Raw genomic sequence first — 42612 nt, 5'->3', positions numbered from 1 at the left:
GCGCCGCGCTGGACGGGGCGCAGCAGGCGGGCGGCGTCGAGGACGTCGGCGATCGGGGCCTGGCCGGGGTCGGCGTAGCGGGTGGCGTTGGTGAGGACCGGGAGGAGGTCGAGGTCGGCGGCGAGGCCGACGGTGCGGGCGGCCAGGCGCAGCGAGCCGGGGCCGGTGCCGGTGCGGCGGTGGTGGACGGCTTCCAGGCGCAGGTGGGGGCCGAACCAGGTCCGCCACGGGGCGAGGAGTTCGGTGGCGCGGTCGGGGCGGCCGGCGGCGAGGGCGCGGACGGGTTCGGATCCGGGGCCGAGCAGGGCGGTGAGGCCGTCGGTGTGGGCGGCGAGGACTTCCAGCGGGACGACGGGTTGGCCGCCGCCGCGCTCGGCGCGGACCGCCCAGGCCGCGGTGATGAGGGTGCAGAGGTTGGCCCAGCCGGTGCGGTCGCGGGCCAGCAGGGTGACCCGCGCCGCGGACTCGTCGACGAACGCCCCTCCGCGGGCGGGGGTGCGGCGGCGGCCGGCGGGCCGGTCGGGCTGCTCGACAACTCCGACGGCGAGGTCGGCGCCGAACAGCGGCCGCACCCCGGCGGCGGCGCAGGCCTTCGCGTGGCGGACGACGCCGGAGACGGTGTCGCGGTCGGTCAGTGCGAGTTCGGTGATGCCGCGCTCGGCGGCCCGCTCGGCGAGGGCGGCCGGCGGGGAGGCGCCGTAGCGCACGGAGTAGCCCGAGGCGGTGTGCAGATGGGCCGTGAGCACCCTGCATCGCCTCCTGTCCGGTCGGCCCCCTTCGTGTCGTTGGTCCCGGCTCCCCTCCGGCCCCTGTATTCGATGCTACGTTCGATTATGGATGCAAGCTGCATTACCGCAGGTGGGGGACGTGGAACAGAGTGTGGTGTCCCGTGCCACCGAACCTGGATCGATTGCCACTGAAGTTGGACCACTGCCCGGTTCGTGCCATCGATCCTTGACCGCCCTGGTCAGGGCCTCACCGAGCGGTGTCAGGCCCTTGCTGGATGATCTGGCCATGCTGATTGCGACCAACGAGCGCGGCCACGTGGTGAAACGGCCGTCCAAGCTGGCTATCGGGACGATGCTGGCCAACCTGCGGCGGGGAAACGCCCACATGGTCCTGGAGCGGGTGGACGAGGAGCAGCCCGGAAGTTGGTACATCCAGGTCCGGCTCCGCGAGAACAACACCTTTCAGCTCGAATACAGGGACGGCGTGGCTGAGCTGCACTATCAGACACTGACGATCTCCCAGGAGAAGGTCCTCGGGGCACTGCTCGGCTGGGCTGGCGCGAAGCCGGGCTGGCGGGACGGCTTCATGTGGAACAACATCGGTGAGCAGTTCAGCCCCAGCGACTGTGGATCCCCGGCGCCGCCCGGCGGTACGAAGCTGTCGACTATCCAGGAACCGCTCTGACCAGGGCGGTCAAGGTTCGGTGACACGAACCGGGCAGTAGTCCAACTTCAGTGGCAATCGGTCAAGGATCGGTGACACAGGACATGTGGTGCCCCGGCGGCGACGGCGGGGCGGCGTCCGCCCGACCGGCGCCCGGGCCAGGGCCGTTCCCTCCGGAGCGCACCAAGGCCCTACGGTGAGGCCATGAACCTCGGTGACCTCCAGGGCCTGATGGCGCGCCGCCGGGCCGGCTCCGGCCTCAGCCTCAGCGAGTTCTGCGCCGATCCCCTGATCGCCGCGCTGCGGTGGCCCGAGGACGTCGTCGAGCAGTGGCTCTACGACCACGGTGACAACGGCGCCTTCCAGCGCGACTACGGGCACGTCGACCTGGCCCGGATCGCCTGGAGCCTCGAACCGGTCACGGCCACAGAGCTGTGCGGGATGCCGACCGGAGCGTCGGATGACGGCTGCATCGACTACTACGCCGAAAACCCGGACTACTGGGCCGCCGCTCGGAGTTCAGGCGCTCACGAGGGCGTCGCACGCTGCTGGGCGGAGCAGGGGACCTGGACGCGGCCGCCCGTCCTGCTCGACCGGGCGCTGGTCTACCCGGAGGGCACCGGCACCGGCCTGCAGGTCGTCGAGGGCCGGACACGGGTCGGCGTGCTGAGAGGCCGCAGCCGCCAGGGATCGCTCGTCGCCGCACAGCACCAGGCCTGGGTCGGACGTCCCGCGCCCGTGTCGGCACGCTCCTCGGCGCCCCGGGGTGCCGATAGGCTTCCGCACTGACGGCGCCCGTCCCCCGTCGCCCTTTCGCGGCGTGCTCTCGGCGTCGCGGGCAGAGAAGGGCACCCGGTGGAGCGCACGGAAGAGTTCGGGCTGGACATGGACGGTCTCCTCTCCGAGATGGCGGCCCTGTACGCCCGTGAAGACGGTGACAGCGCTCCGCCGCTGATGCCGCTCGGCGGCATCGGACGGCAGGAAGGCGAACGGGTCGTGGACCTGGACGCACCGCTGCTGGGCCACGCCACCCGCGAGATCCGCGACCTGCTCAAGCGCGGCCAGCCGTACGGGCTCGACGTCCGCGACGCCCAGCGCGCCGTCCACCTCGACCGGGCCCGGTGCCTGGAGCTGCTGGCCGCCGCCGTCGAAGCCGGCTACCTGGCCGCGCCCGAAGACCTCCACGAACCCCGGCACTGCCACACCTGCCGCACCGACGACTGCGAGTACCACGAACACCGGACCTGGAAGCTGACCCCCGCCGGCCGGAGCCTGGCCCACGCCTCCGGCCGCAAGCCGTCCACCCGCAAGAACGCCGACGCGCTGGTCGCCAAGGTCGTCAAGGCCGCTGAAGCGGTCAATGCCGCCCCCGACGCGACGCTGTGGTGGGTCAGGGAGATCCGGGCGGTCGGCCCGTACGCCGACGACGGCCAGGAGCAGCTGCTCCACGTCGACCTCGCCGTGGACCTGCGCCCGCGCCTGGACGACCCGGCCGAGCAGCGCAAGGCCGAACAACGCCTGCGCGACGCGGCCCGGGACCGCGGCGAGCAGGAACGGGTGTGGGACATGGTCGGCTACGGCCACTGGCAGACCCGGCTCGCGCTCGCCGGGCGCAGCAAGGTCGTCCGGTTGTTCCGGCCCGCCCAGGGACTAAAGGCCCCGGTGCTCTTCCAGGAGGAGCGGGACCTCACCACTCCCGCCGTGCCGAGCGCACCCTACCGGCGGCCTGCGGAGACCCCGCTGGAGGCCTGCTCGTGGTGCCGACGGACGGTGCCGGCGGCGCGGGTCGCCCGGCGCGGCTGCGCGCTGGCCTCCTCCCCGGTCGCGCTGTGCGAGCAGTGCCTGTCGCTGGGCTGGACCGATGGCCTCCAGTACCAGGGATCGTGGCAGGTGTGGGCGTGGCCCGTCGTCCGCGACCTGCGCGGGTCGCTCCCGCAGGCCCCGTTCCACGAGGCCGGGTGCGCGCTGTGCGGACGCGAGGACGCGGTGGAGCGGCCGTGGTGGCCCGGCGACGATCGGAACGGCTCCGGCACCGACGGGCAGGAGCCCGTCGTGATGAGGCTGTGCGACGTCTGCCCGGGCCTGCTGGAACTCGTCGACGCCCCCGGGCGCGAGGGCTGGTGGTGCGCCCGTCACCAGGCCGCGTGCCTGACCGGCATGCACGCCCTGCTGCACCAGGGCGCCAGCGCCGACGCGGCCCCCGGCACCCGGAAGGCCCGCAAGGCGCCGCGGCTGACCCCGCTGCACCGGGAGGTGCTGGACCTGGTGGCCGAACACGGGGCGCTGTCGGCCTGGGACCTGGCCCGGGCGCCGTTCAGCCAGGACCACCAGGACTCCCGCTGGTGGCAGGTAAGACTGGCCCACCTGTTCGATCACCGCCTCATCACCGGAGTCCGCAACGGGAGCGGGGAGGACCGGGAGCTCGTGCGCGCCACCAGCGAGGCGGAACGGGACCTGGCCGCCCAGCTCCGGGCCCTGCACACGCCGGGGCCGGTGTGGGACGGGGAACGGGTGGTGGAGCCCGCGCCGCCGGCAGGCTGGCCCGAGCTCCGCGGCCAGGCCGAACACACGGCGGCGCTGATGGACCAGGAAGCGCTGCGGCGGCGTGCGGACCACCCCGTCCCCGAGGCTCCCCGCGGCCGCTGGGGCTAGCAGACCCCCGACCTCGCGGGTTACCGCACTCCCGGCAACGCCTGGGATGCCATCGAGGTCATGCCGGACACGATGCGCCTGGACGACGAGGACTTCGTGAAGCTCTACCGCGAACGGGTGCAGCAGGAGGAATCTGTGCGCAACAGCTGGCGGCGGCGCTCCATCCTTACCGCGATCGCTGGCGGCCAGGAGCAGCCTGCCGTTCCGGCAGAGGATGCGGGCAGGTCGTCGAGGTGGGTGCCCATCTGATGGGCCGGGCGCCAAAAGTTCTCTGCTTCAGCCATGATCTGATAACTCTCAGTGACTGTCGGCGTGGCCGTCGGTGCGCGGAGCGGTCTCGGCCCCGAGACGGTTGGTCCGCAGGGATGCCGCGCCTCGTCCCTCTTCCATGGTCGCCCGGTCCCGGGCCGTCTGCCAGCCGCCTGCCACCGGAGCGGCATGGCATGTCGGCGCGGTTGCCCGAGTGCCCGGGCCTCCTGTGGTGAGCCTCTTGGTGCTCCAACCCGGGAGTGTGGTCGAATCCTGGCCGAGCAGCGCGTCGTGGTCGCCGCCGAGGTCGCCACGGAGGGCCATGGGCCCGATGGCATCCACCACGGGTGCGGCAGGCTGGCCGCCGCACGGTTGCTCGGGATTTTCGAGGGCGGGTGTTGACCTGACGCGGCCCGGCCCGCAGGTGTTCGCGGGCCCGGTGTGCCGGGTCCGCGAACTGGCGGGACCGTTGGCTCACCCACGAGGGTGGGCCAGGCGCCGGAGGGAGGCCACGTGCGGACGGCATCCGAGTCCGCAGGTTCGGGCGCCGCAGCCCAGCCGTCCGCTTCCTCCAACCCGGCACCGGGTCGGCAAGCCACCATCATCCATTAGCGAGCTAACTGAGCAAACGTCAACTTGCTTTTTCTGTACAGCGCTTGTGTCCTAAGCTGCCAGCAGCAATTCGGCACATGCCGACTTCCTGTTCCTCCCCATGGGCCTTCGTGCCACGGGGGCGCAATGGCCGCTCGACGGTCGCGCCACGGGCCGGGGATTCGGACTGGAGTCCAGAGGCCAATATCGCCCCCGCGGCGTGCGGTGCTGGCAACTGAGTGACCCCTGTGTGCTTCCACGGGGTCCGGGCCCTTTGCTCTGCCCGGACCACCAGGACCGGGCCGACCGCCCTCTTGCAGGAAGCCCCCATGACGATCACCGAATCGGTGACCCCCGCGGCCGACGACGAGTTCGACGCGCCGCTCACCAACCCCTTCCCCGGTGCCGACAAGTTCACCTGGACCCTCGCCTTCTCCGAGGCGCTCGGGCTGGAGACCGGGCTCCCGCCGCTGATCACCGACGCCATCGCGGCGTTCGTGGTGCGCCCCAAGAACTACCTGACCCGACAGCGCGGCCAGCAGACCTACCGGATGCGGCCGGGCTTGATCGTCCCGGACCTGTCCACCGGTCTACGCGTGCTCACCGTCCGCACCCACGGTTTCGCCGGCACGCCCACCGAGTACAACGAGCGCGTCCGCAGCACGTTCGACTCCCCCGCCCAACCCGACCCCGACCCCGAACGCACCCTGCCGATGCTGGTCACCGGTGACTCGGCCGACGGAACGCCCCTGCCCTATCTGACGACGGCGCAGCCGGTGCCCGCGGGGACGCTTAACTCCCTGCTCGGCATCATGGACACGGCACTGGACAAGGCCGACAGCGACCGCCCGTACGATCTCAGCGACAACCTGCGAACCTTCGGCCAGAACACCAGCACCCTGCACGTCCCGCTCCTGCGGAGCGTCGCCGAGGTGCGCGACGGCCGCCCCGCCACCCGCCAGATCCTGGACCTGGTGGCCATTACGGGCAGCAACCGCTCCCGGGCCCGCCTGAAGCTCCACGGACTCACCGCCGAGCAGATCTGCTTCGGCATCCCCACCGGTCGGCTGTTCCTGCCGGACCCGAAACCGGGCGAACCCGCCCACTCCAGCCACATCGCCGACCCGAGCACCTGGGTTCCCGCGTACGCCAACGCCCTGCGCGACGCCTACGAGGCCCCCGGCCACCTCCTGCACGGCACGGCCCGCGCCGCCGCCATGATCGCCACCGTGCAACTGAAGATCATCGTCGGGACGGACAACCTTGGGGAACTGCACAACACCGTCTTCGACCCGAACCGCACCGACCACCGGCACCCCCCGCTGGACTACCCGATCGCCGAGAAGTCCAGCGCCGACATGCGGGCTGTCCTGCGGGACGCCACCACCCGTGGCCGGTTCACCGAGGCGTGGCGCGCCTGGCTCGCTGGCGAAGCCCCCGCCCCCGAGGGCGTGCCGGACACCATCCTGGAGGCCCGGGACCTGCGCGACCGCACCCTGTGGGCGCTGGCGTTCCCCGAGGACCGCGAGCACGACCGGGAGGTCGCGCAGGTCCTCGGCGAGCCGCGCCGCTCCAGCACCGGCGCCCAACACGTCGCGCTGCGGCTGCGGATGGTGTCGGCTGCGATCGCCCTCGGCTACCGCAACCGGTGGAACCCCCGTCTCATCGACGGTGTCTTCGGCTACCGCTTCATCATGGACGGCCACCACCAGGCCAAGATTCCGCACTGGGCGGACGCGCTGGCCGCGGCGGCCCACAGCACTGAAGACCTGCGGCAGTTCCTCAACACCCGCGGCCTGCACTGGCTGGCCGAGCACGACCTGATCGAGGCCGACCGCGGCTCCGCCGACGCCCAGAAGGCGGGCCGTCGCAGCGGCGTGAACGCCCGCAACGCCATGCTGGCGGAGAGCAGGGCAGCGCAGGCCGTGGGGCTGCTGTGGGAGATCGCCCGGGCCAACCAGCACGGATCCCCGCCCCGCCAGGTCGACGCGGAGGGCGCGCCGATCGAGGGCAGCCGGGCGGACCAGACCTGGTTCAACAGGGTCTTCCCGAAGGTGGCCAAGGCGAAGAGCACGGGCATCGGTAGCGGGAAGGGCAGCCGGACCGACTCCACGCCGCCGAACCAGCCCCCGCCGTCGAAGCAGCAGGTTCTCGTCGGTGCCCAGAACGTCCTGGTCCACCAGGCAACCAGTGCAATGCCCTCGGCGGTGCTCAACCTCATCCGCGCCGTCCGGCAGACGGTCGACGCGGGGCTCGCTGCCGGGGAGGGCGGGCTGCAGAACATGCCGCCGGACTCCGTCAGCGCGGTGTTCAAAGCAGTGAGCCTAGTCCAGCAGGACCTGCGCAACCTGCAGAGCACCCTGCTGGACATGCAGCACGGGCCGGCGGCCGTGGTCGCCTCCGAGGTCGAGCGGTTCCTCAACGAGGCGGCCGAGGGCACGTGGTGAACCGCTTGCGCCTGCCCGTCGGCCCGGCGCTGACCATGCCGCTGCTGGCCATGGTCTCCATGTCCGCGGGTCGGCACCTGCAGCAGGCCCATCTGTGCCCCACACCGTGGGCCGACCGCGCACGCTTCGACGCCCTGGACGTCCTCACCGCGGTCTACCTGGTCACCGACACCACGGGCCGACTGCGCTGGCTCGGCCAGGCCAGCCGCCCCGTCCAGGTCCACGTACTGCCACATCTCGGCAATGGCGTCCACGTCGACCCAGGTCTCCCGTGCCTTCTTGCCTTTGGTGATCTGGGCTGACAGCGGAAACGGTAGCGGCAGCGTCGTCGGCCGGGTCGGCAGAGTCGGCAACTCGTAGGTGAGTAGATGCGTGAACTCCTGTGCGCGCAGCCCACTGGACACCACCAGCTTCGCCATCGCGGTGTTGCGCCCCACCTGGCGGCCCCGGAAGGTGTCCGGTACGCCGCCGGGCCCCAGACCCGCCAGAGCCCAAAGGAACAACTGAAGGAAGTCAGCCTCCAGGTACGACAACGTCACGTGCGGCTTCGGGGCCCGCAGCGTCGCCATGTTGCGGCGGGTCTCCACGGGGCCGGCCTCGGTAAAACGCCGGACCAGGGCATACGTGAACGGCACCGCCGTGCAAAAGCCCTCCTCGACAGCCCACTGGTAGAACCGCGCCACTGTGTTCACGTTCTGGTTCCACGTGCTCACGTCCCAACGGGCCGAGAGCGGACCGGAAAGGCGGTACTCGGAGAAGCTGCTGAGGGCTGCACGCAGGGTCTCGCGGTCCGCGAACGGATGGACCCCGACCTCAGCCAGGTGCTCCAGCCAGGGCTTCATCGCTTGCGCATAGGTCTTCCAGGTCTTCTGGGCCGGGGCGCCATCCAGCGGGAGGTTCTGCAACCACAGGTTCACCGCCACCGTGGGACGGGCCACACCGGCTTCCTCGAACAGCAGGTCATCGTCGATGAGTACGGGCATGCCCTCACGTACGAGCGGCTTCGAAGACAGACCCCAGCTCTCCCAGCCTTCGCGGGAGAAGTAGATCAGGTGCATGGGTGGCACCGTAGGAGTGCGACGCAACAGAGTGCAAGAACTATTGACAATCCCAGGAGTGCTGAGGCAGAGGCAATGAGACATGCCAACTAAGCAGAGATAACGCCGGCCCTGAGTACGTAGACCGCGTCGCCGATCATCAGGCCGCGGCGCTCGATGTCGCCCGGGTTGTGGAGGGTCGCAAACGTGACGGTCACGCCGTCGATCACGACCGGCTCCAGGACCGCGCGCGGCGCGATGATCCCGGTGCGGCCGACGTTCCACTCGACGTCCAGCAGCCGGCTCACCTTGTGTTCGGCGGCCAGCTTGCGCGCGACCGCCCAGCGCGGCGCCCGCGAGCCGGACCCGGCGTCGCGCTGGTCGGCCGCGGAGTCGGCCTTGACGACGACGCCGTCGATGCCGAAGGGCAGCGCGGCGCGCAGCGCGGCGATCTCGTCGATCCGCTGCTGGGCCTCTTCCAGCGTCGAGCAGCGGGCGGGCGCGGCGGCGGTGGTGGCGGCGGTGTTGGCGCCGAGCGCGGCCAGGCGCTCCAGCAGGGTGCTGTGGGTGAGGTCGTTGTCGAGGCCGAACGCGCCGTAGCCGAAGAAGGTCAGCTCGATGCGGTAGGGGCGGTCCTTGGCACGCAGGGTGCCGGCGGCGCCGTTGCGCGGGTTGGCGAAGGGGGTGGCGCCGTGGTCGGCGCGTATCCGGTTGGCGTGGTCGAACTGGTCCTGGGTGAGCAGGACCTCGCCGCGCAGCTCGACGTCGATCGGCTCGGTGAGCGCGGCGGGCAGGCCCAGGACGGCGTCGGCGGCGTGGCTGATGTCCTCGCCTGCGAGGCCGTCGCCGCGGGTGATCAGCCGCTCCAGGCGGCCGGCGCGGTAGCGGGCGGCGACCGCCAGGCCGTCGAGCTTGGGCTCCACGCACCAGGCGGTGACGGGCCGGCCCAGGCGGCGCTCCAGCCCGGCCGCCCAGGACGCCAGCTCCTCGGCGGAGAAGACGTTGTCCAGCGACAGCATCGGCACGCTGTGGGGCACGTCGCCCTGGACCGCGCCGCCGGCGACCTTCCCGGTGGGCGAGTCGGGCAGCACCTCGTCCGGGTGCGTCTCCTCCCAGGCCGCGATCGAGCGCACCAGCGCGTCGTACTCGTCGTCCCCGAGCGGCGTGGCCCCGTCGGTGTAGTACGCGGCGGCGGCCTGCACGGCAGCGGCGACCGCATCGGCGTAGGCGGAGGAGGACGGGAGCGGAGCGAATGCATCGATCATGGGGACATCATCGCGGCCGGCACCGACAAGTCCCCGTCCCCGCTGCGGAACGTCAGTTCGGCCATCGCCGCGACGGTCGGCCGGGACGGCTACGGGGCCGTGACCGGAGCGGCCGCCTCGGGGCCGCCGACGACAGCGCGGCGGATGGCCTCCCAGTCTTCCTGCCGCCACCAGTCGAACAGCTGGACCGTACCCAGTACGCCGACATCGAGGGTGGCGACGAACGGCGGGCGGGAGTAGACCGCACCGGCACGCTCGTTCGGCGGCAACCTGGTCTGGTGGTTGACCACCAGGAGACCGTCGTCCAGCGGCTCACCGGGCCGCAGCGCCTCCCAGGTCTGTTGGTGCTTGCGGAGCTTGTCGACCAGATTCTCCGAGGCCGGTCCCCCCGCCGACTTCACCTCGACCAGCACACGGCGGCCGGCGGATTCCACGAGCAGGTCCGCCGACTGGGTGCCCAGCTCGTCGTCGAGCCGGGTCACCGCGAGGCCCGCCGCGGTGAACGCTTCCTGCACTGCGTCCTCCAGCAGCCGGCCCGTGCCGTACAGCAGGGTGTAGCGCAGCGGGTCGGCCAGCGCCTGGGCCTCGGCGAGCCGGACGTCGAGCTCTGCCTTGCGCTCTTCGTAGGCGCGCTGGTGGTCGGCGATCTGTGTGCGCAGCCGGGCCTCGGCGGCGGTGGCGAGCGCGGGGTCCCGGACCAGCGGGGAGCGGGCGCGCACCAGCGCGCCGGGTGCGTACAGCGGCAGGGCCTTGTGCATCAGCCAGTCCGTCAGCCGCCCCAGGTCGGTGTCGTGGGGCACCACGAACCAGCGGGCACTGCCGTCGTCGGGCACCCACACCCCGGCCACCGGGTCACCGAGGCCGTCGACCAGGATCGGGCGCAGCGTGCCGGTGGGCGGGCCGGACTCCCAGATGGCAGTTCCCCTGGCCATTGGGATCCTGGCCTGCTGCAGAGTGAGGCGCGACCAGGTGGCCTCGGCGGGCCGGTTGAGCAGGCGCAGGGCGAGGTCGTGTTCGGCGTCGTCCAGGTTGTCGGCGGGCCGGGGGCGGATGCCGGAGGGTAGACGCTGGAGGCCGATCGCGCCGTTGTCCTCGGGCAGGTTGATGCTGGGGGCGACGTCGCCGTGGAAGGCGCTCCGGGTGTACGGGCCGGCGCCTGCGAGGGCGATGACGAGGGCGGTCTCGCCGCGCTGCCGGGCGCCGGCGGCGTAGCGGGTGTAGGCCTCCTGTTCGGTGGCGGGGCCTCGGTTCGGGCTGAGGACGGCCGCGCAGTCGCTGGTGTCGGTGCCGGTCCACCGTGGCTCCACCCCGAGCGCCGCCCGGTCCGGCTCCGCCGGCCGGGGTTCTTCGCGGAGTTGTCCGTCCGGGACCGTCGAGTTCACGCTCAGCACGATGGGGGCGAACGGCTTGGGCTGCCGGGGCTTGCGGGCGATGTGTATGGGGAGCAGGCCGACGGCTTCGGGCGTGCTCATGGGGGACACGGTATCGACACGGGCACGGTGCAGGTGGGCGCGGCGGGTGCCAGGCCGGGACTGGCCGCTGCCCGGCGGTGCCGCCCGGGTCCGGGGCGCTTACAGGGTGGTTGGGCCGTGCTGCGTCGACAGGTTGACGACGCGGGTTCCGGGCGGGGCTTGGTCGACGACGGCACGGTGCTCGGTGGCGCCGGCGGTCAGGACCACGAGCCCGGCGAGCTCGTCCCGGCCCGCGCGGTGGGCGGCCGGACGGAGAACGGCGTACGGACGGCCGGCGGCGTACACCGGGAGGCCGCCGGCCCACCGGGGTTCCGTGATTTCTTCGTGGCCCAGGCGAGCGGGCCGGCCGCTGTCGGCCCGGACCCACCGGGCGGCCGCGGCCTCCAGCCGGAAGCGCTGGCCCATCGGCATGGCGGCCCGCCAGTCCTGTCCCGCTCCCGGTTCGCCCCACTCCTCATGGCGTCGGCGGCGACGTCGCTGCTCTCGGCGGCCTGTTTCGCCTGGTGCGCGTGGTCGGCTTCGGCGTAGGCCTGTGCCCGCTCGACGTAGCTCGGTGCGGTCCACAGCACCTGGTGGCCGTCGTTGCCGGCGGGCAGCCGGTGAGGGACCATCCGGTCGCCGAGCACCCAGGCGACGACGTCGCCCAGGGGCGCGCTGACCTTCTCCCACCGGCCGTGGCCGTGCGGACAGCGGCATTTCTTGCGGCACGGCACCGCGGTGAAGCGGGCGACGCCGCCGTGCACGCCCCAGATCTCGGTGTCGGCCGGCCCGCGGGCCGAGACCACTACGGTGGGCGCCGCGCCCACCCAGCCCCGGGAGGACAGCGCCACCCAGCACACGGCGACGCCGGCCCCGGCGTAGCGGTCGGTGCGCTCGCGGAGCTCGTCGCGGGTGATCGGGGAGAGCTGCGCCTCCCAGGCCATGCGGCGGGCGCCGTCGGTTGAGGAGGCCATCACGTCGGCGCGCCAGCTGCCGTCCGGTGCCCGGAGGCGACGCTGTCCGTGAGCAGGCCGCCCGACCGTCGGGCAGACTGAAATGCCACACAAGGAGGACGCATAGATTCCGATGAGCCGATGTACCGGTTCCGGCGCGACGTCACGCGGCAGAACAGTCCCCCGAACCTTCTGGACGTGACAGGGGCGCACGGTCTGGCCCAAGCCGCCGGCATAGCGAGCGTCTGGATCCGCAAGGGCATCGCCGACCGCGTTGAGGTACTCAACCGGCAACGACTGGTCCTTGTAGTCTCACGGTTCGACGTCCGCGTGCTCGATGATCCGCGCGGGCAGGACACCTACCAGGTCCGGACTCTGGACCGTCAGCGCGCCTTGATCTGCCTCGGCCACGCAGCCCACCTGCGAGACGCATTGCTCATCGCCGACAAGTACATGCCGTCCCGAAATGCGTCTGCTGCCGTGGAGATTCGCAGGGGTAGCTCCACCGTCGCCCTCCTTACCCGGGCGGACCTGGGCCGGCTGTGGCCCGGACGTGGCGCCCGCAGCCGTGCAGAGGACGCCGACGCTGTGCAGCTGTGCCTCACGTGCCTCGAAAGATGATCTTCGGCTAGATTGCTGTCCTGCCCTTGGCTACGGGTCCAACCGTGGAGCCCGCAATGCAGATAACGCGGGTGTCGCAGTCCGCCCCTTGGGAGGCCCAGTGGGGGAAGCGGTCACGGGAGTAGCCGGCCATCGGACGCGCCGCGGCAACGGTCAGCGCGGCCAGCTGCGTGCGGGCCGTGGCGGGGTCCGACGGCGGCGGGCCCGGCCAGGCCACCGAGGAAGCGGCCGGTGGGGCGGCGTTCGGCGCGGCGCGCTCGGATACCGCCGGCTTCCCGCAGGAGGCGAGGAACAGGACCGCGAGGATCACCGCGACGGCCCGGGCGGCGGTGTGCCGGGCGGATCGTGTGGTGGAGGACATGAGGACAGCTTGCCCTGCTGGCGGTGGGTCACCAACAGTGTCCTCGCACTGTCCACTATCAGGTGAATTGCTACTGAATCGGGCTGGCGGTGCGCCAGCATGACGGCGTGAAGAACGCGAAGACCTGGCATGAGCGCGGAACCCATGTGGAACGCCGGCCCTCGCCGCCCGTCGGGCGCCGAGAGGCGGAGCAGTTGATGTGCCCGCGTTGCCGAGCGAGGGCGGGAAGTCCCTGCCGTGGCGAGCAGGGGCAGCCGATCAGGCCTCACAAGCAGCGGTTCGACGCGGCCCGCTCCCAGGGGCAGCGGTCCGGGGCGCGGCGTGGTGAGCCGGTGCCGATCGAGCGGATCCGTCCTGTGCCCGCGCCGGCGCCGCGGCCGCAGGGTACCGGGCGGACGGTACGGGGTGTGCCGGTCGTTCCCGGGCCGGCGGGCGGGGGCCCGCCGGCGCCGCCGCAGGCGGCACTGCTGGTCGACTGCCCCAAGTGCGGGATGGGAGCGGGGACGTGGTGCCCGGGGCCTGACGGCACGGTGGGTGTGCACAGGGAGCGGAGCGCGGCCGCGCGGCAGGCGATGCTGCACGGCCGTGGTGGGGAGGTCCCCGCGCCGCGGCTCGGACGGCAGCTCAGCGCAGAGCAGGTCCTGGCGGTGCACTGCCCGGCATGCGGGGCTGTGGCCGGACGGCCGTGTCGGGGGCCGGCGCCACGCGGGGAGGCCCTGGCCGAACCTCACCCGCACCGGGTGCTGGAGGCCCGCCGGGAGCTCTTCGGCGCCCGAGGAGCCCCGGCGGTTGCTGCTCGGGCCAAGAGTGCCAAGCAGCGGGGCCCCGGCGCCGCGGGCGGTGCAGCGGGCAACAACCCGTTCATGGCGGCCGCGCAGGAGCTGATGGGCAAGCGGCCCTCCCAGGCCAAGACCCGGTCCAAGCTCAGCCAGAGGGAGCTGGACGCCCAGTATCGCCGGGCGCTGGCGGCCAACCCGGGCCAGGCGAGCGCGATGCGTTCGGCGGGCGCCGCCCGCGGCGGGCGTGGCGCGTCTCGCAAGGGCACCGGCATGTACGGGTAGCAGGTGCCTCGCCGCTAGGTTCCGCGGGCCGGCTCGACCGGCCGAGGACGGCCCCGGGCACCCGCCGTATCACCGATGGCTCTGTTCACGTCGCAGAGCAGCGTTTCGACAGCAGTTCGGTAGGTAGCACCTGAACCGGATGCTCACGAGAACCGGCAGCACCTCGCTGGTGACCGGTAGGACGCCGACTACCGCCCGCTCGGGGCACAGGACAAAAGCGCTGGCCACGGGCGCATGTGGCAGCCACCACCGCGTCGTTGCCGAGCGCCGGCGGGTGACTCCCGTTCTCGTGAACATCGAGTCGTCCGGTCTGCGAGCGCCTCCCAAACCCGCGAACATCTGACTTCACGAGTCGTGAACAAAGCCACACCGAGGCCCGGCAAGGGGGTGCCGGGGCTTCACCTGGTGGGCTCGGCCTCCTTGCCGGAAGCCGCCGGGGACCCCTCCGGCGCACGTGGCGCCCGCCAGGCCCGCTCGACCGCGGACACCGGCAGCAACCATAGGTGTGGCAGAACGAGCGGTCCGAGCATGTCCCGGCATCCGGCCGCAGCCACGGAAGAACGCCCACCGCGAGCACCATGCGGCCGTCGGCGGCGCACGGCGGTGGCAGGCCGGCCAGGGCGGCCCGCAGCCGGTCGACGTCCAGTCGGCCCTTGCTCAGCGCTCCGTACAGGGCGCCGTGCCCGCGCCGGTGCTCAGGCGCCAGCGCCAGGTCCACCAGGGTCTTCACGGGTCCGTCGGTGCACAGCATCGCACCGGACCCGCTTGTTCGACGCCGAACGCAGGTAAGGATCTGCGATCGCCGTCAGGGGCGCGGGGCCCACGGGTCGTCGCACTCCATCGGGTCAGGCTGTTCGGGGCGGAGCATCGTGCGCAGGCAGCGCTGCAGCCCCGTCTCGCCGGATCCGCCGGCGGCGGCCATCCAGGGCAGGTCGTCCATAGTGCGGGCGCGCTCCTCGGTGGCGAGGCCGTCGAGGGCTGCGCGCAGGTCGTCGGGAGCGGCTTCGTCGGTGAGGCAGAGCCACCCGATCGCGGCGGCCAGCCGGACTTCGGGGGCTCGGGTGTGGTCCTGCCAGTACTCGCGCAGCAGGGCGGTGGTCGGAGGGTGGGGGTGGGCACGGGTGATTTCGGCGGTGGCGAGGAGCAGTGCAGCACAAACGTCCGGGGCCGGCTCGGCGGCGAACCGGGCGCGGAGGGCGGTGCGGACCGTGCCGTCGAGGTCGGCGACGGTGGCCAGGGCGTAAGCGGCACGGATCCGGGCCACCGGGACGGGGTCGTGCAGCAGAGGGAGGAGGAGGGAGGCGTTGACGGTGATCGCGGCCCGGGCGGCGGCGACCGACCAGCCCGCCGGGTAGCCGGTCACTTCGGAGCCGTAGTCGTCGTAGTCGTCGTGCCGGGAACCGGTGCGGTGGAGCAGCAGTTCGGCGCGGGAGGCGACTCCGAAGTAGCGGGCGCGGGCCGGGGCCGGCACCTCGGCGAGCGCGGCGCAGCGGTGGGAGTTGTGTGGGTCGGCGGCGATCCGGATCAGGAACGCAACGGCGAGTGCGGCGGCGGCCCGCTGGTCGTTGGCGCACATGCCGCTCACCACACCCGCGCCGGCGGGAACGGGAGACCCGCCGGTGCGGAGCTGGCGGACAGCCTCCCGGACATGGTCCCCCTGCGGGAAGTCTTCCCAGGGGACTTCGTCGAGCAGGAATCGGTCCTTGGCTTCTGGCCGGACCGCAGCCGCGACCGCGCGCACGTCGAACGGCCCGTCCGCGAACGAGGACAGCTCCGCCCCGTTCACCAGGGCCCGGCACATCGCGTACGTCGGGTCAGTCCGCCAGTCGCTCATGCCCTGTCTTCCGCCGTCGAGTCCGATCGGAGCAGATCATGCCCGAGCGGACCGACATCGATGGCGAGACACTTCCCTGACAGCGCTCGGGACTGCGGCCCTTCCCCAAACAGACCGCGCGAACGCGTCATCGCCAGGCTCACCTGTTCACAAGTGGACGGTAAACGACAAGCTGACGCGGCAGGCCTGCCGAGCCCTGGCCGTCCGGGCCTCTTCGCCGGTCAGGCGCAGCGCCTCCGGGTCCTGGCCCAGGCGGCGGCGAGGCCGTCCAGCGGAGGCAGCGTCTGCCCCCACGCCGCTTCGACAGCCGGCCGGTCGCCGTCGAGGCGTTCGCACAGGGGGACGCTCATGAGGTGGTCGAGGATCCCGATCCGTCCTGGTGTTCCGGCCCGGAGCCGGGGCCCGTGCCCGGTGAACAGCTCCCGCAGCCGCCCGCGGTGGCGGATCGCGAAGACCTCCAGGTGGGCCTGGTAGGCCCCGTAGCCGTTCTCGCCGTCGGGCAGGGCCGCGACGACCACGGCGCGGACTGCTTCGTAGAGGGCGATGCTGCGGTCCTTCGGCGCCCGGCCGGTTGCCTGTTGGTAGACCAGCGAGGCGGTGGCCAGGAGCGGGCCCTCGGTGCGGCCGGCGGTGTGGGCGTCGAGGCGTTCGGCGAGGGAGACGCCGAGCGGCAGGATCCGCTCCTTGTTCTCCTTGCGGGTCACGTCGAGGTAGGAGCGGCGGCCGCGCTCGACCCGGTCGGTGACGTCGGCGGCGCACATCTCACCGACCCGGCCAGCCAGCGTGTAGAGCAGCTCGACGACCAGGAGGTCGAGTCCGCTCTCCGAGGCGCGGTAGAGGTCCTGGATCTCGCCCTTCTCCAGCACCGGGGTGCTGCTGGAGGTGTTGCCGGTGTCGATCCGCGGCAGGTTGTCGCGCAGCACCGGGTTGCGCAGGCCCTCGCGGCGCTCGGTGGCGAAGACATGGAGGGAGGAGAGCACGCGCAGCTTACGGGCGATGGTGACCGGCCGGGCGCGGCTCTGCCGCGCGGAGCGTGAGCAGCACGGCAACCGCACCCTGGCCCGCGGCGACGCTCAGGTCATCGCCCTGGCCGAGCACCTCGGCGTGCCGGCCGTCACTGGCGATCGCCTCTGGGCCGAGTACCAGCACCTGTTCACCGTGCCGGTGACGCTCTTCCGCTGACGGGCCACCACGAGTCCCCCCGCCCACCGGGCGGGGGGACTCTGCCGTTTCCGGGGCCGCGAGCACCGGTCCGGGCGGCGGGCGTCCTCCGCCCGGGTGACGTGGTCGGTTCAGTCCAGATCAACGCTGGCCAGGGTGACCGCGAGCGCGAGTTCGCAGCCCGAACCGGCAGTCGGTCCCTGGCCGAGTACGCGGGGGCGGTGCTCGCCTTCCTGCTCAGCGTGCTGGTACTGGTCGGTGAGCAGGGCCTGACCGGCAGTGAGGGCATCGCCCTGGCCGCCGTCGGTGCGATCGCCCTGGCGATGCCCGCGCCATCACCGCCGGCCTCGATCCGGGCCAGCTCGCCGGGCTGGCCCATCACCTCGACCAGGCCGTGGCCGCCAGGCCACGGTGTAGTCCTCGGCCCGTACCGCCGAAGCCCTACGCGCGGCCCGGTTCCGCCTACGGAGGGGTGGGTCCGCAGCAGGGGCCGGTTCGGTGGCGGCGGAGTGCGGCCGCGAGGCTGGGGTCGATCGCAGGGGTGCGCCCGAAGTCCGCGTCGCGGCTGGCCGGTAGGCCTGCGAGTGCCTCGCGCACGGGAGCGCACAGGCCGTGGGTGGGCTGGAAGCCGCCGTAGGCGGACAGGGTCGCTGCTCGGACGTCTTCGTGGCCGGAGAGCTGGCGGGCCTGCTCGTACCAGTGCCTGGCTTCGCCCTGGTCGCCACGGCCGGCGGCGACCAGGGCGAGGGCGTAGGAGGCCTGGAGGTTCCCGGCTCCAGCGGCAAGCCGCCACCAGGTCCGCGGTCCGTCCGCCAGCGCTCGGCACATCGCGCCATCCTCGTCGTCGCCCTCGTGGACGGCGAGGTGGCACAGCGCGCCGAGCACGAACGCGCCGTGCGGCTCGATCGCCGGGGTATCGGCGAGCGCGGCGACCCACGCCGGCGCCCGGGCGTCCTCCACTGCGAGGTGGCACAGCGCCAGCAGCTCGAACCTGGCACGGTCCAGACGCATCGCTACCGACGGCGGTCGCGACGCGGCTCCTCGCGCGAGGCGGGCCGCGATCCTGGCCGGGGCGCCGTCCAGGCAGGCAGCGGCCCTGCTCCTGCCGTCGGGCTCCGGCAGGCGGGCTTCGGTGAGCGGTGCCCAGGTCCGGCCGAGGTGAGTGGTCTCGCGGACGGCGTCTTGTGCATCCCGGGTGTCGATCATTGCTCCTCCACGTCCGCGGCTGTCGCTTCCAGGCCCAGCGCCGCGGCCAGCCTGCGCCGAGCCTCCCGGCGCAGGCTGTACACGCCGGCCTTGGTGATGCCCATGATCCGCGCGGCGGTGACGATCGGGTAGCCGATCACGTAGGTCAGCACGACCACGTCATGCTGCCTTTCCGGCAGGTCGCCGATCGCCGCGAACAGGCCGATGCGGCTCTCCAGTGCCTGGAAGGCCTCCCGGGATTCGCCCATGGTGAAGGCGAAGGCAGCCTCGGTGAAGGCCGACGGCCGGTCGAGGCGCTCCAGCGCGTCGTCGACCATCGTCCGCAGCACGCCCCAGCAGAACTCCTCCACGCTCTCCTGGCGGAACACCGTGGTCCAGTGCACGGCGAGGTCGACGAAAACGTCGTCGACCAGGGCATCAGCGGCGTCCGGGTCGCCGAGGTGCAGCTTCGCGTACTCCCAGTACGTCTCGCCGTGCATCACCATCAGAGCGACCAGTTCGTTGGGGAGCGTGGTGTCCCCGGCGAGTTCCCCGGCTTCCGCGAGGGCCTGCTCGGGAGGGTCCTGGTACTGCGCGTCTGGAGCACCGTCATGCGCATCAGCGCGGCCACTGCCGTCGATGCCGACCATCTGCTTTCCGTCCTCCCGCCTCGGGGAACCGGACCGACGGTCGATCCAGGCCTCGGGGCCATCGGGATCAGGAAATCGGCTGAGCACCTCATATATGCAGGCCAGAGGGCGAATGAACACAACTGACCGAAGATCAAGGATTGTGATCAAGTGACCCTCCCCGGATGCGGCGCTTCGATCACCAGGCAGACCGATGTGATCGTGACCGGGCCGCCAGCGGGCCGGTCAATCCGCCCGCTGTCCCGGACGGGGCCTGGTCGGCGACGGGGCGTCGGATGCGATCCTCAGTAGCACCGTGGGACGTACCCCTCCCCTCGGCCCTCGGCGACCGGGGCGCCGACTGTTCTCCATCCCCGTCACACCCGACACCGCGACTGACCGAGCGCCCGGCACGTTGGTGCCCGGATCCGGTACCCGCCTCTTCGGACCGCGTGGGCCAGAGCCGCTGCTCAACTTCCGGTGGCGTGGACCGCGCTGTCGAGCCGGGTCTGTACCTCCGGGGGCAGGGGCGGAGTCCGGTAGGCGGGGTCTCCGCTCTCTGCGGTGCTCAGCCCGGCTTCGGCGCTGATGGTGGACAGCCGCCGGACCTCGGTGACCTCGTGGTCGGTGATCTCCCAGACCATATGGCCGACACCTACGGCGAAGGCCTCGGCCTCGGAACCGAACGACATCCAGTTGACCCGCAGCACGCCGCCGTACAAGGCGAGTGCGGTGGTCATCCACTCCACACTGCGTGGGTCGACCGAGGCGGCCCACTCGTCGTGGCGGGGGTGCGTCGTGTACTCGAAGTAGGCGGGCCCGTCGCCCCGGCGGACGAGGTCGGGAAGAGGGCCTGAGACCGGAAGGCGTGCCGTCTTATCTCGTGCTTCTGAGCCTTCCGCACAGGCTAGCGCGCGTCTTCAACTGTCAAGCATGTCAAGCAAGTAGGCGAAGTCAGTTCAGCGCGAATATCAGTCAACACGTTGACTGGTCAAGGCGTTGACCAGATAGAGGAGTGAGCATGCGCTACCTGCACAACATCGAGACCGCCGAAAGCACCGACTTCCCCGCATGGCAGACGGTGGCCCTGGCCGACGAGCCGGAGGAACACAACGGCACCGCCGCCGACTACGGTCGCGTTGTGCTCGACAATTCGAGCACCCGGCCCGCGAGCTCGGAGCCCGTGCGCGCGTACTCCAGCGCCAGGCCGACGGCGGCCAGGACGGCGGCGGCGAAGCGCGGGTCGGCCGGACCGGCGCCGGGGGCCAGGACGATCGCCTCGGGGAAGAGCAGGTCGGGAACGGGGACGGCGGCTTCGGCGACCTGCCCAGCCGCTCGGCCAGGGAGTGCGGGTGCCCGCCCTCCCACTCCCCCGGGAAGCCGCCCAGGACCATCAGGGCCGGGCGCACGGGCGCGCTGTCCCGGAGCCTGGCGAAGGCCTCCAGCGCGAGGCCGGGATGGTTCGAAGGGGTGGTGCATGACCGCGTCTCATCAGCAGCTGGCCGACGAGGATCCGGGTGGCGAAGAGCCGAAGAACGCGGGGAGGCTCCACAGGGATGGGGTGCGCCGACTGCTTGCCATCTGGCAAGGAGTGAAGATGGCGTACGACATCTGGCAGCTGTCCCAGGACTTCTGGAGCTAGCTGCTTAGCACGATGACCCGGCCGCTCCAACGGCCAGGCCATCGCCAGTGCGACTGTAGAGCCACACCGTAGGTACAGAGGGATCGTCTCGGAACCCCTGGTGTTAGCGCACCAGGCGAGGCGGGCCCTCTTCTTCATGCATTTGATGATGCTCACGCACCTCAATGCACTAAGTCTCTAATGACGATACCAGACGGGCCAGGCGGTGTCGGTGGTGTCGACGCACAGGAGGCAGAGCGTGTGGTCGAGGGTGTCGGAGTCCTTCTGGAAGACGGCGCCGCGGGTGCTGAGGCGGGCGCTGTCGAGGGCCCGGCAGTCGACGTCGAGGTGGTAGCGGCTGCTGCCGTCCACGGTGAAGACGGTGGTCACGGTGCTCCTCAGGCCGCCGGCGCGGCCGTGCTGGTGGTCTGCTGGGCGGCGCGGTAGGCGGCGATGTGGTCGGGGTGCAGGGGGCCCTCGACGAGGGGGCCGAGGTCGCCGCGATGCCGGACGGGTCCTGGCCGGCGTCGACCCGCTGCAGGCGCTCCTCGATGAGCCACAGCCGGACGGCGGCGGCCTCGGCCCGCTCGCGCAGCGCGGTCTCGGGCTCCTGGAGCCGGAGGGTCTCGCCGGCCAGTTCGGTGCGACGCTCGTGCGCCTGGTCCAGGACGCCGCGCAGCAGCTTGGCGGTCACGGCCGGCGTCGGGTCGCGGTCGTCCTGCTCCTGTTCCAGGGCGAGGTGTCCAGCCTCCTGGATCTGCCGGTAGGCCGCCTGGTCCCGGTCGGAGAAGCAGAAGAACGAGCGCCCCAGGGCCGTCTCGGCGCGCTCGCGCCACATGCCGATGGCGATGCGGGCCTCGTCGACGGCGAGGACGTAGGTGTGGTGGGCGACGGACCAGGAGTGCGCGGTACTCAACGCCGCCCAGGCCAGCTCGACCTCGCCCAGCAGGCGGTCGCGGCCGGCGCGGGCGACCTGCTTGTGGGCCAGGCGGTCGCGGACGACGGCATAGCGGGCGACGGTCTCCCTCAGGGCCACCAGCCGCCGGCCCTCGGTGTTGATTCCTCGCCGTTCGGGTCGGCGTCCAGATGGGCCTCCCGCCAGCGGAGGGCGGCCGCGTCGAACTCGGCCGTGGCGGTCTCCTGGCTCCGGTGAAGCCCTCGATGTCGAGGCAGTCCAGCATGGTGATCATGGTGCTCCTTCGGTCGGTGATCGGGAGCGGTGTCCCGGGGACGGCCTACAAGGCCCCCGCGGTGGCCCGTAAGGGGGTGCCGAGGCGGCTGCTGGCAGCATGTCAGCGAGTGGGCGGGGATTCGGTGGTGCTCTGCGGGCCGCCTCGGCCGCCGAGGCGGTGCGCCAAGCTGTCCGCACTCGCCGGACCGGCGTCACCTGGATGGGCCAAACGCGGGAAACGCCGGCGGGTACCACTTCGCACGCCCCCGGTCCGCCGTTCTCCTGGCATGGAGCTCGTCACCGAAGAAGCCGCCGTCACCATCCAGGTCCTGTCCGTCAACGGCAAGCGGATGCCCAAGACGACCTACAGCCAGCTGCAGCACCGGAGCCTGCTGGACGACGACTGCACGCTGCGCGGCAAGCCCTGGGGGTACGTCGTCGACCCGAAGTGCTGCCACCGGTCGTCCGTACAGCCGCACTGGCACGTCCTGTACGAACTCGACGGGGAGCTGTGCGTCTGGGTCGTACCGAAGAGCCTCGACGACGCCGAGTCCCGGCTGCGCGACGTGGTCTACGAAGCCCGGGCAGCGGGCGCCGCGTTCCTCGACGCGTGCGTGCTGGAGAACCGCCGGGGCCGCGACGACTTCTTCCAGGGCCAGGTCCTGGACCTCGTCCGCAACGACGAAGTGCGGGCCACCATCGAGGACCTGCAGGTCTGCCTGCCCTGCTCCCATGAAGCCGCAGAACTGCTCCGGGTGACCAAGGCCAGCTGGTCGACCAGGAGCGCCGTCGAAACGGCGGAGGGCGCGCTCAGCGCGAAGTACCAGGCCCGGGCCAAGGACGCCCGCCAGCTGTACGACGAGCTGGTCACCGACATCCGCTCGGTGAAGCGGGCCCGGACAAACTACAAGTCGGCACTGGAGGTCATCGGCTGGCTTCCTCAGCTCTTCCTCGGCGCATGACCTGCCGCGGACCGCGCCCCACAGGGTGCGGGCACAGCCCCTGGCCAGCCCACGATGGCGGGGAGCCCCGCGCTGAGAGGGTGTCCGCGAACGCCTCGCCCACCGGAGCCGGCGGTGGCCGTCCTCCCCGCCGCCACGGGAACGGCCTCGGTCAGATCAGGACACCCATGAGAACCGCCGCGGCGCTGAACGCGCAGCCGACGTACAGAATCCGCTCGACGATGCCGTCCACCGCCACCGGGGGCTGCGCCATGGTCCGTTCCTCGTGCTCTCGTCAGGTGCTGTCGGGACCCGCTCCCGCTCCGCGGGGAGGGCCGGCGGGCATCCCGGGCGGGAACCTGGCGCGGGTTCAGGGTGTGGGGGGGCGCAGCGGCCGCAGGTCTTGTAGGAGCGCCCACCCTTCGGGCCGGTGCGCTCGGCCATCCAGGCGCGGGTCTCGGCGGCCGTCATCGCCTTCCAATGCGGGTAGCTTCGGTCGTACTCCAGATCGGAGTGGCTGCTGTGAGGGTCGACCGAGTGCGCGTACCGGCGTAGTTCGGTGGTGTAGGTGTCCCCGGCCGGGCGGGCGTAGGCCTGCGGCATCTCGCGCCGGACGACCGAACAGGTCACTTCGTGCAGGCCGCTGCGGCTGGCAATGAAGGGGTACGCCTCCGGCTTCGAGTATCGGGCCCACAGGTCGTCCGCGGCGTCGAGCTCGCCCTCGAACCAGTCGCGGTGCGCTCGGCAGACGGGGCAGTCGCGGTGGTCCTGCTGGCAGCGGGCCTCCAGGTCGCCCTCGTTCTCGAAGGTGTAAGCCTCGAAGGGGACGTACAGCTCGCGGACCGACCCCGCGCAGCAGCAGTTCCCGTGCCTGCGCGGGGTCGGCCCGTCCGTCCCTGACCAGGTCCAGGAGGTCGAGGACGGCCGGCAGTTCGATGCTGTAGCCCCACCCGTCGCGCACGTCGCGTTCCCGTTCCCGGGGGAACCCCTTCGCGAAGTCGAACATGACGCCGGGGAGGGACACTCCAGTGCCGAGGTTGACGTCGACCCGTCCGTGGCCCAGGAGGGCGATGCCCGCCTCGACGGCCTGGCGCGGCACCGTGACCGCACCTGGGGCGCCGTCGCACAGGGAGGGGTTGCCGCTGCGCCGCTGCCCGGCCTTCCTCTTGCCGCCCATGAAGCCTTCCTGCGCGTTGTGGCGCCCGCGGTCGTACTGGCGGGCGCTGTACGGATGGGTGTTCGTTGCAGCGGATCGTACGGGCCGAGGAGCCCGCACGGCATCGGCTCTGATCCGGCGTTGGCCGCGGACGCCTCCGGACGCGGGACGGCCCGTGGGCCCTGCCCCGCCCGGGTGCTCCGCCGCACTCCTGACCATCACGGACGGACGGTCTGGATTACACACCCACTCGCAGCCGGCCGGCTGCCGGACCGCAGCTTTCGAGTCTGGGCCGCCGAGGGTGCGCGTGGTCAGTGCTGCAGGAAGTAGCGGGCCTGTCTCGCGGCGGCGATCGCGGCGGCAGCCGGACTGTCCGCGCCTTCGGGAACGTGCGGGTAGACGCAGTCGAGCAGGTCGTACTCTCCGGCGTCGTCACCTCCCATCGAGCCGGCCACGGCGCAGACCGGGTCGCTGTGCCTGCCGGCCCCGGCCCACGTGCCCGGCCAGTCGGGGTGCTGATCACTCACCTGCGCCCCGCAGTTCCGGCAGACGACCGTCGGCTCCTGACCCGTCAGCGCCTGGGCGGGCCGGGCATCGGCCTCCTCGACCACGTGCCCGACCCGCTGCTCGGACTCGGTGCGGGCGAGCCGGGACCGGTCGCAGGTCGGACCGAACTCGCGATCCACGGCCGTCCAGACGCCGGGCCAGTGCGGGTGGCGGTCGGTGACCGCCATGCCGCATCCGGCGCAGGCCTGCGCCGACAGGCCGTGCGAGCGGAACAGCGCGACGGTCCGCGCCAGCACCGTCGAGGTGTACCGCTGACCGTCAAGGTCGCCCGCGGCAGCCGTCGCGAGGTCGTGCAGGGGCAGGTCCTTCTCCGCCAGGTGCACGTCCTCCCAGGTCTCCAGGCCGGTTACGGGCAGGCGCTGCGTCCAGCCGATCCTCGGCATCACCGTGGTTGACGGCCGGTGCACGACCTCGATCTCCGGCCGCCGGAGTGCCGCGGGCACGTACCCCTCCAGAGCCCGCCGCAGCTGTTCCACCGCCTGGTCCCGGTCGTCCGCGCTGAGCCAGCATGTCTTCACCAGGTCCCGCAGCTGCGCGCACGGGTACAGCGTCACCTCGTACGACCAGCCATCCGGGCCCCTGCGGACTCCCCGCTCGTACTCGCCCCAGTCGTCGACGGCGAAGCACGTCAGGGCACCGGTGTCCTCGGCGGCGGCAATCGCGTCAGCCACCGTCGGGTACCTCTTGGTGAAGCTGTCCCAGGGGGTGCCCAGCGCCGCCCAGCCCTTGGTCATGGCCGCGGCCCGCACCTGCGCCGCCACTGCGTCGACGGCGGCTGCGACCGACGGCGCCGGCGACCACACATGCTTGAATTCCTTGACGGCCTTGACCGACCGCTTCCGCTGCGCCTTCTTGCCCATACTTGTCCCTTCCCGTGATGACTCATCCCTCTCAACGCCATTCAGCCGTTTTCGTCACGTCTGCCCGCTCTTCGGCTTTCGGAAGATCCCGGAGCGTTGACCTGCAAAAACGCTTGCTCTGACGGCTTCTGCGTTGGAGGGCGAGGCACCCGTCAGACATGGAGGCCTCATGAGGCTCAACGCCGACCGGGAGCTCACCGTCCAGCGGGCAGCGGAGCGCATCGCTGCGCTCGCCGGCAGCACGTCCGGCTACGGCCTTCGTTCCTCCGTCCAGGCCCGCGTCATCCTCGCCGACCGCGACCGGCAGGACGTGCCCGTGCGACTCTCCCTCACCTCCGCCGATCTTCAGCGGCTCGCGCAGACGCCCGCGGACCAGGCTGCCCTCACCTGCTTTCGGCTCAACCGCTGGGGCTGGTCCCTGGGCCCGCGCGAACCGGGCCGGCGACGCGCGGGCCTGGTCGCGATCGACGCCGAGGCGCTGCACGAGCGTCTCGCCGCCGGCGACTCCTTCGACGACATCCTGACGGCCGCCGACCACTGGCGCCTGCGCGGGGCGATCGGCGGCCAGCACCTCCAGGTCATCACCAGCCCTCACCACACCTGGACGGAGGCCCTGGTCGTCGACCTCTTCGAGGCCAGGCGCATCCCCACTGCGGGCGGCCGGCGGTTGCTGGTGACCCGCTGCGGGCGCTACGTGCACATCGACAGCGCCATCGAGTTGAGCGAGCTCAGCGAGTTGGAGGCCGCCCGGCTCGTCTACCAGCAGCAGTACCTCCCGGAGGAGGACCTTCCCCCGGTGCTCCTCGCCGCCCGGCACGCCCGCCGGATGGTCGCCGCGCTGGCCCTCCCCGCGGAGGCCCGCACCGTGCACGCGCTGGCCGGGGTCCGGGCGGCCGCGACCGTCACCGAGCTGCTGCGCTCCACCGTCGGGGCGGACGTGCGGGCGCAGCGCGGCATCGTGGCCCAGGTCCTCGTGGAGCGTCATGGTTCGCAGGCGGCTGCGCGAGTGGAGCTGGGCATAGCGAAGTCGACGCTGAGCGAATTGTTGTCCGTCCGCTAAGGGTTGGTCGAGGGCGCGGGGGCCGATGCTGTCCATCGTCTGCTGGCCGTCCGAATCAGCCAGGCGTCAGGGGGCGAAGGCAAGGTAGCTAGCGGTGCCCAGTCCGGAGAAGGTGACGAGCTGGACGGGTTTGAGGCAGGAGAAGGCCGCGTGCATGGCGATGCCTGCGGCTACGGCGTAGGGCCTGGTTGGGGGGAGGATCAGGCCGATGGGTAGCGCGAGTTCGACCGCGATGACCATGATGGACAGCGCGCGCCAGGTCTGGATGTCGCGGGTGGTCAGGTTGCCGAGGTGCTGCTGGGCGAGCCGGGGGATGGCGAACTGGCGGCGGTGGCGGAGGTCGTTCTTGACCTGGGCGTAGGTGTGGATGAACTGCGCGAGGTAGAGGCCGCTGCGGAACTGGCTGGAGCGGATCTTGTGCCAGGCCGAGTTGAGGTAGATGTCCGTGGTGACCAGGACGAGCAGGCACTGTGCCCAGGTGTTGGCGTGGCTGGGGGCGTGCGTGAGGGTGAGCCCGTGGCCGAGGTCTCCGGCGAGCAGGAGGCTCGTGCCGGTGAGGATGATGTAGCGCACGGCGCTCGGGCTTCTGAGGTAGGCGAACTCCATGGCGGCGCCGGCCAGCACGATCGCCAGGGTGAGACGGGGCGCGAGGCCCAGGGCCAGCGCCGGCGCGGCCAGGGCCCGCAGGATGAGCATCGGCCGGTAGACGGTGAACAGGATGCGGGCCCGGGTGCCGCCGTGGCGCCTGCGCGCGAACGCGGCTTGGACCTGGCCCGGGGTGAAGCGGTTCCAGCCTCCGCTGGTGAAGGCGGCGGCGAAGCGGAAGGTGAGGACGGCTCCGAAGGCGATCCTGAACAGCTGGAGGCGGGAGGGGTCGGTGGGGTACTGGAACCCGGAGGTGACGGCGTCAAAGAACCACGACACGGGTGTCGCGCACCTCGATCCGCTGCTCGCCTCGGGCGGACAGGACGCGTCCGTGGCCGTCGATCCGGTCGTAGCGGCCGGTGCGCACGTAGTGGCTGAGGATGGCCTGGAGTACGGGGGGCGGCAGCATGAGGCTGCCGGGTGACAGTTCCGCGTACGGGTTGACCGGCTCGGTGCGGCCGTCCCTGGTGCCGGTGAGGGTGAGGATGCTGAAGGTGGCGTGGGAGAAGAGCTTCCAGCGGAACCAGCGGCCGGGGCGGCGGGTGAAGCCGACGCCCATCCAGAGCACCAGGGCGAGGGTCAGGAGTTCGGCGAGCGATGAGGGCATGACGGATCGACCTCCGGAGCGGAAGGGAGGTGGTGGGGCCTGCGGGTACGGGCGCTCAGCGCTCGGGTCTCACGGGCTACTTCATGAGCGCGGTGGCTGCCTCGTCCAGGGTGAGCGCCCCGCGCAGCAGCGCGGCGACGGTCTCGGTGATGGGCATCTCGATGCCGTGGGCGCGGGCGAGGGCAACGATGGCGTCGGCGCTCTTGACGCCCTCGGTGGTCTGGCGGGTGGCGGCGGCTGCCTCGTCGATGCTCAGTCCGGTGCCGAGGTGATGGCCGAAGGTCCGGTTGCGGGAGAGTGGGGAGGAGCACGTGGCGACCAGGTCGCCGAGGCCGGCCAGCCCGAGCAGGGTCGCGGGGTCGGCACCGAGTGCGGTGGCCAGCCGAGCTGCCTCGGCCAGGCCCCGGGTGGTGAGCAGCGCGAGGGCGTTGGCGCCCATCCCCTGGCCGGCGGCGAGGCCGACGGCCAGGGCGGTGACGTTCTTCAGGACGCCGCCGAGTTCGCAGCCGATGACGTCGGTGCTGGTGTAGGGGCGGAAGTAGGGGGTGCGGCAGGCGGTTTGGAAGCGGCGGGCGGCGTCGGCGTCGGGGCAGGCGATCGTGGCGGCGGCCGGCTGTTCGGTGACGATCTCGCGGGCGAGGTTGGGGCCGGACAGGACTGCGATGCGCTGTGGTGGGATGCCGGTGGTCTGGGCGATGACCTCGCTGGCCCGCAGCCCGGTGTCCCGTTCGATGCCCTTCATCAGCGAGACCACCAGCGTGCGCGGGGGGATGAGGGGGGCCCAGGTGGTGAGGTTGGCGCGCAGGGTCTGGGCGGGGATGGACAGCACGAGGAAGTCGGCGCCGTCCAGGGCGGCTGCGGGGTCGGTGGTGGCCTTGATCGTGGCGGGCAGTTCGACGTCCGGGAAGTAGTGGGGGTTGCGGCCGGTGGTGTTGATGGTGTCGGCGATCTCCGGGCGGCGGGCGTGCAGGGTGACGCCGGTGCCCGCGTCGGCGAGGATCTTCGCCGCGGCGGTTCCCCACGATCCGGCCGAGAGGACGGCCGCGCGGACGGCGGGGTGTGCGGGGCTCATGTCCGGTTCCTCTCGGGGGTCTCCAGGCCTTCCCGGATCGTAGCGGGAACGTGCGGCGGGCCGGGCGGGTCCGGGGGGCGGTGCAGGGTGAGCAGGACCGCGCGGCGGTCGGGCATCGTGGGGCGGCGGCGGTGGGCTTCGGCGAGCATGCTGGCGGCCTGCTCCTGGCCGAGCTCGTGTTCCAGCTCGGCTCGGTGGGCGTTCCACAGGCCGTAGAGCCGGTCCCACATGGCGGGCTCGTGGGGTCGCTCGTCCACGTGCTCCAGCATCAGCCCTGCGGCGTGGGCCTCCTGGGCCCAGGCGGGGTCGGCGGTGCGGCGGGTGGCGCGGGTCAGGGCCAGGCGGCCGCCGGGGGCCAGGACGCGGGCCAGCTCACGCAGGGCGGCCGCGGGGTCGGCGGCGAAGCCGGCGGCGTCCAGGCACACCACGGCGTGCGCGTGTCGGTCCGGCAGACCGGTGTCCTCCAGGGATGCGGCCGTGAAGGACACGCGGGGCTGCGTCAGGCCGAAGTGCGGCGCGCGGGCGGTGGCCTGGTGTACGGCGACGGGGGACAGGTCGAGGCCGACGAGGTCGGTGTCCAGGGCTCGGGCCAGCCACAGGCCGATGCCGCCGGTGCCGCACCCGGCGTCCACCAGGACCTGGCGGGGCCGAATTCGCAGCCGGGTCACCAGCAGCCCCAGCAGGGCCCAGTCGCACGAGCCGCAGGCCCCGACCTGTTCGGGGTAGTCCTCGCCGAGGGCCTGGGCGTAGAGGTCGGCGGTGATCGAGGAGCGGGAGCGGGCCGCGTGGAAGGCGTCGAACCGGCCGGCGAGCCGGGTCTCGTGAGCGGCGCGGCCGGGGGCGGCGTGCGGTGCGGGGGTCATCGGGGCATCGTCCTGGTTATCCGGGAGCCGGTGCCCGGGCACACGACGTGCACCGCGGGCACGAGGCCGTCCGGCGAGGACAGGGTGATCGCGGCCGGCTCGTGCCCGGTGACCCGTTCGACGGCCGCCGCGGTGGTGCGTACCCGCTGGGCGAAAGACCCGGTGGCGGGCGCGAAGCCCTGGACGGCCCGCTGCCAGGGGGTCGGTGTGGGGCGCGCGGGCCGGGCGGGGGCCGCACCGGTCGGTGCGAGTTCGCCGGGCAGGTCGTCGCGGGTCCCGGCGATCAGGGTCAGGCGCGACTGGGCGGCCTCCGTCACCGCGCGCGTGAGGGCGATGCCCGGGCTGTGGTGACAGCCGGCCCCGGCGAAGACCGCCGGCAGGTCCTCCGACCACAGGTGGGCCAGGCACACCGGCAGCCCGTACGGGCCTTCCGCCAGGGCCAGTTCCAGCTCCATGCCCGCCCGCACGACGCGTTCGACCACCTCGCGTCCCGCCGGATCGTCGACGGTGCCCGGATCGATCCAGGTCCGCAGCCGGCCGCCGGCCTGGATGTCGCGGTGCAGCACGTCGCGTTCGACCATCTCGTACAGGCCGTGCAACACCGCTTCCTCGCGGCTGTTTCCGCAGGCCAGCCCCGTGCTGGTCGCCCGCAGCAGGTCCGGGCTCCAGTCACCGCGCTGCGTACGGCGGCGCACCAGGTCCACCGGCAGCAGCATGGTGGTGCCGCGCACCAGTCCCGTCGCCGGTGTCCAGTCCCACACCACCCGGGCGAGCGCCGCCTCGTCGACCGGGCCGTTGAGCGGCAGCGCCCCCACGGGGCAGTGGGGGGCGACGTCCACGGCCCGGCCGCGCACCGGCACGGGCAGGGGCTGTTCGACGTGCCACAGCTCGATCGCCTCCATCACCGCGGACAGCTTGGCCAGGTCGTCGGTCAGCCCCTTGCCCTGCGAGGCGCTCAGGGTCAGCGAGGCGGGCCGGATCGCCGTCCAGGTCGGCAGACCGATCACGTCCAGGTCCGTCAGCCGCGCCACGCGGGTGATCCCGTAGGCCGGCAGGGCCCCGCGCAGCGCCTCCCAGGTCTCTTCCGGGGGCCGGGCCCGGACCGTGCCGGGCAGCTCGACCAGCTGGTCATCGCGCACGGGCATGCTCCTTGCACTCGTCGAAGTAGCCGGGCACCAGGGCCCTTGCCGCGTCCACCGCCCGCACCGCCGACCCCAGCCCGCGGGCGGACGCCTCCTCGTCCAGCCGGCCCTCGTCCACCCGCCAGGCCTGTGTCAGCAGAACGCGGACGAGGCCGGCCCGCACCGCCTGGACCGAGAACCCCGGCCGCGCGCGGGCGGCGTCCCGGGCCGCGGCGTAGCGGGCGACCGCGAGCCGGTCGGCCAGGGTCTCCCCGGCCAGCAGCCGGGCCACCACCCGCCCGTCGCGCAGGTCCACCGGCGGGCGGAACACCCGGTGTGCGGGCAGGCCGCCGGCTTCGGCGAGCCGCTCGTCCAGGGGCCGGCCGTCGCCGGGCGCACGCCGGGAGTGCTCCTGAAGGAAGGCGTGCCAGCGGGTGGGGAAGCGGGGGTCGAAGACCTGCTGGTAGGCGACCCGGTCGAGCGTCAGCAGGTCGAGGCCGTCGACCCGCTGCCGGGCGTGGGCGTTGGCCCACTGCCGGAAGTAGGAGTTTTCCGCCACCGCCGGTGCCGCGGGAACCGGGGCGTCGTCCAGGGCCCGGTGGACGGCGGCCAGGGCATCGGCCCGCTTGAGGTCCCCGAAGTGCGGGTCGGCGGCGCGCCGGCCCGTGAGCCAGTCGAGGAAGTGCACCGCGTCGGCCCGACGGCACATCGCGCGGACCGCCGCCGCGGTGCGCTGCGGGTAGTACACCGCCCGGAAACGCTCCAGCAGGTCCTCGGCGAGGGTCTGGTCCACGACGCCCTCGCCGCGGGCCAGCTCCAGCATGTGCCGGAGATTGACCAGCGGAACGGTCAGCGCCTGCCGCGGCCCGTCAGGGGCCTGCCCGACGGCGACCTCGTCGTCGCCGGTGATCTCACCGCGCGCGTAGGCGCCGTAGACGGCGCCGACACCGACCATCCCGTACGGGGCCAGCTCGGCGGCGCGCAGAGCCCCGATGCTGGCCGCGCCGAACACCGCGATGCCGCGCCCCAGCGCGGCCAGGATCTCCTTGTGGCGCAGGGCCGGGCTCTGGTGGAAGACCCCGTCGATCAACACGATCCGGTCGCCGTCGGCGATCGAGTCAGTGAACAGGTCGCCGTGCCGTGCCGGCGGGTGCGTCCGGACGCGCGGGTGGTGCAGCAGGGACTCGGACGGGCCGAGCGTCGGCCCGACGTACAGATGAATCATCAGATCCCCCAGGAGAAGAAGGATGTCGCCCCGCAGACACGGGCTGCGGGACGACACCCCGGTTCAGGACGCGGCGGTGACTACCACTCCTGCTCGACGTCCTCGGCGAGCACCAGGTCCTCCAGGACCTGCGGGTTCTCCTCCGGGTCGGTGCTCGCGGCGATGGCGATGGCGGCGGACTTCGACTGCACGGTGCGCTCCTTCGGTTCGCGTCCCTGCCCGTCCGTGAGCGGACGGGCAGTGAACGGCGGTGGTACTACGGTCCCGCTCGCGCCCCGCTTCCGTCACGGGCAGCGGTGACCACCTTTTCTGGACCGGCGTCAACCGTGCTGACCTGCGGGGTGTTTCGAGACGGGCCCGAAAAAGGGACGGTTCGTCACGTCGGATTCGCGGAGTGTGACCCGCGTGGCGTAGTCGGGTCGCTACGGTGAGGTTGTCAGGCTGCTCACCGCACCCCACCCGGGAGCCTCCATGCCTCCACGCCCCAAGCCCGGCTGCAAGGCCGACCGGGACTCGCTCCGGACCGAACTGCTCACCGTCGGCGCCCCGATCGCGACGATCGCCGCCGAGATGCGTGCCCGCTTCGGCTGCCGTCCACGGGAAGCCTGGCGCCACGCGCACGGCTGGACGCTCCAGGAAGCGGCCGACCGGGTCAACAACGCCGTCGGGGCCGCCGGGCCCGCGACCGACGCCTCCCTTCTCGGCAAATGGGAGAGGTGGCCGGCCGCGGCGGGGCGACGGGTCACCCTACGGGTGCTCACCGTCCTCGCCGAACTCTACGGCGCCTGCCTGGAGGACCTGCTGGATCTGGAAGACCGCCGGGCCCTGCCCGAGTCCGATCTGCGCGTGCTGCGGCATCAGGGCGCCGGCGATCCGGCCGCGGCCCTGGTGGTGCCCGTCCCCCCGGTGCCCGACGTGCCGCTCACCGGTGCCGACCTCATCCGTACCGCAGCCGACGAGTCGGCACAGTGGACGCAGTGGGCCGAGGTCCCCAACTGCGGCCCCGTCTCGGTGGAGCAGTACGCCGCCGACGCCCGCGGCTTCGCCGCCGACTACCTGATGGCCGAGGACCCGCTGGGCGTCTTCGGCGACACCCACTGGGCAGCCGTGCGGGTGTGGGACCTGCTGTACGGGCACCAGCACCTGGAACACCGTCAACGGCTGTTCACGACGGCGGGGTACCTGGCCGCGATGATGGCCTGGATGACGAGCGACCTCGGGCACAAGCGGCAGGCCGCGACGCACATCCGAGCCGCCATGGTGGCCGCCGAGATGGCCGGCGACCCGGGTCTTCAGGCCTGGGTCGCCGCCACCCGCAGCAAACTCGCGTTCTGGGCCGGCGAGTTCCGTGCGGCGATCCAGCACGCCGAGCACGGCGCCGCCCTCCGGGCCCCCGGCACGGTCACCGTGCTGCTCCACTGCCAGGTCGCGGACGCGTGGGCGGAGGTCGGCGCGCGAGCCGAGGCGCAGGCGGCCTTCGGACGAGCCGAGGAGGCCGCCGGACTCGATCTCGCCGGCACCGTCCACGACCAGGTCGGCGGACTGTTCGCGTGCCCGGACGGACGGCTGGCCAACTACGGAGCAGCCGTCTGCCTGCGTGGCGACGACCCGTCCCGGGCGCTCACCCATGCCGACCGAGGCCTCGCCGCGCTCCAGCGCCAGGAGGTTCGGCCGCTGGGCACCATCGCCCAGCTCCACATCACCCGCGCCGGAGCGCACCTGCTCGCCGGCGAGCCCGAAGGCGTCCTCGACGCGCTCTCCCCCGTCCTCGCACTGCCCGCCGAACACCGCACCGCACCCGTCCGACGGCGCCTGCGCGACCTCGCCCGGGACGCCGCCGGCACGCCGATGGGCAACAGTACCGCCGGACGCCGCCTGCAGGCCGTCGTCGAGACCGCCGTCCGCGAGGCCAAACTGGCACTCTCCCCCGCCGGCCCGGACGGTGATTGGATCGGCCCATGACACACACTCCTGCGCGCATGGCCAATCACTGGTGGTGGCGGCCGAGTTGGCAACCGGGCACCCGCTGGTACACCTGGCACCTGACCTTCGACGGCGCCGACGACGTCCACCGCCTGGCCGCCGACTACCGCCACGCCCTGGCCGACGTCCCCGGCCTCGACCTGGTCCCCGACCGCTGGCTGCACCTCACCATGCAGGGCCTCGGCTCCACCACCGCGGTGAGCGAGACCGACGCGTGGGCGATCACCGACGCGGCCGCCCACCACCTCGCGAAGGTCCCCGCGTTCGACCTCGCGCTGGGCCCGGCGATCGTCACCTCCGAGGCCCTGCTCCTCACCGTCGACCCGCCCGAGCCCGTCCACGCCGTCCGCGCCGCGATCCGCGCGGCCATCACCGACATGTGGCCCGAGGTCCCCGAGGCCGCCGACGGCTTCCGGCCCCACGTCTCGGTGGCCTACTCCAACACCGACGGCCCGACCCAACCGGCTGCCGGCGCCCTCGCCGACGTCACCACCTACCCGGCCACCGCCCGCGTCACCGCGGCCGAACTCATCGTCCTGGGCCGTGACCGGCAGATGTACGAGTGGCAGACCGCCGCCCGCGTACCACTCGGCTGAGCAACACCAGGCCCGGTCCAGGCCGGAGAACCTGCTCGTCACACAGGGCCGCGCCCGCAGCAGGCTCCGGGCACGGCCCTGTCGCCTGCGTCACCGGTGTCAGTCGGCAAGAACTGCCGCTGCGGCTTGGGTGGCCGGTTCGGGGGCTGTGGTTCGTCTACAGGCGGGGTCAGGGGGCCTCTGCTGTGTCCCGCGCCGGCCCGCCTGCCGGGTTGGGCGCGGCGGGCTCCGGGGTGAGCGCAGGCGGTCGGGTGTCAGGTGGGACGGTAGCTTTCCTGCGCGAAGGCGCTCCAGCTGCCGCTGCCGCCAGCAGCCCAGCGCCAGGCCGTCGACGGTGACATGACGGTCGGGTACCTCGCTGGTGCCGGTCTCCTTGGTGTAGGCGGCCCAGGCGGCTGCCAGGCGGGACCACCGCGCCTCGACCTGTGTGTGTGCGAATCCCAGCGTGGTCAGCAGCTTCTGCCGCTTCTCGGGGATTGTGTCCCACTGGTTCCCGCGGTGCCTGGCTGCCTTCTGGCCGAGACGGCGCCCGGCGGCGTTGACGTAGTTGGTGGGCACGTCGAGGTGCCCGAACTCCGTTCGGTAGACGGTGAGGTCGGCGATGAACGTATCCCAGGCCGCGTCTTTGACACAGGTGACGAATCCGAGCGAGGCCAACTGCTTCTGCCGTTCGGCCGGGAGCTGGTCGTAGCGCTTGCGGCGGTAGCTGACGTGTTTGCCGAGGGGCCGTCCGGCCGGGTTGACGTAGTCGAACGGAACGTCGGTGTGGCCGAACTCGGCGCGGTTGGCGGTCAGGTCCTCGATGAGTTCGATAATGCGAACGGCGGTCTCGGCGCCGACCCGGGTCTTCCCGCCTCCGCAGGTGATCACCAAGGAGGCGGCATCGTGCTCGGCCAGAGTCGCGCACGCCGCATCGACGGCCTGGACCTGCTGGGGCCACATCGGCGGCGGGACGGCCGCACCGGTGGCTCTGTTCACGTCGCAGAGCAGCGTTTCGACAGCAGTTCGGGAGGCAGCACCTGAACCGGATGCTCACGAGAACCGGCAGCACCTCGCCGGTAACCGGTAGGACGCCGACTACCGCCCGCTCGGGGCACAGGACAAAAGCGCTGGCCACGGGCGCATGTGGCAGCCACCACCGCGCCGTTGCCGAGCGCCGACGGGTGACTCCCGTTCTCGTGAACATCGAGTCGTCCGGTCTGCGAGCGCCTCCCAAACCCGCGAACATCTGACTTCACGAGTCGTGAACAAAGCCACACCGGTGACGGCGCTCACCGGGCCACCACCGGGAACACAGGTCATCCGACCCAATGCAGCTGGCCGATCCGACAGTTTGGCGGCTTGACCAGCTATTTGCTGCCCGAGCATGCGTCAGCGCCGACCCTCCTGGTTGTGTCGGCCGGTGGCGTGCGGCTGGTCAGGCCGGGTTCGGAAGGTGGGGTGTGTTGCAGTGCTTGGTGCTCTGCGGGAGCGGGGGACCGGATGATCAGCTCCGGCGGGTGGCCGGAGGTGGGGCGCGTGGGTGGGCTGTCGTCGGGCGGACGGTTCATGGGCGGCAGACCGGCTCGAAGGACACGGTTAGGTATTTGTATTTCTCCTCGATTGTGAGGTCGCGGGCGACGGCCTTACAGATCGCGCTAATCGCGGCATCCGGTGTGGCGTCGATGCGCGCACCATTGCGGAGGGCGGCGGCGGCCTCCGCTGTGGGGCTGATGCGGTAGGCGGCGACCGCGAGGAGGGCAGCGAGATCGGGGTCGGTGTCCATCAGGGAAGCGGACTGGGAAGCGAGGCGGTAGGACTGTGCGGCGAGCAGCGCGGCCTGTGTGGAAGTAAGCGCCGCCTGCCGCTGCCAAGACAAGAACCCCGAGGCAATCAGCGCGAGAGCGAGGATGAGAGCGGTGGCCAGGACCACGTTGAGACGCCGGCTGATTCGGGCGGCGGCCTGCTGGCGTTGGCGTCCGGCGGTGAGGAAGTCGTCGAGGTCGGTGGACAGCGGGTGGTGGCTCGCGAGGTCGGTGCCTTCGGCGAGGAGGGTGCCGGTGGGCAGGTCCTGGGGGTCGCGGTGCTTCTGCCAGCGGCTGTACTGGTCGCGGGCGCGGCGGAGCCAGTCGTGGAAGCGCAGGTCCTGCTCGACCCATTCGCGCAGGGTGTCCCAGTCGTGGATGAGCGCGTCGTGGACCAGTTCGGCCACTGCGGTTCCTTCTGCTTCCTGCGGCCGTGCCTCGTCGTGGACCCGGTGAGTGGTGACGATGCGGTGTCGGGAGAGGACCGCCAGGACCTGGTCCACGGCTCGCAGCACGTCGGGGGTGTCGTCGTCGGCGGCCAGCTGGCGCAGTTCGCTGATCGGGAGCTGCTGGCGCGCGGCCGGGATGTTCAGGGAGGGGTCGGCGGGGCGGACCAGGGCGGTGAGGATTTTGCGGGCGATGTCCCGTCGCCGGGGGCCGAGTTCGCGCAGTGCTGTTTCGCACCACTCGGTGAGGGCGCCGGTGACGGCGCCGATGTGCTGGTAGGCGTCGTGGGTGAGGCGGCCGTCGTGCTCCAGGCGGCGCTCCCACAGTCGGGTGAGGGCGACTTCGAGCAGGGGAAGCACGGTGACGGGCGCGCTGGCGCCGTCGGTTCGGGGGTTCAGCTTCAGGACGTCAGCGATGATCTGCTCCGCGAGGCCCGGGTCGAAGGCCGTGTCCAGGTCGCGGGCGGGGCCGGTGACGATCGCGTCGAGGTCCGCCGCGCTCAGGGTGGCCGGGACGTTGAGGACACCATTGGCCCGCTGGGCGGTGTCCAGCAGGTCCGGGGCGAGTGCGGACAGGCGGGAGTAGAAGTCGTCGCGCATCACGAGGACCACGCTGAGCGGGGCGTCGGAGCCGATCGCGGCGGTGATCCGGGCCAGCGCCCCCAGGGCTGCGGGCCCTTCGGACGGGGCGAGGAGTTCCTCGAACTGGTCGACAACCAGCACGCTACGGGGAGCAGGGGGCGCATCGGCCACACCGTCGGTGGCGTCCACCCCGGTGTCCCCGGGCTCGCCCCCGGGCAGGCCCGCGCGGGTGAGGGCGCCCGGCAAGTCCGGGCCCGGCCGCGTGAGCACCTGCCGCCAGCGGTCGCTGCCAGGCAGCCGCCCCGCGGCCAGTGCGGGCAGGACCCCGGCCTGGACGAGGGAGGACTTCCCGGAGCCTGACGGGCCCAGGAGCAGCACCACCCGCCGCCCGCCCCTCAGTCCCGTGAGGACCCGGTCGGCAGCGTCCTCGCGGCCGTGGAACCAGCGTGCGTGCTCGGCGGTGAACGGCTCCAGCGCCCGGTAGGGCGACACGTCCAGCTCATCCGGCTTGTCCGCCTCGTCCAGCCAGGACCACGCCTCGTGCAGGACGGAGGCGGGGGTGACGTAAGCGATGCCCTGGCCCCGGTGGTGGCCATCGAAGGCGGTGATCGCGGTGAGCATCCCCACCACCAGACCGGTCACTTCGTCCATAACCGGGCCGCCGCTGAACCCCTGGGTCAGGTCGTTAGCCCCGGTCAGCTGCAGCAGCTCACCGACTTCGTCGCCGGCGGGCAGGACTCCGCCGGCCGTGGCGAACCCGAAGTGTCCGCCCGGCGGCGCCTGCACGGGGAATCCGAACGAGCGCACCCGGTGCCCGAGCGCGCCCGTCGCGGAGCCAAGCAACACGGGCGCCACCCTCACCGCGCGCTCCAGCCGCACCAGCGCGACGTCCTGCTCGTGCGGCTCGCGCCAGGCGTCCTCCAGCACCCGGCCGGTGACCACCGGGGCGCCGGGTGCGTGCGGGAAGGCCAGCATGACCGTCGAACCGGGGCCGTAACCGCCGTCCAACAACACGTGTGCGCACGTCACCACCAGGCCGTTGGAGACCAGGAAGCCCGCCCCCACCACCAGCCCGTCCCCGTCACGGACCTGCGCAACAGCAGTTGGCAGGCGGTCGCCCGCACCGGCCCGTAAGGTCCCCTGTCCCGTCGTCATCCGGTCAGGCCGCCGGCTCGTCGTCGGCCTCGGGACCTTCGGCCCCAGCCTCACCGGTGTCGGTCTCGTCCTTGCGCCAGGTCACGCGCACCGTCAGATGGCACTTGGCGGCGGTCTTCGTGATCACCACCCCGGCCGCGGCGGAGAGGTCGACCCCGAACTCCACCTCCACCTCGTCCGGCCCAGCCTCCCGCAGCCGCGCCAGTACCGTGCACGCCAGGCCGGTCACCGGCTCCAGGGCTGTTCCCAGACTCTCCGGAAGCTCCCGCACCGCGTCCCCGACCCGGCCCGCCTTCACCGGCCCCGCCGCGAGGTCCTCCGCCTCGACAAGGACCGAACCCCCGCCGTCCAACGGCACCCGCGCCAATTGCTGTCCCATATCGCCCTCCCCACGTGCCGCCCCACGACGGCAACGGCGACACCGTAGTACGCGCACCGGCGCACAGCGAAACCGTGAACTACCCAACAGATAGGGATGATTGGGGCATCATGGCAGGCCGCCCGCACAGCCGCACGACAGCCAGGTCAGGGCCACCCGTGAACACCGGCCTGGGAAACGATCTCCAAGCCACGGGGAAGGGAGCCGCTGAACCCTGAACGAAACCCAAGGTCACCGGATTCTGTCGGTTGGCCACACACGGCGGGCGAGCCCGGAGCGCTGCCCGGCCCCGGCCTGCCGGCGCTTCGCGGGCGCTGCGGCGAGGAGTGCGTCGTTCAGGCTGTCGGCGAGCCGGTCCCTTTCGGGGCCGGCGCCGTTCAGGATTTCGAAAGTGGTGGTGGTGGTCATGGTCTTTCTGGTGTGTGTCGGTGGACAGGATGCGGCGGGAAGTCGGCGGGGTGGGCGGCCAGGATGCTCAGGTCGGTCGGTGGCCGTCCGGGGTGGTGGTGAGGTCGGTGATGCCGGCGAGCGCGACGACGCAGCGGTAGGCGACCGTCAGGGCCAGGAGGTCGTCGTCGTGCGGCACGTGGACGAGGGCCTCGGAGCGTTCGGCCAGGGTGTGGGGGTCGTGGACGATGCCGGCCACGCCCCATGGCAGCGCGTACCGGGCGCGCACGGTGGTGTGGGCGCGGCGCAGGTGGGGGCAGTGGGTGAGGGAGCGCCGGCGGCACTCGTCGCCGCACAGGGGTGGCGAGGTGGTGCGGTAGCCGTCGGTGATGGTCCGGTCGCCGGGCAGTACGAAGAGGAACGAGCCGTCCTCGGCTCCTTCGGCTTCCTCGACGGGGTGTCCGCAGACCTGGCAGAGCATGTTGCGCATGCACAGCATCTGACGCCGGGCGTGGACCGCCTCGTAGTCGGGTCGGCCTTTCCCGCGGGCGAGGGGCTGGCGAATGAGCAGGATGCCGCGCCAGTCGCGGTCTCCGGGGCCCTCGTCCGTGTAGCGCAGGAAGGGGCCCTTGGGGGCGTGGCGTACTTCGAGTGAGCGGGAGTTGGGGGTCTCGTGAGTCCAGGCGGTGATGTACGGGACCGGCCGGTCGTGGTCGGTGAGCAGCTGCGGCATGGTGGTGGTCTCTGGTGATGGTCAGCGGAAGGTCGGCAGGTGGTCGATCACGCCGGCGGCTGTGAGGCCGGCGATCAGCCGGCGGTGTTCGGTGTCGGTCAGGCGGCGGGAGTGCACGGGTGCGTCGCCGTCGACGGGCGCGGGCCAGTGGGAGGCGGGCGGGATCAGGTCGGTGGCGGCGTGGGGGCCGCGCAGCATCAGGGTGGTGGTGCCGGGCAGCATCACGGAGCGGTGCACGAGGGTGGGGGCGAGGGTGTAGGTGCTGCCGGGCAGTTCGGTGGTGGTGACGGCCGGGAGCGTGTCGGTGGAGGTGAAGGGGCCCTCGCCTGTGTCGGTAGGCAGGTGGACGGTGTGGAGGTGGCCGCCGGCCAGAACTCGGGCGGCGAAGGGGTAGGCGTGGCTGTGCGGGAGCCGCTGGCCGTCGGGGCGGAAGTCGGTGTTGAGGCGGATCTCGAAGCCGCATTCGTCGACCCTGGACAGGACGAGACGGTCCAGGAACAGGGTGGCGCGGGAGGCCTCGTACCGTTCGGGGTCCATGACGGCGGTGTGCGCCAGGTAGGTCAGCAGGTCGCGCGCGGCGGCGAGGCGGTGCAGGGCGCCGGCCTGGGCGTGGATCTGCGACAGGCCGGCCGTACGCAGGTCGGGGATCTCGCTCGGCCAGGCCCCGGGGGTGGCCGCGGCGTTGGGGGCGGGGTCGGCGAGGCGGGCCCGGGCGGCCTCGACGGCGGCCCGGTAGGCCTCGCGCGTCAGCGGCACCGGGTCTGCGTCGTCGAGCGGCAGCTGGGTGGGGATGAGCTGGACGCCGTCCTCGGCGCCGGTGAACCGGACGGTGGCGCCGCGGTGGAGGAGGCACAGCTGGCCGGGGTTCAGGGCGCGCAGGTACTGGGGCCGGTCGCCTTGGACGTCGTCGCGGTCGCGGTAGAGGGCCAGGTCCAGGGCGCCGGTCAGGGGGAGGACCGCGGTGGGCCGCGTGGCGGGCCTCGGGTCGGTGGGGGTGCCGTCGGGCAGGCGCAGGTACCAGGCCGGGTGGCCGTCGGCAGGTGTGGCGAGCAGGAGCGTGGTGTGGCCGGCCGCCGTGTAGGAGGTCGTCGCGAACTCGCCGGGGGCGGAGTCGAGCAGGCTCCGGGCCAGGTCGGTGACGGGGGCGAGCCAGGCATCGGAGACCAGCTGTCCGGGGTCGGCGACGGTACCGGGGTCCAGGGCGGCCAGGCCGGCGACCGGCAGGCAGTGGACATCGGCAAGGCAGTGGGGCACGGGTGCGGGCATGGTGGTGTCCTCGGTCGGTCAGGGAGTGGACGGGCTGCGGGTGTGCCACGGCCGTACCTCGGGGGGAATCGGCAGGCGCGCCGGCGGCCGCCCGGCGGCGTCTTCGGGATCGGGTTCGGGCAGTGCCGCTCGGGCCTGCTCGCGAGCCGCGACCAGCTCCAGCCAGCTGCGCGCGAGCATCCCTCGCTCCTTCGCCAACTCGGCCCGGTCAAGCGTGAGTTCGACGCGGTTGCGCTCCAGTTCGGCGCGGGCAGCGGCGGTCTCCCGGCGCAGCTGTGCGACCTCGGCCAGGGCGGCGGCGCTCTGGCGGCGGACCTCACCGAGATCGTCGGCCACCGCCCAGACGCCGGCCGCGTTCGCCACCGCCCTGCCCCGAAGTGATTTCACCTCCTCCAGGGCCTGGCCGGCCTGGTGCTGCGCCTCGTCGAGTTCGGCCAGGGCGTCGGTGAACAGGCCGGCGGTGGTGGCCAGTTGGTCGCGGGCCCGGTGGATCTCCAGGCGCCGGCGGGCGACTTCGGCGACGGTGGCCGCCCACAGCACGTCCTCGGCGGTGCCGCTGCCCTTGTCGGGGTCCTGCTCGCGTTTCAGGCGCTCGCGGACACAGGCCGGCTGCGCGCAGGGGTGCCGACGTGGCAGTTCGCCGAGGTGGTACAGCAGGGCGAGGGCTGCCGGGACAGTGGGTACTTGGAGATGATGGCGGACGGCCTTCTGTTCGACGAACACCAGGTTCTCGGTGATCTCCACGCCCAGGGCTCCGATGGCCGTGGCGGCTTCCCGGGCGGTCAGGCCCTCGGCCAGCATGGCGACCACGGTGCGCTGACGGGCCGTGACCGGGCCGGGCTCGGGCGCCGGCACGTCCTTCGGGATGAGGCCGGCGCCGACGCAGTGGCTGATGAGGTGGCAGGTGTTGCGGGCTCCGGTCTTGGCCCTCAGGCTCCGCAGGGCGGCCTCCACGACCGGCAGGCTCAGCCGGAGCAGTTCGGCCGTCCGGGGGGCGGTGGCGCCGCTGACGGTGCACATCAGCACGCCGTGTTCGCGCTGGGTCAGGCGAATGCGGTGTCCGCACGTGGGGCACGGCCAGCCGCGCACCGGGGAGGTGTCCGTCATGGCCGCGGCTCCGGCCGGGACGCGGGGTTTGTGGCCGGCTGCGGCAGTGCCCAGGGCCTCTGGCCGGGCGGGATCGGGGCGCGGCCCGGCGCGGGCCCGGCCGAAGCGGGCAGTGCGGCCCTGTCCCGCCGGCGGGCGGCGAGCTTGGCGACCGCATCGTCCAGTTTCGCCTCGACACGCTTCTGGTTCTCCGCCAGCTCGTCCTGACGCTTGCCCAGCGCGGTGAGGCGCCGGTTGACCACGTCGCCGGCGCCGAGCACGCGCTCGACCCCGGTGAGCGCGGCCTTCGCCTGGAGTGCGACCACGGCCAGGCCGGCATCGGCTGTGCGCGCGTCGGCCCGGGCCTGCGCGCTCGCGACCTCGCCGGCCAGCAGAAGTTCCGCGGCGGCCAGGACC

Annotated in this window: 38 protein-coding genes and 3 pseudogenes; 13 read left to right on the top strand and 28 right to left on the bottom strand. The window is 72.5% G+C overall.

Annotated features, from left to right (window positions below):
* The coding region (locus BU198_RS34475) for a PHP domain-containing protein (RefSeq protein WP_188300790.1) at positions 1–746 on the bottom strand (746 nt) is incomplete at its 3' end.
* A 208-nt stretch (positions 747–954) separates the two neighbouring features.
* On the opposite strand from BU198_RS34475, the gene BU198_RS34470 reads away from it, so the two are divergent.
* The 6 genes from BU198_RS34470 to BU198_RS34445 all read left to right on the top strand — a co-directional run bounded on the left by BU198_RS34470 (position 955) and on the right by BU198_RS34445 (position 7633).
* On the top strand, positions 955–1413 hold the full coding sequence (locus tag BU198_RS34470; protein WP_188300789.1) for a hypothetical protein: 459 nt from the start codon (positions 955–957) through the stop codon (positions 1411–1413).
* A 183-nt stretch (positions 1414–1596) separates the two neighbouring features.
* On the top strand, positions 1597–2181 hold the full coding sequence (locus BU198_RS34465; protein WP_188300788.1) for a hypothetical protein: 585 nt from the start codon (positions 1597–1599) through the stop codon (positions 2179–2181).
* A 66-nt stretch (positions 2182–2247) separates the two neighbouring features.
* Entirely contained in the window at positions 2248–4044 is a 1797-nt protein-coding gene (locus BU198_RS34460; protein ID WP_188300787.1) for a hypothetical protein, read from the top strand.
* Between the two features lie 60 nt (positions 4045–4104).
* A complete protein-coding gene (locus BU198_RS34455; protein ID WP_188300786.1) occupies positions 4105–4293 on the top strand; it encodes a hypothetical protein in 189 nt (62 codons plus the stop codon).
* A 920-nt stretch (positions 4294–5213) separates the two neighbouring features.
* Positions 5214–7331 (top strand): hypothetical protein, encoded by a 2118-nt coding sequence (locus tag BU198_RS34450; RefSeq protein WP_188300785.1) that lies wholly within the window; start codon positions 5214–5216, stop codon positions 7329–7331.
* A 5-nt stretch (positions 7332–7336) separates the two neighbouring features.
* A complete protein-coding gene (locus BU198_RS34445) occupies positions 7337–7633 on the top strand; it encodes a hypothetical protein (protein WP_188300784.1) in 297 nt (98 codons plus the stop codon).
* A gap of 854 nt (positions 7634–8487) precedes the next feature.
* On the opposite strand, the pseudogene BU198_RS34440 reads toward BU198_RS34445, so the two are convergent.
* The 3 genes and pseudogenes from BU198_RS34440 to BU198_RS34430 all read right to left on the bottom strand — a co-directional run.
* Positions 8488–9633, bottom strand: a pseudogene (locus BU198_RS34440) (NAD-dependent DNA ligase LigA); the annotation flags it as partial.
* 89 nt (positions 9634–9722) lie between these two features.
* Positions 9723–11105, bottom strand: a complete 1383-nt coding sequence (locus BU198_RS34435) for a hypothetical protein (RefSeq protein WP_188300782.1) — start codon at positions 11103–11105, stop codon at positions 9723–9725.
* A 197-nt stretch (positions 11106–11302) separates the two neighbouring features.
* Positions 11303–12058 (bottom strand): hypothetical protein, encoded by a 756-nt coding sequence (locus tag BU198_RS34430; RefSeq protein ID WP_188300781.1) that lies wholly within the window; start codon positions 12056–12058, stop codon positions 11303–11305.
* 120 nt (positions 12059–12178) lie between these two features.
* Between BU198_RS34430 and BU198_RS34425 the strand changes: the two genes are divergently transcribed.
* Positions 12179–12658 (top strand): hypothetical protein, encoded by a 480-nt coding sequence (locus tag BU198_RS34425; protein ID WP_188300780.1) that lies wholly within the window; start codon positions 12179–12181, stop codon positions 12656–12658.
* A 7-nt stretch (positions 12659–12665) separates the two neighbouring features.
* Here the strand turns inward: BU198_RS34425 and BU198_RS34420 are convergent, their stop codons facing one another.
* Positions 12666–13019: a hypothetical protein gene (locus tag BU198_RS34420; protein WP_188300779.1), complete on the bottom strand. Its 354-nt coding sequence runs from the start codon at positions 13017–13019 to the stop codon at positions 12666–12668.
* A 740-nt stretch (positions 13020–13759) separates the two neighbouring features.
* On the opposite strand from BU198_RS34420, the gene BU198_RS34415 reads away from it, so the two are divergent.
* Positions 13760–14080: a hypothetical protein gene (locus BU198_RS34415; protein ID WP_188300778.1), complete on the top strand. Its 321-nt coding sequence runs from the start codon at positions 13760–13762 to the stop codon at positions 14078–14080.
* A gap of 472 nt (positions 14081–14552) precedes the next feature.
* Here BU198_RS34415 and BU198_RS34410 read toward each other — a convergent pair.
* From BU198_RS34410 to BU198_RS34400, 3 genes and pseudogenes are all read right to left on the bottom strand, one after another.
* A pseudogene (locus BU198_RS34410) lies at positions 14553–14873 on the bottom strand (transposase); the annotation flags it as partial.
* 12 nt (positions 14874–14885) lie between these two features.
* Positions 14886–15914 carry a hypothetical protein gene (locus tag BU198_RS34405; RefSeq protein ID WP_188300777.1) on the bottom strand — a complete coding sequence of 343 codons (1029 nt, stop codon included), beginning with the start codon at positions 15912–15914 and terminating at the stop codon, positions 14886–14888.
* A gap of 221 nt (positions 15915–16135) precedes the next feature.
* On the bottom strand, positions 16136–16894 hold the full coding sequence (locus BU198_RS34400) for a hypothetical protein (RefSeq protein WP_188300776.1): 759 nt from the start codon (positions 16892–16894) through the stop codon (positions 16136–16138).
* Between the two features lie 16 nt (positions 16895–16910).
* Between BU198_RS34400 and BU198_RS34395 the strand changes: the two genes are divergently transcribed.
* Positions 16911–17096 (top strand): hypothetical protein, encoded by a 186-nt coding sequence (locus tag BU198_RS34395; protein ID WP_188300775.1) that lies wholly within the window; start codon positions 16911–16913, stop codon positions 17094–17096.
* Between the two features lie 441 nt (positions 17097–17537).
* On the opposite strand, the gene BU198_RS34390 is transcribed toward BU198_RS34395, so the two are convergent.
* From BU198_RS34390 to BU198_RS34370, 5 genes are all read right to left on the bottom strand, one after another.
* The gene (locus tag BU198_RS34390) at positions 17538–18281 is read right to left on the bottom strand and encodes a hypothetical protein (RefSeq protein WP_188300774.1); all 744 of its coding nucleotides are present in this window, start codon (positions 18279–18281) and stop codon (positions 17538–17540) included.
* Complete coding sequence (locus tag BU198_RS34385; protein ID WP_188300773.1) at positions 18278–18910, bottom strand: sigma-70 family RNA polymerase sigma factor; 633 nt, start codon at positions 18908–18910, stop codon at positions 18278–18280. Before BU198_RS34385 ends, BU198_RS34390 begins: the two co-directional genes overlap by 4 nt.
* 449 nt (positions 18911–19359) lie before the next feature.
* Positions 19360–19629: a hypothetical protein gene (locus BU198_RS34380; protein WP_188300772.1), complete on the bottom strand. Its 270-nt coding sequence runs from the start codon at positions 19627–19629 to the stop codon at positions 19360–19362.
* A gap of 388 nt (positions 19630–20017) precedes the next feature.
* A complete protein-coding gene (locus BU198_RS34375) occupies positions 20018–20257 on the bottom strand; it encodes a hypothetical protein (RefSeq protein ID WP_188300771.1) in 240 nt (79 codons plus the stop codon).
* Positions 20258–20700: 443 nt separating this feature from the next.
* Entirely contained in the window at positions 20701–21546 is an 846-nt protein-coding gene (locus BU198_RS34370; protein ID WP_188300770.1) for a hypothetical protein, read from the bottom strand.
* Positions 21547–21968: 422 nt separating this feature from the next.
* On the opposite strand from BU198_RS34370, the gene BU198_RS34365 reads away from it, so the two are divergent.
* Complete coding sequence (locus BU198_RS34365) at positions 21969–22643, top strand: hypothetical protein (protein WP_188300769.1); 675 nt, start codon at positions 21969–21971, stop codon at positions 22641–22643.
* A 1446-nt stretch (positions 22644–24089) separates the two neighbouring features.
* Here the strand turns inward: BU198_RS34365 and BU198_RS34360 are convergent.
* Positions 24090–25205 (bottom strand): hypothetical protein, encoded by a 1116-nt coding sequence (locus BU198_RS34360; protein WP_188300768.1) that lies wholly within the window; start codon positions 25203–25205, stop codon positions 24090–24092.
* 169 nt (positions 25206–25374) lie between these two features.
* On the opposite strand from BU198_RS34360, the gene BU198_RS34355 reads away from it, so the two are divergent.
* Positions 25375–26265 (top strand): hypothetical protein, encoded by an 891-nt coding sequence (locus tag BU198_RS34355; RefSeq protein WP_188300767.1) that lies wholly within the window; start codon positions 25375–25377, stop codon positions 26263–26265.
* Between the two features lie 66 nt (positions 26266–26331).
* On the opposite strand, the gene BU198_RS34350 is transcribed toward BU198_RS34355, so the two are convergent.
* The 6 genes from BU198_RS34350 to BU198_RS34325 form a co-directional block, all read right to left on the bottom strand.
* Positions 26332–27189 carry a hypothetical protein gene (locus BU198_RS34350; RefSeq protein WP_188300766.1) on the bottom strand — a complete coding sequence of 286 codons (858 nt, stop codon included), beginning with the start codon at positions 27187–27189 and terminating at the stop codon, positions 26332–26334.
* Positions 27173–27517: a hypothetical protein gene (locus tag BU198_RS34345; RefSeq protein WP_188300765.1), complete on the bottom strand. Its 345-nt coding sequence runs from the start codon at positions 27515–27517 to the stop codon at positions 27173–27175. Before BU198_RS34345 ends, BU198_RS34350 begins: the two co-directional genes overlap by 17 nt.
* A 76-nt stretch (positions 27518–27593) precedes the next feature.
* A complete protein-coding gene (locus BU198_RS34340; RefSeq protein WP_188300764.1) occupies positions 27594–28589 on the bottom strand; it encodes an NAD(P)H-dependent glycerol-3-phosphate dehydrogenase in 996 nt (331 codons plus the stop codon).
* Entirely contained in the window at positions 28586–29452 is an 867-nt protein-coding gene (locus BU198_RS34335) for a class I SAM-dependent methyltransferase (RefSeq protein WP_188300763.1), read from the bottom strand. The genes BU198_RS34340 and BU198_RS34335 overlap by 4 nt, the downstream gene beginning before the upstream one ends.
* A complete protein-coding gene (locus BU198_RS34330) occupies positions 29449–30597 on the bottom strand; it encodes a YcaO-like family protein (RefSeq protein ID WP_188300762.1) in 1149 nt (382 codons plus the stop codon). Before BU198_RS34330 ends, BU198_RS34335 begins: the two co-directional genes overlap by 4 nt.
* Positions 30581–31798, bottom strand: a complete 1218-nt coding sequence (locus tag BU198_RS34325; protein WP_188300761.1) for a TfuA-like protein — start codon at positions 31796–31798, stop codon at positions 30581–30583. The genes BU198_RS34330 and BU198_RS34325 overlap by 17 nt, the downstream gene beginning before the upstream one ends.
* Before the next feature lie 471 nt (positions 31799–32269).
* Between BU198_RS34325 and BU198_RS34320 the strand changes: the two genes are divergently transcribed.
* Together BU198_RS34320 and BU198_RS34315 are read left to right on the top strand one after the other, a co-directional pair.
* Positions 32270–33760: an XRE family transcriptional regulator gene (locus BU198_RS34320; RefSeq protein WP_188300760.1), complete on the top strand. Its 1491-nt coding sequence runs from the start codon at positions 32270–32272 to the stop codon at positions 33758–33760.
* Between the two features lie 17 nt (positions 33761–33777).
* Positions 33778–34377, top strand: a complete 600-nt coding sequence (locus BU198_RS34315; protein WP_188300759.1) for a 2'-5' RNA ligase family protein — start codon at positions 33778–33780, stop codon at positions 34375–34377.
* Positions 34378–34476: 99 nt separating this feature from the next.
* Here BU198_RS34315 and BU198_RS34310 read toward each other — a convergent pair whose 3' ends face one another.
* The 8 genes and pseudogenes from BU198_RS34310 to BU198_RS34275 all read right to left on the bottom strand — a co-directional run.
* Entirely contained in the window at positions 34477–35319 is an 843-nt protein-coding gene (locus tag BU198_RS34310; protein WP_188300758.1) for a helicase associated domain-containing protein, read from the bottom strand.
* A gap of 604 nt (positions 35320–35923) precedes the next feature.
* Positions 35924–38344 (bottom strand): serine protease, encoded by a 2421-nt coding sequence (locus BU198_RS34305; RefSeq protein ID WP_188300757.1) that lies wholly within the window; start codon positions 38342–38344, stop codon positions 35924–35926.
* A gap of 4 nt (positions 38345–38348) precedes the next feature.
* Complete coding sequence (locus BU198_RS34300) at positions 38349–38723, bottom strand: CU044_2847 family protein (RefSeq protein ID WP_188300756.1); 375 nt, start codon at positions 38721–38723, stop codon at positions 38349–38351.
* A 231-nt stretch (positions 38724–38954) separates the two neighbouring features.
* Positions 38955–39131, bottom strand: coding sequence for a hypothetical protein (locus BU198_RS34295; RefSeq protein ID WP_188300755.1), 177 nt, complete (start codon positions 39129–39131; stop codon positions 38955–38957).
* 67 nt (positions 39132–39198) lie between these two features.
* A complete protein-coding gene (locus BU198_RS34290) occupies positions 39199–39843 on the bottom strand; it encodes a hypothetical protein (RefSeq protein WP_188300754.1) in 645 nt (214 codons plus the stop codon).
* Positions 39844–39864: 21 nt separating this feature from the next.
* On the bottom strand, positions 39865–41109 hold the full coding sequence (locus BU198_RS34285) for a hypothetical protein (RefSeq protein WP_188300753.1): 1245 nt from the start codon (positions 41107–41109) through the stop codon (positions 39865–39867).
* An 18-nt stretch (positions 41110–41127) separates the two neighbouring features.
* Complete coding sequence (locus tag BU198_RS34280; RefSeq protein WP_188300752.1) at positions 41128–42216, bottom strand: helix-turn-helix transcriptional regulator; 1089 nt, start codon at positions 42214–42216, stop codon at positions 41128–41130.
* Positions 42213–42612, bottom strand: a pseudogene (locus tag BU198_RS34275) (hypothetical protein); the annotation flags it as partial. The pseudogene BU198_RS34275 and the gene BU198_RS34280, both read right to left, overlap by 4 nt.

This window comes from Streptomyces sp. CBMA156, from assembly GCF_014596515.1.
Taxonomy (GTDB): domain Bacteria; phylum Actinomycetota; class Actinomycetes; order Streptomycetales; family Streptomycetaceae; genus Kitasatospora.
This window is presented reverse-complemented; position numbering and strand designations above follow the sequence as displayed.

Bases quoted from the DNA above. Each gene is read 5' to 3' on its own strand.
- BU198_RS34290 (WP_188300754.1), bottom strand. From the start codon at position 39,843: ATGCCGCAGCTGCTCACCGACCACGACCGGCCGGTCCCGTACATCACC.
- BU198_RS34300 (WP_188300756.1), bottom strand. From the start codon at position 38,723: ATGGGACAGCAATTGGCGCGGGTGCCGTTGGACGGCGGGGGTTCGGTC.
- BU198_RS34385 (WP_188300773.1), bottom strand. From the start codon at position 18,910: ATGGTCGGCATCGACGGCAGTGGCCGCGCTGATGCGCATGACGGTGCT.
- BU198_RS34380 (WP_188300772.1), bottom strand. From the start codon at position 19,629: ATGACCACCGCACTCGCCTTGTACGGCGGCGTGCTGCGGGTCAACTGG.
- BU198_RS34325 (WP_188300761.1), bottom strand. From the start codon at position 31,798: ATGATTCATCTGTACGTCGGGCCGACGCTCGGCCCGTCCGAGTCCCTG.
- BU198_RS34435 (WP_188300782.1), bottom strand. From the start codon at position 11,105: ATGAGCACGCCCGAAGCCGTCGGCCTGCTCCCCATACACATCGCCCGC.
- BU198_RS34320 (WP_188300760.1), top strand. From the start codon at position 32,270: ATGCCTCCACGCCCCAAGCCCGGCTGCAAGGCCGACCGGGACTCGCTC.
- BU198_RS34345 (WP_188300765.1), bottom strand. From the start codon at position 27,517: ATGCCCTCATCGCTCGCCGAACTCCTGACCCTCGCCCTGGTGCTCTGG.
- BU198_RS34365 (WP_188300769.1), top strand. From the start codon at position 21,969: ATGGAGCTCGTCACCGAAGAAGCCGCCGTCACCATCCAGGTCCTGTCC.
- BU198_RS34420 (WP_188300779.1), bottom strand. From the start codon at position 13,019: ATGTCCTCCACCACACGATCCGCCCGGCACACCGCCGCCCGGGCCGTC.
- BU198_RS34395 (WP_188300775.1), top strand. From the start codon at position 16,911: ATGGTGACCGGCCGGGCGCGGCTCTGCCGCGCGGAGCGTGAGCAGCAC.
- BU198_RS34465 (WP_188300788.1), top strand. From the start codon at position 1,597: ATGAACCTCGGTGACCTCCAGGGCCTGATGGCGCGCCGCCGGGCCGGC.
- BU198_RS34280 (WP_188300752.1), bottom strand. From the start codon at position 42,216: ATGACGGACACCTCCCCGGTGCGCGGCTGGCCGTGCCCCACGTGCGGA.
- BU198_RS34315 (WP_188300759.1), top strand. From the start codon at position 33,778: ATGGCCAATCACTGGTGGTGGCGGCCGAGTTGGCAACCGGGCACCCGC.
- BU198_RS34340 (WP_188300764.1), bottom strand. From the start codon at position 28,589: ATGAGCCCCGCACACCCCGCCGTCCGCGCGGCCGTCCTCTCGGCCGGA.
- BU198_RS34405 (WP_188300777.1), bottom strand. From the start codon at position 15,914: ATGAGCGACTGGCGGACTGACCCGACGTACGCGATGTGCCGGGCCCTG.
- BU198_RS34430 (WP_188300781.1), bottom strand. From the start codon at position 12,058: ATGGCCTCCTCAACCGACGGCGCCCGCCGCATGGCCTGGGAGGCGCAG.
- BU198_RS34450 (WP_188300785.1), top strand. From the start codon at position 5,214: ATGACGATCACCGAATCGGTGACCCCCGCGGCCGACGACGAGTTCGAC.
- BU198_RS34295 (WP_188300755.1), bottom strand. From the start codon at position 39,131: ATGACCACCACCACCACTTTCGAAATCCTGAACGGCGCCGGCCCCGAA.
- BU198_RS34455 (WP_188300786.1), top strand. From the start codon at position 4,105: ATGCCGGACACGATGCGCCTGGACGACGAGGACTTCGTGAAGCTCTAC.
- BU198_RS34425 (WP_188300780.1), top strand. From the start codon at position 12,179: ATGTACCGGTTCCGGCGCGACGTCACGCGGCAGAACAGTCCCCCGAAC.
- BU198_RS34305 (WP_188300757.1), bottom strand. From the start codon at position 38,344: ATGACGACGGGACAGGGGACCTTACGGGCCGGTGCGGGCGACCGCCTG.
- BU198_RS34330 (WP_188300762.1), bottom strand. From the start codon at position 30,597: ATGCCCGTGCGCGATGACCAGCTGGTCGAGCTGCCCGGCACGGTCCGG.
- BU198_RS34355 (WP_188300767.1), top strand. From the start codon at position 25,375: ATGAGGCTCAACGCCGACCGGGAGCTCACCGTCCAGCGGGCAGCGGAG.
- BU198_RS34285 (WP_188300753.1), bottom strand. From the start codon at position 41,109: ATGCCCGCACCCGTGCCCCACTGCCTTGCCGATGTCCACTGCCTGCCG.
- BU198_RS34310 (WP_188300758.1), bottom strand. From the start codon at position 35,319: ATGTGGCCCCAGCAGGTCCAGGCCGTCGATGCGGCGTGCGCGACTCTG.
- BU198_RS34360 (WP_188300768.1), bottom strand. From the start codon at position 25,205: ATGGGCAAGAAGGCGCAGCGGAAGCGGTCGGTCAAGGCCGTCAAGGAA.
- BU198_RS34335 (WP_188300763.1), bottom strand. From the start codon at position 29,452: ATGACCCCCGCACCGCACGCCGCCCCCGGCCGCGCCGCTCACGAGACC.
- BU198_RS34390 (WP_188300774.1), bottom strand. From the start codon at position 18,281: ATGATCGACACCCGGGATGCACAAGACGCCGTCCGCGAGACCACTCAC.